Genomic DNA, 45,682 nt, shown 5'->3' with positions numbered 1-45,682 from the left:
GCACCGGTATGAATGAAAAGACTCTGAAAAAAGAGGGAATTCCTTACGATTATGTTTATGTAATTCCACAGGATAAGGTAGGTATTATGCCAGAGTCCTATCCGCTTTTCTTAAAAGTTCTTTTCGATAAGACAAGTGGAAAGATTCTTGGAGCACAGTCTGTAGGCAGACATAATCCGGAAAGACGCATTAATATTATTGCGACAGCAATTGCTTTTGGTGGAAAAGTTCAGGATCTTGCAAACATTGAGTTCTGCTATGCACCTGTAATGGGAACTGCAAAGGATGCTGTAAATATGGCAGGTTTGGTAGGTAGCAACATTCTTAACGGAGTATTCAAACAGGTTCCTGTTACTAAGGTGCGTGAACTTGTGGAAACAAATGCGATGATTATCGATGTTCGTGAAGTGGGAGAATATGAAGCAAGTCATATTAAGACAGCGGTTAATATTCCACTTAGTGAAATTCGTGACAGACTTTCAGAGATTCCAAAGGATAGACCTGTATATCTTCACTGCCGTTCTTCTCAGAGAAGTTATAATGCAATCATGATGCTTCAGAATAACGGTTATGAAAATGTATATAACATCTCCGGTTCTTTCCTTGCATTATCCTACAATACTTACGGAGAAGTGACATTTGAAGGAAAAGAAAACATTCTTACAGGATATAACTTTAACTAAGTGAGAGGGAATGTAATTTGTGCTTTTCCTAAAAGCTTTAGATTAGAGGAATAAAATAAGTGAATTAGAGGAAGAGCCTTAGCTTTTTCTGTTGTGAGCATCAGTTCATAAAACGGAAAGCTAAGGCTTTTCTTTATGGTATTTGAGTAAGAAATACAGCAAGATAAGATATTAGAAATATTTTTATTGAAACTTTTATATATAATGCCCTTCAATTATATTGAAATAGAGACAAAAGGAAAGTATAATTATTATAAAATACTAGGGAGGTATGATGCGTATGAAAAAAGCTGGCAGATGGAAAGCAAATTTGGCGGCAGTTTTAGTATTATTTTCAATTATCATGGTTTTTGTCATAGCTAGACTTTCGGGAAGGGTAATTCCTAATACAGAAGGCGCGATAGGCAACACAGCCTGTAACCTTTATAACGGCGGTGTTTTTTGTGCAGATGGCGATAAAATATATTTCAGCAACCTAAAAGACAGAGGCTCACTTTACTCTATGTCTAAAGATTTAGATGATTTTGAATATATACAGGAAGATACGGCAGGGTATATCAACAATACTAATAATTATATTGTCTATTCAAGGCTTAATTATACAAGAGATGATACAGTTAAAAGAGTGCTTCAATTTTCTTATTCTGGCATATATAGAGTAGCTAAGAAAGGGAGCCACAGCATAGGAGGGATATATGCCTATAATGTAGGAGCAGTGAGCTTGATAGGCAATGACATATATTACCAAAGGCATGAAAAAGATGGAAATATGAACCTGTATAGGGCCAGCCTTGACGGAAAGACTGATGAACTCCTGCTTGAAGAGAACATCATGCCAGGCACTCTTACAGGAGGAAAAATGTATTATGCCGGCCTTGAAGATGACCATTATATCTATACGTTTAATCCCTCAACTAAGCAGAAGGTTGTAATATATAAAGGAAACTGCTATATGCCGGCTTTAATAGGAGGAAATATTTACTTTATTTCTCTTTCACAGAATTATAATATAGCTAAAGTGGATGAATATGGACAGAATCCAACTATTTTAGTAAAAGAAAAATGCTCCTTTTATAATGTTACTCCGGACGAACAGTATGTAGTATATCAGGTTGATGATGGTAAAAATAATAGGCTTGAAATGATGAACTTATCTACACTTGATAAAACTGTTATAAAAACAGGAGATTATAACAGCATTAATATCATAGGAGACAGGGTATTTTTTAGAGAGTTTGTAACGGATGAAGTGTATTATTTTTCGTTATCTTCACCAAGTCAGGTAGATACATTTAATCCTCCGGATCTTTCAAAGGATAGAAAATAAATCATAAGGGGCAGTTTGATGGATAATCTTAATGAAAAAGAGAAAGAAATAGAAATAAAAAAGCAGATAAAAAAACTTAGACAGATAGCCATTGCTATAGTTATTATCCCGATGATTATCTTTCTTATAATATTTGTATTTTTAATTAAATCTAAAGCGATGGCCTATGATTATGATGAACGATATGGTGTATTTATAGGCATAGGCAGGAAGGATATTGATAAGCTGAATGCTTATCAGACTGTGGTTATAGATGCAGAGCATTTTACAAAAGCTGATATTACGAAGCTTAAAAAGGCAGGAAAAACAGTATATACTTATTTAAGCGTAGGTTCTTTGGAAGATTTCAGAAGTTACTATAAAGCCTACAAGCATTTGGCAATTTCTAAATATGATGGCTGGGAAGGTGAAGAATGGGCAGATGTTTCAGCTAAGTCATGGCAGAAGCTTATGCTAAAGCGTGCGAAGGAGTTTAAGAAAAAAGGAGTAGACGGTTTCTTTATAGATAATGCAGATGTATATTATGAGTATAAAGAACCACGCATATATAAGGGGCTTGTGAAGATTTTAACAGATATTAGAAAGCTTAATGCCAAAGTAATTATAAATGGTGGGGATGTATTTGTAAGCAAGTATTTACAAGAAAATAAAACTCTTAAGAAGATAGCTGACGGAGTCAATCAGGAAGGAGTGTTTACTACACTTGTTGAAGATAAAAAGAAGGGTGAAGAAATAACCAAGTATTATCTGAACTACCTCACAAAACTTTCTAAAAAAGGAATCCATATTTATCTGACCGAATACATAGTTGAGGATAATAAGGATGATGGGTTAGAAGATAAGATAGCGGATTATTGCAAAGAGCGTGGCTGGGACTATTATATTTCGTATAATTATGAACTTGATTAGAAATCACATTTAGTTCAAAAGTACTTCACAAAGTCAACACAAATTAAATTTATCATAGTGGCATAACAAATGGAGCAAATGCTTTATAGGTTATGCCATTACTGATAATTGAAAATTCTATATTTTAAGGAGGCATATTATGGATAATTATAATGGATTTAATGAAAATGAAAACAATCAGGAAGCTAATAATGGATATTATGGGAATTATCCATTAAATGATGGGAATTTGAATAATAACCGTTCGGGTGAGAATATTCCTAAGAGAAAAAAGAACAAATCAAATTCACTTGCGTTTGTATTGGCAGCGGCACTTCTTATTGTAGGCTCGGCAGGAGGTGGTGTATATCTTGGAAACATGCTTTCAGTGAGGCAGGAAACCGGTAATCAGGTGTTAAATAAGACAGAAACAGTAGTTGAAAAAGAAACGAAAAATACAGTTACACTTGCAACTACAGCGGATGGCAAAGGGACTACAGCTACCGGGTCAGATGTATCCGGAGTTGTTGAAAATGTAATGCCATCTATAGTTTCCATCAATAATGTATATGATACTGTTACCACAGACATATTTGGCCAGTCTTATAAGAACCAAACCGGAGGAAGCGGTTCAGGCATTATTATCGGGCAGAATGACGAAGAGGTACTTATAGTAAGTAATAACCATGTGACTGCGGCAAACAGTAATGCAAAGAATCAGAAAATCACTGTTACCTTTAATGATGAAACTACAGCAGAGGCTGCTATTAAGGGAGCTGATTCAGGTGCAGACCTTTCAGTGCTCTCTGTAAAAATGTCTGATATAAAGAAGGATACACTCTCAAAGATAAAGGTTGCCACAGTTGGAGATTCATCCAAGATGAAGGTAGGACAGATGGTAATTGCCATTGGCAATGCATTAGGTTATGGTCAGTCAACTACAGTTGGTTATGTAAGTGCACTTAATAGGGAAATAGCGGACGAGGACTTTACTATGAAGCTTATCCAGACAGATGCAGCTATCAATCCGGGTAACTCAGGAGGAGCATTATTAAATGCGAAAGGTGAGGTAATAGGCATTAATTCAGTGAAGTATGCTGATGAAAAAGTAGAGGGAATGGGATTTTCGATTCCAATTTCTACAGCTCTTCCAATCATAAATGACCTTATGAACAGAGAAGAGATTGCTGAAAATGAGCAGTCATATCTTGGAATTATGGGCAGGGATGTAACTAAAAACTACAACCAGATTTATGGTATTCCAATTGGTGTATATATTACAGATACTACAAAGAACAGTCCGGCGGATAAGGCAGGACTTAAGATGGGCAATATAATTACAGGATTTAATGGAGTCACAGTAAAAACTATGGCTGAGCTTCAGGCGAAGCTTGCTACAGTCAAGGCGGGAACAGCAGTTAAGCTCACTATAATGCAGTATGATAACGGTCAGTATGTGGAAAAAGAAGTTCAGGTAGTTTTAGGTAATAGGTCTGAATTAAAAGACGGAAGTGATAATAATAAAAACAGTGATAATGAAGAGAACAATATTTCTGAAGGAGATAATAGGATACCTTTTGGAGGAAGAGAAGGAGGCTCAGAAGAAAATCCGTTTGGATTCTTCTTTAACAGGTAAGTTTTATAAAATGTATAAAATATTCAAATAATTTATATTATTTAGATAAATTGTCGAACTTATAAAAAATAGTAAAAAATAGCTTGACGAAAGTTATTTGGTGTGTTATACTCTTTCTTGCAAGTGAGACATACAAAATCACTTGCAGGAAAGAAGTTAGCGCGAGTGGCTCAGTTGGTGGAGCACAACCTTGCCAAGGTTGGGGTCGCGGGTTCGAGTCCCGTCTCGCGCTCTGTTGTGTTGTTGTGGTCGTATGACTCCTAAGAGGCTGCTTTTGCAGTCTCTTATTTTTTTGTTTAATAAGGAATTAGTGTGTGCAAGCGCACACTTTTTATTAAATGATTTTAGGAGATGGAAATGCTTAAGAAAAAATCGTTGAAACTTAGGATATTTGAAATTATTCAAATTGGCAGCAGAGAAGATTTATCCAGTAGGGCAGGAGATTTTATAATAGTCACCTCTATACTATTGAATATTTTAGTGCTGTTTTTAGGAACTTTTGAAGAATTAGCAGATTATAACAGGATTTTTAAGTTAATAGAAGTAGTGACTATTTTTATATTTTGCATAGAGTATGTACTTAGAATATGGACGGCAGAATATATTTATACAGGAATGGAAAAATGGAAGGCCAGATTGAAGTTTCTTATATCGGCTGAAGGTATAATAGATTTGCTAACTATACTTCCGTTTTTTTTCTTATATGGATTTGCGGCTTTTAGGATGCTTAGGGTGGTAAGAATATTTCATCTGTTCAGACTTAATACCACCTACGATTCCTTCAATGTAATAACCTCGGTATTACTTGAAAAGAAAAATCAGATACTGTCTTCAATATTTATTATAATAGTACTTATGTTAGCATCTTCCCTCTGCATATATGGTGCAGAGCATGAAGCACAGCCGGAAGCATTTAGAAATGCTTTTTCGGGCATATGGTGGACTATGTCTACAATATTTACTGTTGGCTATGGGGATATTTATCCGATAACTACTGTTGGAAAGCTAATGGGTGTGGTAATCACTTTTCTTGGGGTAGGAGCAGTGGCGATACCTACAGGTATTATCTCAGCAGGATTTGTAGAAAATTATACAGAGATGCAGAGAAACCGTTTGAATGATGCGAAAAATAAGGCTGCAAATAGTCTTACTGTAGAGAAAAAGAGTGAAGATATTGGTAAGTTTATTAATGAAATAGAGAAGAAATATGGGGTTGATATAGTTGTAGTGTTAAGGGATGGAGTAATGGTGCTTGCGGAAGATAATATAAGGGCTAAGGCCGGAGATATTTTGATCTATAGGGAGATTATTTAATAAATAATTTTATGATTGGAGAGCTAAATGAAAATATTAAGAACCCTCAGAGTGGCAAGAAAGCTTAAGAGAAACTTTTTGGTACTGATTTCTATTTGTGGAATTATTTTTGCAGGAAGTAAGACAGAGGATTTTAATCTATTAAAATATTTTGATGATGTAAAAAGCTATACCGAAACAGAGGGAGGCAACCGCATTGAGATAAATGCAATACCTCAGTATTCGGGAAAGCCCTTTGTAAAGATAAATAGCAATGTTCCGTCTTTTTCAGTTAAGGATGAAAAAAGAATAGAGGAATATAGTGAATTGGATAAATATGGAAGATGCGGACCGGCTATAGCTAAGGTGGGCAAAGAGCTTATGCCTGATAAAAAAAGGGAATCTATAGGGCAGGTAAGGCCAAGTGGATGGCATACTGTTAAATATGAGGGAATAATAAAGGACAGGTATCTTTATAATCGCTGTCATCTTATAGGTTATCAGCTTGCAGGGGAAAATGCAAATGAAAAAAATCTTATTACAGGAACAAGATATTTGAATGTAGACGGAATGCTTCCGTTTGAAAATGAGATAGCTGATTATGTAAAATCAACCGGTAATCATGTTTTATACAGGGTTACTCCTATATTTAAGGGGAAAGAGCTTGTAGCAAGAGGAGTACAGATGGAGGCAAAATCTCTGGAGGATGGAGGCAGAGGAGTCTCTTTTAATGTATATTGCTATAATGTTCAGCCGGGAATTATAATTGACTATAAGGATGGTAGCAGTTATGCGGATGCTAAAATTAAAAAAGGACCGCAAACGAAAAAGAGTTCAAAAAATAAAAGGAATAAGAAAAAATAAAGTGATTTAACTCAGTAAACATCGAATGAAAGTTTGAAAAATGATAAAATTAAATTATTATTGCTCTTGAATAAAATCTAAATATGATATAGAATATACAAGATATTGTATTTCTTTAACTGAAATAACAATATCTATTAAGAATTAAGGGGTTATCTATAATGAAGATTATCAAGAGAAGCGGACAAGAGAATACATTTGATGGCAATAAAATTACTATAGCAGTAAAGAAGGCTAATGATGAAGTCCTGGCTGATGATTTAAAGCTTTCTGTTGAAGAAGTACTTAGGGTTACTGAAAATGTAACTAAGGTGTGTCAAAGTATGAACAGAGCTTTAAGTGTTGAAGAAATTCAGGATCTTGTAGAAAATGAGCTTATGAAGACGGGCAAGACTCATGTTGCGAGAAAGTACATCACCTATAGATATAAAAGGGCTTTAGTCCGTCAGGCAAATACCACTGATGATCAGATATTAAGCCTTATTGAATGTGACAATGAGGAGGTTAAACAAGAGAATTCCAATAAAAATCCTACTGTAAACAGTGTGCAGAGAGACTATATGGCAGGTGAGGTAAGTAAGGATATTACCAGGAGATTTTTGCTTTCGGAGGATATAGTAAGGGCACATGAGGAGGGGCTGATACATTTTCATGACAGTGATTATTTTGCCCAGCATATGTACAACTGCTGCCTTGTGAATCTTGAAGATATGCTCCAAAATGGTACTGTTATTTCTGAAACTCTGATTGAACGCCCAAAGAGTTTTTCTACAGCCTGCAATATAGCGACTCAGGCAATAGCTCAGATAGCCAGTAACCAGTATGGCGGTCAGAGTATTACCCTGAGCCATCTTGTACCTTTTGTAGATGTGAGCAGACAGAAGTACCGTAAAGAGGTAGTGAAAGAATTTGAAGCTGCCGGAATAGAGATTGATACGGATAAAGTAAATAAGGTAGCAGAACTGAGGGTAAGGGAGGAAGTACGGAGAGGTGTACAGGTAATCCAGTATCAGGTAATCACCCTTATGACTACAAATGGGCAGGCACCGTTTATTACAGTATTTATGTATTTGAAAGAGGCTTTGGAAGGGCAGACAAGAGATGACCTTGCACTTGTTATAGAAGAAATGTTGAAACAGCGGATGCAGGGAGTTAAGAATGAAAAGGGAGTATGGATTACTCCTGCGTTTCCAAAATTAATTTATGTACTTGAAGACGATAATGTGAATAAAGACAGTAAGTATTATTATCTTACGGAACTTGCTGCAAGATGTACGGCAAAACGCCTTGTACCTGATTATATTTCTGAAAAGGTTATGCTTAGGGAAAAAGGCGATGTTTATCCTTGCATGGGATGCCGTTCTTTTCTTACACCTGACAGGTTTACAGATTTAGGAATAGGTAATATAGCTAATGCTAAGAACTTTGATGAAAATAAACACAAATACTATGGAAGATTTAATCAGGGAGTTGTTACAATCAACCTTGTGGATGTTGCCTGCTCTTCCAAGAAAGATGAGGAAGAATTTTGGAGAATCCTTGATGAAAGGCTGGAACTTTGTCATAAGGCATTAAGAGCCAGACATGACAGACTTCTTGGTACGCTCTCCGACTCAGCTCCAATCCTTTGGCAGAATGGAGCTATTGCCAGGCTCGCAAAAGGAGAGAAGGTGGATAGGCTGTTATATGATGGATATTCAACCATATCTTTAGGATATGCAGGAGTTTATGAAATGACTAAATACATGAAGGGGGTCAGCCATACAAATCCTTCAGGCAAAGAATTTGCGTTGAAGGTTATGGAGAAGTTAAACGAGGCTTGTAACAGATGGAAAAAGAAAGAAAACATCGATTATTCAGTGTATGGTACACCTTTAGAGTCAACTACTTATAAGTTCTCAAAATGTTTGCAGAAGCGTTTTGGTATAATAGAAGGAGTAACTGATAGAAATTATATAACTAACAGTTATCATGTTCATGTATCAGAAAAAATTGATGCATTTTCTAAATTGAAGTTTGAGTCGGATTTCCAAAAGCTCTCTCCGGGAGGAGCCATAAGCTATGTTGAAGTACCTAATATGAGCAATAATATAGAAGCAGTAGTTTCTATTATGCAGTATATTTATGATAATATTATGTATGCTGAGTTAAATACAAAGAGCGACTATTGCCAGTGTTGCGGTTTTGATGGAGAAATAAAGATAGTGACTGATGAAGATGGAAAACTTGTATGGGAGTGTCCAAACTGCGGCAATAGAAATCAGGATAAGATGAATGTTGCAAGGCGTACCTGCGGTTACATAGGTACTCAGTACTGGAATCAGGGACGCACTCAGGAAATAGCGGAGAGAGTTCTTCATTTATGATGAGATATTGTGAAATAAAATATTTTGATGTAGCAAACGGTCCGGGAATCAGAACCAGTCTTTTTGTAAGTGGATGTACGCATCACTGTAAAGGCTGTTTCAATGAAATGGCTCAGGACTTTAATGCAGGAAAAGAATATAATGAAGAGGTGGAGGGGGAGATAATATCTTCCCTTTCTCCTGATTATGTTGCAGGTCTTACCCTGCTTGGCGGAGAGCCTATGGAATTAGTAAATCAGGAAGGTATAGCAGGGCTTATTAGAAGGCTTAGACGGGAGATGCCGAAGAAAAATATTTGGGTATTTTCGGGTTATACATTTGAGGAACTGCTTGACAGTCAGAATGAACGCTGTCATGGGAAGTTTACTATGGAAATTTTAGAAAATATTGATGTACTTGTAGACGGAAGATTTATTTTAGAACTTAAAAATCTTAGTTTAAGGTTTAGGGGTAGCAGTAACCAGAGAATAATAGATGTAAAACAAAGTTTAGCTAATAACAGTATAGTTCTTACAAAATATATGGATTAAAAAGAACCGCTTGTAAATTACAGGCGGTTCAGTATTTTTATTGTAAATGGATTTATCAGGATACAAGGAATTTTAGGAAAGATTTAAATATGAGATTTAAATTTTCTTTTGAATCAAGCAGGCTATTGTCTAGTGGAGTATAAAAGGATTTGTCTGCATAATCTGTTTTAAACATAGGCAGTATTAACTGCTTTGGAACTTTGATAAAAGTAGCCTGATGTTTGGTATAGCAGTTTGAGGCAGTTGCTTTTTCTTTGTTTTCTTTATCTACAAATGCAGCGAGATTTTTATGTATGATTATGTCCTCTTTTGGAAGATAAAAGTAGTTTTTATAATCTTTATAAAATAATTTAAGTTCTGAATCAAAGGTTTTCAGTGATAGCATAATTTTAATCTGATTATCTATGGGCTTGATTTCGAGATTACAATCATCTTTATAAAGGTTGAAATTTTTAGCAAGCCTATGTTCTACAATAGTAGTAAAAAATATTTTATTTATACTTTTATCTGTTTCAAAGCTGATGTCAAGCATGCAATCGGAATTTATAAGCTGATTTATCTTTTGCAGGAAGTTATAGAGGCAAGTAAGTCTTGCCATGCCTATCAGGTCATCGCTGTTATGTAAAAGCAATGTATGATAAATCTCCTCTTTCTCAGCTGTTTCACCGTATCTAAGCCTTAGATACATTGCATACCATTTTATAAGTTCTCCTCCCGAATATTTATCATCTCTGGCTATACTTAGATAGTTTTCAATATCTTTTTGTTTAAATCTATTTATGCCAAGGAGATTTTTAAAGGAGGAAAAGACCCTGTACAAGTCTATAATTGTAAAATTATCGGTATCAAACCTAAGACCATGTTTTTCAAACTTTTTCTTGAGGTATGGCAAATCGAAGGTTATTCCGTTATAGCAGATTAGATATTTTTTATCTTTTAAGAAATTATTAAAAGTTATAATAGCTTCTTTTTCGGATTTATTGTCCTCAGCAAACCACTGTATGAGGCAGTATTTTCCATTTTCATAATATATGCATCCAATTAGGTAAAGGGCTGTCACATCAGCAGAAAAGCCGGTAGTTTCTATGTCAAAGTAGACGGTTTCTTCCGGTGAGAGGTCGAAAGGGGGTTCAAATATATCAGAACTTAGGACTTTCTTTTCTGTTATCATCTTGTTATATCTTCCTTTAAAATAGTTAGCTATAATTTGCCTATATTGAAAGTTTACTTTCATATAGGCAAATTCAGCAAACTATCAAAATAATTTTATAAATATTATAGCAGATATTTTGTTTAAATCGCAAATATTCAAAATTATTTTAAAAGAAAAATAATAAGAGCTATGATTGAGCCTGAGTAAACATTATTGGAAAAATTGTCTTTGGATGAATTGAAAAATAAGCAATCTTTTCCCCGGATGTTCTACTTGATATTTACAATAAAATGTTTTATTATGTCATCAAATTGTAAATATAACAACAGAAACGGAGAATATATGATTAGGTTATCAGAAAATGGTGTATATATAGTAAACGGTAAAGTGTTTGAAGATGGTGAGGACATAGAGAAAATACTTGAAAATGAGGGTGTGAGCCTTACAAAGGAAGAAGCAAAGAAGAATACATTATCTTATGGTATACTTGAAGCTCATAATAAATCAGAAGATATGAAGAGTCTTAAGCTTAAATTTGACTGCCTTGCTTCTCATGATATTACCTTTGTAGGTATAGTGCAGACAGCGGTTGCATCAGGTATAAAGCAGTTCCCTGTGCCTTATGCACTTACCAACTGTCATAATTCACTTTGTGCTGTAGGTGGGACTATAAATGAAGATGACCATATGTTTGGACTTTCCAGTGCCAAGAAGTTCGGCGGAATGTATGTACCACCTAATCTTGCGGTTATTCATCAGTTTGCAAGAGAAGTGCTTGCAGGTGGTGGCAGGATGATACTTGGTTCGGACAGCCACACCAGATATGGTGCACTTGGTACTATGGCTATAGGAGAGGGTGGCCCTGAGCTTGTTAAGCAGCTGCTTGGTCAGACCTATGATGTTGCCTGTCCTGATGTAGTAGCTGTAAGACTTACAGGAGAGCCTGTGAAAGGTGTAGGCCCTCAGGATATAGCCCTTGCAATTATAGGAGAGGTCTTTGAAAAGGGCTATGTAAACAATAAGATAATGGAATTTATCGGAGATGGAATTAAACATCTGAGTGTTGACTTCAGAATAGGCATAGATGTTATGACTACCGAAACCACCTGTCTTTCTTCGATTTGGGAAACTGATGAGAAGGTTAAGGAGTTTTATGAGATACATAAAAGACCGCAAGATTATAAGGAACTTAAGCTTACATCTCCTGCTTATTATGCCGGGCTTATCGAGGTTGACTTGTGTAAAATAAGACCTATGATAGCCATGCCTTTCCACCCAAGCAATACTTATCTGATAGATGAGGTAAATAAAAATCCTAAGGATATTTTACACGAGGTGGAAGAAAAGGCTAAGATAAGCTTTGGTAAAGATATTAATTTCAACCTTACAAATAAGATTAAAAACGGCAGAATTCAGGTAGACCAGGGAATAATAGCAGGCTGTGCGGGAGGCGGTTTTGAGAACCTTTGTGCGGCAGCAGATATACTTAAAGGTAAATATATAGGAAATGATGAGTTCTCTATGAGCCTTTACCCGGCAAGCCAGCCTATTTACATAGAACTTGTAAGGAACGGTACGGTTGCAACCCTTATGGAAACAGGTGCAGTGGTAAAATCAGCCTTTTGCGGACCTTGCTTTGGTGCAGGGGATGTACCTGCAAACGGGGCATTTTCAATTAGACACTCTACAAGGAATTTCCCAAGTAGGGAGGGAAGTAAGCCCGGTAGTGGTCAGATGGCATCGGTTGCTCTTATGGATGCACGAAGTATAGCTGCAACTGCAGCAAATAAGGGAAGACTTACCTCAGCCTGTGAAATAGATGTGGAATATAGCAATCCTAAGTATTTCTATGATGGGAAAATATATGACAACAGAGTATTTAACGGTGTTGGTAAACCTGATTTTTCAGCTGAACTTAAATATGGACCTAATATAGTACCATGGCCGAAGTTAGAAAAACTTGCAGATGATATTTTAATTAAAATAGTTTCAGAAATACATGATCCTGTTACTACAACTGATGAACTTATCCCTTCGGGTGAAACCAGTTCTTACCGATCCAATCCTCTTGGACTTGCAGAGTTCACTCTTTCAAGGAAGGATCCTGATTATGTGGGTGAGGCAAAGAAGGTTAGAAGTATGGAAGAGGAGAGACTTAACGGTAAAGCTTTTACTGATGACGGACTAAAAGAGGTTATAGCCATATTACAGGCCTATGATGATGATTTTAAGCCTGAACTTACGGAGATAGGAAGTGCCATCTATGCGGTTAAACCGGGTGACGGCTCAGCCAGAGAGCAGGCGGCAAGCTGTCAGCGTGTACTTGGAGGACTTGCTAATATTGCAAAGAGTTATGCAACCAAGCGTTACCGCTCAAATGTAATGAACTGGGGTATGATACCGTTTATTTATGAAGATGAAAATATTCCTTTCCATAAAGGTGATTTCATTTATATAAAGGGAATTAAGTCTGTTATAGAAAAGGGAGAGAGCAGTGTGAAGGCTGTAATTGTAAATGAAAACGGAACTAAGGAGATAGAGTTGTCTCTCGGTGCCATGACAGATGAGGAAAAAGATATAATAGTAAGTGGCTGCCTGATTAATTATAATAATAGGGGATAAGATAAATTTTCTACAATAATTATAAAAATAAATGATAAAAAAGTACAAAAATAGGGAAATGGTGAATTGCAAAAGTAACTTCCACACCTAAGTTTAATTTTTTTATTTTAGATACGGTATAGAAGTTACTTTTTACAAATTTTGTCTTTTCTTTCACTTAAGTCAGAGTTCTTAAATAGGACTGTCCCACGATTTATTTCTCTGTTAAATGTAATTGCCCAAAAGCCTATGTCTACAGGAAGTGGTATTTATCTTACTGAGTTGGTAAGAGTTATAGCTGAACAAGGACATACCCAGGGAGTGGTGGCAGGAGTGTGTGAGGAGGACAGTATAGATTTGCCTAAAGAGGCTAAATTTTATCCTGTATATTTTAAATCAGAGGAATTGCCGTTTAATATATTCGGAATGTCTGACGAAATGCCTTATGAAAGTACCCGTTACTGTGATATGACAGATGAAATGGAAGAAAAATATAAAAAGGCATTTTTAAAAGTCATTGATAAAGCTGTAGCTGAGATAAAGCCGGATATTATTCTGTGCCATCATTTATATTTGCTTACAAGCCTTGTTAGGAATAGATTTTCTAAAATAAAAGTCTATGGTTTTTGTCATAACACCGATATCAGGCAGATGGGTAAACATAGTCTTGAGAGAGAGTTTATTATAGATAATGTAAGAAAGCTTGACAAAATATTTGCACCACAGAAGGCTCAGGCAGATGAAGTAGTTAAGACTTATGGTGTAACTGATGACAAGATAACTCTTGTAGGAATAGGATATAATCAGAATATTTTTAATGCAGAAGGAAGAAAAGAAAATAATACCATAAAACGTCTGCTTTTTACAGGGAAGCTCTCGGAGAAAAAGGGAGTAATGAGCTTGCTTAAAAGCTTAAATAGACTTGACTATTCTGAAAATGAGCTGGAGCTTACTTTGGTAGGTGGGGCAGGTAATGAAACAGAATTTAAGCTAATAAAAGAATTGGCAAGAAAAATGTAAATATAAGGTAAACTTTACAGGAAGACTTACTCCTGATGAAGTTGCAGTCAGGTATAAGAATAGTGATGTATTTATCCTGCCATCATTTTTTGATGCGATTCCTTTAGTGGTAATAGAGGCTCTTGCCTGTGGTATGAAGGTTGTGGTAACAAACCTTTCAGGTGTACCTGAATTCTTTGAAAATAACGCACCGAGAGCTAATATAAGGTATGTGAAATTACCTTCTTTAATAAATCTTGATGAGCCTTTGGAAGAAGAACTGCCGAGGTTTGAAACGGAGTTGGCTGAAAAGATAAGAGAGAGTATAGAAGATAATTCAGAAACTGATGCAGATTGTGTAAAAAGTCTTTCTTGGGAGAATATTTTGAAAAAAGTATTAGATTAGTTTAAGACAAATTATTCATAAGATTTTTCAAGAATAATTGGGGTTTAAATAAAAGAAAAGCAGGTTCCCAAATGCCTGCTTTCTTTTTATTCACATATGATGGTATTGTGTGAACCAGAGATGATATTATAATACATTAAATATCAGTATCTGTAAAATTGTTTAATTTTATATAAATGAATATTTATAGGGAAAATGCTATAAATAATTTTATTTTTCAATTACGAAGCATAAGGTAGCCATAAACCTGCTGGTAAGCTCATTTACCTTCTCTATGGTATTTGATGACTTAAAAGTTAAAGCTTCTTCTAAAAGACTTTTGAAGGAAGCAATGATAAGATTATTTGCCAATGTCAGATTATCTTTGTTTAATCTTATATTAGGAAGACCTACTAATGGCTCTAAGATATCATAACACCTTAAATTTAAGTTTTTGCCGACATACATTTTGTGTATGCTGGCGGAATGCTTCTGTTCTTCGTCAGGGAAGATACTATAGTACTCCTCAAATATTGAGGTTAAATCATCGCTATGTTTTCCAAAGAAAAAGTTGTTGTAAATTTTCGGAAATTTAAAAGCATTTAGGCAGAAAAATTTCCATATTTCCATAAAGTTTTCATACTCTGATAAATTCCTTTTACTTAATTCAGCAAGGGAATGGCTATACTCTTCAAAAACTTTAACAGAAGCAAGAGATATTAAATACTCCGAATCTTTAAAATATGAATATAAGGTCGAATTATGAAAACCGGCTTTATCAGCAATCCTTCTAATATGAATATTATCAAAATCCTCATTTTCAATCATTTCCCTGGTTGCGAGAACAAAGGAACGAAGCCTTTCATTTCTTTGTTCAGGTGTAGCTTTATGTGCCATATTGTATATCCTCTTTCATCTATGATATGATAATTAATGGTGCTATAAAGATTTGCAAAAATAACCCCCCAATTTGGGATAAATACACCGATTCATGTATAACGTTTCTTAACAAAACTATATTATACTAAAATAGCACAAATTTCAAATGAAATTAGATAAAATACCATCTTTTAAAGAGGTACAAAAAGCAAGGAGGAACAGTATGAACGCAATGCAGATTATGGAAGGTGAATATATAATTTTATGGACAAGGCAGGTTAAGGTCAAAAAAGAATTGATGGATAGCTGGAAACAATTCTTTGATAAGGCGGATTTGTGCAAAAAGTATACTGAAGGGGCAATATGACAGCTAAAAAAGAGTGGATAATTGAAAAATATATACTATAGATATAAAAAGACTAGCTTTAGCTTTTATTTATTTATTTATATTTTACAATAAATATGAATTCTATATTGACAAAATAGTATAAAGATAGTATATTAAGGTTAGTTGATAAGCGCGCTTAATAAAGTAATTTTTTGTAAAAAATTGCAAAACACAATCACTATGAAAGGAGGATGTAATTCGTGAAACTAGAGATTGGAAATTTTCAGGTAAAAGATATTCAGTTTGGTAGCGAATTATCCTACAAAGATGGAATACTTACCATCAACAAAGAAGAGGCACTTAAAATGGTTCGTGAAGACGAAAGAATTACGGAGGCAGAGCTTTATATAGCAAAGCCAGGTGATAAGATTCGTCTTTGCCCTGTAAAAGAGGCTATTGAACCTCGTGTACGTCTTGACGGCAAAGGACTTTTCCCAGGATACACAAGTCCTTTAAGACAGTCAGGAGAAGGTGTTCTTCATGCACTTAAGAATTGTAGTGTACTTGTAGTTGGAAGACATTGGGGCGGTTTCCAGGACGGACTTATTGATATGAGCGGTCCGGGACAGAAACTCACATATTTTGGTGGACTTAACAATATCGTGCTCGTTGCTGATACAAATGAAGAATTTGAAAAACGTGAGCAGCAGAAGAAAAATGATGCATTAAGGCGTGCAGGTCATAAGCTTGCGGAATTTATCGGTCAGTGCGTAAAGGACTTAACTCCTGAAAGCAAAGATGTATATGAGACAACTCCTATTACAAAGCGTAGTATAGAGATAAATAAGCTTCCTTCCGTTGTAGCTGTACTTCAGCCACAGTCACAGATGGAGGCGCTTGGATACAATGACCTCATTTATGGATGGGACATGAATAAATATCTTCCTACTCTTATGAGTCCTCAGGAAGTGCTTGATGGAGCTTTAATTTCCGGTTCATTCATGCCTTGCTCCTCAAAGTGGTCAACCTATGATTTCCAGAACTTCCCTATTCTTAGAAGACTTATGGAAGAGGATGGAAAGGATTATAATTTCTTAGGTGTAATCATGTCTAACCTTAATGTAGCAATGGAACAGAAAGAAAGAGTTATTCAAATGCTTGTGCAGCAGGCTACTGAACTGGGTGCTGATTTTGCACTTGTTACAGAGGAAGGATATGGTAATCCGGATGCAGACTATGTAGGTGCTATTGCTGCTCTTGAAACTGCAGGTATCAAGGTAGTTGGTGTTGCTAATGAGTGTACAGGTCGTGATGGTGCTTCACAGCCGCTTGTTACACTTGATGAGAAGATTGTGGCTATGGTTTCCACAGGAAATGTATCGGAGCTTATTGAACTTCCTCCAATGGAAACGGTACTTGGAGAGCTTGAAGCACTTGGAAGAGATGGTAACTCAGGTGGTTGGGAAGGTGATGAGGTACTAGGACCTTCTGTAAGACCTGATGGTTCAATCATTATGGAAGACAATGGTCTTTTCTGTGGTGATATGACGGTAGGTTGGTCAACCAAGACTATGAAAGATTTTTAAGGAGGAAACTTAAATGAAAAAGGCGATTGTATATATCAATCAGTTCTTCGGTCAGTTAGGTGGAGAGGATACCGCGGATGTGGCTCCTGAGCTTCGAGAAGGACAGGTTGGTCCTGCAATGGAATTTAATAAAGAATTAGAAGATTGTGAGGTAACACACACGATTATCTGTGGTGATAACTTTATGGGTTCTAATACAGAAGAAGCTGTAAATAAAATATTAGATATGTTAAAGAATCTTCAGTTTGATATATTTATAGCTGGTCCTGCGTTCCAAGCCGGTCGTTATGGTGTGGCTTGCGGAACTATCTGTAAAGCAGTTAAGGAAAAATTTAACATACCTGTCATTACTTCTATGAACGTTGAAAATCCAGGTGTAGAAATGTTCAAAAAAGAAATGATAGTTATGAAGGGTGGAAACATTGCTTCTAAGATGAGACAGGATATAAAGGCTTTACTGGTTGTTGCCAATAAGATGCTTAAGGGTGAGAAGGTTGGCCCTGCGGATGATGAGGGATATTTCCCAACAGGACATCGTCATCAGGTATTCCTTGAGAGTGGAGAGACAGCGGCAGACAGATTTATGAAGATGCTTCGTGCAAGAATTCATAATGAACCTTATGTATCAGAGCTTATTATTCCTAAGCTTGACAGAGTTCCCGTAGCAGCTCCTGTTAAAGACCTTAAGACAATTAAGATTGCTCTTCTTAATACCGGTGGTATTGTTCCTGTAGATAACCCTGACCGTATACAGTCAGCTTCTGCAACCAGATGGGGAAAGTATGATATCTCAAATATGGATAGACTTGAAGGTGGTGTATTTAAGACAGTACACGCAGGATTTGATCCGGCAGCAGCTGATGCTGATCCTAATGTAATTATGCCGGTAGATGCTATGAAGGTTTTACTTAAGGAAGGTTTATATGGAAGCCTTCACAATTATTTCTATACTACAGTAGGTACAGGAACAACTGAAAAAGAAGCTTCAAGAATGGCGAAGGAGATAATACCATTATTACAGGAGGATCATGTTGATGCCTGCATAATGGTCAGCACGTGAGGCACCTGTACACGTTGCGCTGCAACGATGGTTAAGGAAATTGAACGTACAGGTATGCCAATAGTGCATATGTGTAACTTGATTCCGGTATCAAAGACGGTTGGAGCAAATAGAATTGTTCCTACAATTTCGATACCTTATCCACTTGGAGATCCTGCTACATCTAAAGAAGAACAGTGGAAGCTTCGTTATCACAGGGTAAAAGTAGCTGTAGAAGCTCTTGCCAAGGCTATAGACGAGCAGACAGTTTTTGATGTATAAAATAGTATAATGCTATTATTTGACCACCCCTTACCCCTATGGGACAATCGGGGGTGGTTTTTCATTTATAAAGTATAGTTGATATTTCAATGGAGGGAGACCTATGATGACGAATAAAAAAGATAATAGGGTGTTTGTGTTTTCCATTGTTCTTGCGGTTATAGTTGCGGGATGGGCAGTTATATTTAGTGATAACTTTGCTGCAGTTTCGGGAGCAGCTTTTACGTTTTTAACCAATGATTTTGCATGGCTTTATCTATTTGTGGTTTTAGCCTTTGTGGTTTTCTTGCTTTTTATAGCATTCAGTAAATACGGAAATATTAAATTGGGTGCCAATGATTCGGTACCTGAATATTCTACGATTTCATGGTTTGCCATGCTTTTTGGCTGTGGTATGGGTGTCGGTCTTGTATTCTATGGAGTGGCAGAGCCTGTATCTCACTTTGTAAGCCCACCTGTAGGTATGGGAATAGAAGCAGGTACACAGGAAGCAGCAGAATTTGCAATGCGCTCATCATTTATGCACTGGGGATTTGAGCCTTGGGCTTGTTATGCGATAGTTGGTCTTGCGCTAGCTTATTTTATGTTTAGAAGAAATAAAGAAGGTCTGTTAAGTACAGTTTTAGAGCCGCTTATTGGTGAAAAACATGTAAATGGTACAGCAGGAAAGGTAGTTGATATACTTGCTACATTTGCTACACTTGCCGGTGTTGTTACCTCTCTTGGACTTGGAACTATGCAGATAAGCAGTGGTCTGAATTATTTGTTTGGTATTCCTGCCAATATGATGGTGTACATAATAATTATTGTTGCCATTACAATGGTGGTTGTCTGGTCAGCTATGTCGGGTATTGGAAAGGGAATTAAGTTAATATCAGATGCTAACCTTTACATAGCTTTAGGATTTATGCTTCTGGCGTTTATAGTTGGGCCTAAAGTTCCTATCTTAAATGATTTGGTAAATTCACTTGGGCAGTACTTACAGAATTTCGTTCAAGATAGTCTTACTGTTCATCCTTTTGGAGATAATAGTTGGGTTGCAGGCTGGAGAGTGTATTATTGGGCTTGGTTTATAGCCTGGGGACCATTTGTAGGTGTATTTATAGCGCGTATTTCAAAGGGAAGGACTATAAGAGAGTTTATAATGGGTGTTATGCTGGCTCCTGCCCTTGCATCATTTGTATGGTTTTCCATTTTTGGAACACTTGGACTTGATCTTGGAATTAATGGAACGCTTTCAATGGAAGAAATGGGGGAAATAGCTGCAAATCCATCGGTAGGACTTTTTGTGGTATTTAGTAAATATCCAATTGGGTTTGTGCTTTCCATAATTGCGATTGTATTACTGTGTACCTTTTTTATTACTTCTGCAAACTCAGGTACTTTTGTATTATCAATGCTTACATCTAATGGTAACTTGAATCCTCCGCAAGGCAACAAGATGATATGGGGTGTGCTTCAGGCGGCTACAGCTATAGGACTTCTTATGGCAGGGGGACTCAAACCATTACAGACAATATCTATCGTTGCAGCGTTTCCATTTATATTCATAATGGTAATGACAGCAATTTCTACAATAAAAGCACTAAAAGATGATGAAAAACTGAAAAAATAGATATAGTATATAAAAAGTGTTTTACAAATATGGTGGATATGTTGTATAATAATCTGCGTATGATATTGTAAATTCAATCAATAACTAAAATTTGCAAAATATTGCAGTAAAATGCAAGATTTTGCAAATTTTTGCAGAAAACTAATTTAATTCATAAATTTTGGATTAAATTAAGAAAAAAAGGAGCGTGAACTATGAGTAAGCTGTATGATGTAATTATTCTTGGGGCAGGACCTGGTGGGCTTGCGGCCGGACTTTACAGTGGTAGAGCAAGGCTTTCTACTCTGATTATTGAAAAGGGCAGTGATGGTGGTCAGATAGCAATCACAGATGAGATTGAAAACTACCCCGGACAGGTGCTTGAAGATGAGAGTGGACCGTCACTTATTGCCAGAATGACCAAACAGTGTGAACATTTTGGTTGTGAGCGTGTAAGTGACACAGTAGTTTCTGTTGAGCTTAAGGGAGATGTTAAGAAAGTTACTTGTAATAACGGTACTTACGAAGGAAAAACAGTAATTATAGCAACAGGTGCTTATCCAAGACCGATTGGCTGTGAAGGAGAGAAAGAGTTTGCAAGTAAGGGTGTATCTTACTGTGCTACCTGTGATGCTAACTTCTTCGAAGGATTTGATGTATATGTAGTCGGCGGTGGAGATTCTGCTGTTGAGGAAGCTATGTATCTTACAAAGTTCGCAAGAAATGTTACCATCATTCATAGAAGAGATGAGCTTAGAGCGGCTAAGTCAATTCAGGAGAAGGCATTTAAGATTGAGAATCTTCACTTTATGTGGGATAGTGCTGTTACAAAGCTTTATGGCGACGGTATACTTTCAGAGATGGATGTTAAGAATGTAAAGACAGGTGAGATTACTCATATTGTAGCGGATGAGGAAGACGGTATGTTCGGTCTTTTCGGCTTCATAGGAAGAATTCCTAACTCTGACCTCTTCAAAGATACGGGGCTTGAACTTGATGAGAGAGGATATTTTATTACTGATGACAATATGTGCACCAATATTCCGGGTGTATATGTAGTTGGTGATGTAAGAGTAAAAGAACTTCGTCAGGTAGTTACGGCAGCAGCAGATGGAGCTATTGCCGCAACTATGGCAGATAAATATGTAAATGGGCTTATCTAATGATACAAGTGTCAAAAGTAAAATTCGATTGAGGCTTACTTGCAAGAGAATTTATTATCTTTTGAGACCCACATCATATTATGTAAATCATTTTATAAAATATATTTTTAGGAGGAAATAGATATGTTAGAAGTAAATAAGGAAACATTTGGACCGGAGGTACTTGAGGCTGAAGGATATGTGTTTGTAGATTTCTATGGTGATGGCTGTGTACCTTGTCAGGCACTTATGCCTTTTGTACATGGTCTTGCTGATGAGTTTGAAGGAAAGCTTAAATTCTGTGCACTCAATACTACACAGGCTCGCCGCCTTGCTATCGGACAGAAAGTTTTAGGACTTCCTGTTATGGGTATTTATAAAGATGGAGCAAGGATTGAAGAGCTTGCTAAAGAAGATTGTACAGAGCCTGCTATAAGAGCTATGGTTGAAAAGTACGCAGCAATGTAGTGAAAAATTATTCGCAATATTTTTGCAAAAAAATCTAAAAAATAAGATAATTTGTAAGAAAATTATCAATAATTTAGGTGGTTTTACATAGTATTGCAATATTATTGTAACTGTGATAAAATTTTTATGTACACGAGATTGCGTTTAGAGCATAAGCTTTAACGATATATTCAAACACTTTGAAAGGAGAATATGATGGCTATCTTAAAAGACAAAAAGGTAGTAATCATCGGTGATCGTGACGGTGTACCGGGTCCAGCTATCAGTGCCTGTGTAGAGTCAGCCGGTGGTGAAGTAATTTTTGCATCTACTGAGTGCTTCGTTTGAACGAGCGCAGGTGCAATGGATCTTGAAAACCAGAAAAGAGTTAAGGAATTCTCAGAGAAGTACGGTCCGGAGAATGTAGTTGTAGTTCTCGGTGCTTCAGAAGGTGAGGCTTCAGGTCTTGCTGCTGAAACAGTTACTGCCGGAGATCCTACTTTTGCAGGTCCATTGACAGGAGTTCAGCTTGGACTCACAGTATACCATATTTGCGAACCGGAGATTAAAGCAGAAGTTGATGAAAGCGTTTATGATGACCAGGTTAGTATGATGGAGATGGTTCTTGATGTTGACGGAATCATTGAAGAGATGACTAATATCAGAAACGAGTATTGCAAATATTTATAATAAGACTTTGCAATTTTAAGAGGTGGCGATGGGGGTTAACTGCCTCATCGCCTTTCCTTTTGTGTTGTTAAATTGCTTCACAGAATATTCTACAAAGTAACAAAGAAAATAACATTTGGGGGATATTGATAGATTCATTATAACCAAGTGCTTAGAAGGTAAAATACTAATAAAACGAGGTGGAAAGTATGAACAGTATTATTAAAGGAACCGGTTATGCTCTTGCACATACACCAAGCATGATAATTCACAATGGTTCTACAGCTGTAACTGAGAAGATTGTTAACCCTGATTCAGAATTCTTAAAGGGTATTCCAAGTCATCTCAGAAGCTATCAGGATGTTGTTGATTATTGGCCAAATCAGGTTTACATAGGTAATGCTACTCCTGCACAGTTTAAAGAAGTTGAATTTCCATATTTTGATAAGCATATGGAAGGTGCAAACAGATATGGTAAGTTTGGTGAGATTATGCCGGAGGCAGAGTTCCTTCTTTTAGTTCAGGCAAGTGATGTATTTGAAGTAGTTATGCTTGAGAAGGGTTTTGTAGCAGCTCATAAGGAGGAGCTTGCCGCAGACCCTGTTATTACGGAAGATATAATGGCAAGAGTACATGAAGGTTTTGAACTTTCTGAAATCGAACAGTTTGTTAATAATGATGGTGCTGAAGGACTTTATTATGGAGAAACCCTTGTAGGATGTGTAAAGAGAGCACATGACATTGATGTGAACCTTTCGGCGGAAGTTATGCATGAAAACCTTGTAAATAAGGCTTCTAGTGTACTTGCTGTACTTCACTCACTTAAGAGTACGGGATTAAGCAAGGAAGAAGTTGAATATGTTGTTGACTGTTCAGAAGAGGCTTGTGGTGATGTGAACCAGCGTGGTGGCGGTAACTTTGCTAAGGCTGTTGCTGAGATAGCAGGTCTTGTAAATGCTACCGGTTCTGATGCAAGAGGTTTCTGTGCAGGACCTGCACATGCTCTTATTGAGGCTGCTGCCCTCGTTAAGGCAGGAGCATATAAGACAGTGGCTGTTATCGGTGGTGGCTGCGTACCTAAGCTCGGTATGAATGGTAAGGATCATGTAAAGAAGGATGTGCCTCTTCTTGAGGATTGTATAGCTTCTTTCAGTATTATAATTTCTGAGAATGATGGAGTAAGCCCTGAGATAAATCTGGATATAATCGGTCGTCATACAGTTGGTACAGGTTCAGCTCCTCAGAATGTAATAGGAAGTCTTGTGGCTGATCCTCTTGAGAGAGTAGGACTTAAGATTACTGATATAGATAAGTATTCAACAGAGATGCAGAATCCTGATATTACAAAGCCTGCCGGAGCCGGTGATGTTCCTGAGGCTAACTATAAGATGATAGCTGCACTTGCAGTTAAGAAGGGGCAGCTCGATAGAAAAGAAATTCCTGATTTTATTACAAAGCATGGTCTTGTAGGTTTTGCCCCAACACAGGGACATATTCCATCAGGTGCACCATATATAGGTTTTGCAAGAGAAGATATTTTAGCAGGAAATATCAAGAGAGCGATGATAGTTGGTAAGGGCTCACTCTTCCTTGGAAGAATGACTAACCTTTTTGACGGTGTTTCATTTGTAATTCAGGCTAATACTTCTGCTGAAAATAAGGATAGCGGAGTATCTGAGGAAGAAGTAAAGGGTCTTATTGCAAAGGCTATGAAAGAGTTTGCAGCATCTTTAATAACAGAATAATCTGAGGAAGGTGGAATTGTAATGGGAAAAGGAATTGAAAAGATAATTGCTGATACCTTCCTTGAAATGGCTGAAGGCCTTGAAACAGGAAGTTTCGGTAAAAGACCTAAGATTGCACTTACCGGTATGGGTTCTGAGCATGGTGAAGAAACTACTATGAAGGCGGCAATTGAAGCTGCAAGAGATGGAATAGATGTTTATTACATCGGTACTCTTGAGGCTGAGGGTGTTACTACTATTAAGGTAAGTAACGATGAAGAAGGTCATAAAAGAATGGATGAAATGCTTGCATCAGGAGAAATAGATGGTGCAGTTACCATGCATTATCCATTCCCAATCGGTGTATCTACTGTAGGTCGTGCAGTTACTCCGGGTGTAGGTAAGGAATTATTCATTGCTAATACTGCCGGTACTTCAAGCACAGATCGTATTGAAGGTATGATAAAGAATGCTATTTACGGTATAATTACAGCTAAGGCTTGCGGAGTTAAAGAGCCTACAGTCGGTATCCTCAATGTGGATGGTGCAAGACAGACTGAAAAAGAGCTTAAAAAACTTCAGGAAGGTGGCTATAATATACATTTTACAGAGTCAAGCAGATCTGACGGCGGCTGCGTAATGAGAGGTAACGATGTACTTAGAGCTACTCCTGACATTATGGTTATGGACTCGCTTACAGGAAATGTAATGAGTAAGATGCTTTCTTCTTTCACAACAGGTGGAAGTTATGAGGCAACAGGCTTTGGTTATGGTCCCGGTATAGGTGAAGGCTATAAGAATCTCGTCATGATTATTTCCCGTGCTTCAGGTACTCCTGTTATAGCGAATGCTATCCGTTATGCTGCTGAACTTGTAAGAGGAAAGGTATTTGATGTAGCTGATGCTGAGTTTGCAGCTGCTAAGAAGGCAGGGCTTGATAAGATTTTGGCTGAGCTTAAGGCTGCTCGTGAGAAGAGTGCTGCACCTAGTGAGGATGTTAAAGAGCCTGCTAAAGAGATAGTAACTGCTCAGATTCCGGGCATAGAAGTTATGGATTTGGAGGATGCTGTTAAGGCACTTTGGAAAGAAAATATCTATGCTGAGAGTGGTATGGGTTGTACAGGGCCTATCATCAGAGTTTCTGATGCAAATAAGGATAAATCATTTGATATTCTTAAGAAGGCAGGATATGTAAGCTGAAATATGGCATTCTGAGAATGTAATTAAATTTGCATAAATTATAGTAAAGTGGCTGCAGTATCTTTACCTGTAAGATAAAGATAGCTGCAGCTAATATTTTGTATATATAAAATGGAGATTATAAATGAAAAAACAGGAAGTTTTGATTGTGACTAATAATCCTTTGGTTAAAGAAAAAATTGAGGGAAATTATAACATTGATTTTGTGGATGGCGGTATCCTTGCAGTAATGGAAAAACTCAGAGATATGATACACACAGGTTCAGTTCTTCTTACGCACCCGTTATCAGGTAGTGTAAAGCCGGGACAGACACCTTACAAATCCGTTATGATTCATATAGTTGAAGGAAATGTAGATACAGATTCACTGCTTATGATTGAAGATGCAATTGATAACTGTAAAAAATTCGTAAAAAGGGCAGATGAATTTAGAGAAGGCACAGATGAAGATAAGAGATTTATAGATTATACCCTTATATTGAGTGGAATAGAGTCGTTTGAAACTTTGAAATAGGTATGTAAAAAGAATCTGCTTTCATATTGTAAAAGTGAAAGCTAAGGTTCTTTTTTTTTATAAAAATTTCCTCCGTAAAGGTGATTTGATAAAAAATAAAAATTCTGACAATTTAGTTGGAGAGGTTTATTTACAGCATATTTTTATGGTAAAACGATTAAAAAAGATTGCACGTAATTTAATTGTCTGTAAATTCAAAAAAGTTACAAAAGACGTGCCAGATAAATAGAAAAAAGTACAATTATCAGAAAATCATTATAGTTATGACTAAAATCATATAAAAAGACTATATTAAAAAAAATTGTGCATAATTTTAAATAAGCGCGCTTATTATAATTGTAATGATTTAAAATATATCAAATATGTAGAAAATATAAATTTTTAATAAATATTTGATTACAATTTTAGTGTAACATGATATAATAGAAAAGGTTTGAAATAGGGAATAATTATTTATTTTTCCTATAAATAATTTGGGCATCATAATTGTTTTTTGAACTGTAAAATCACAATAAATCTTTACAGGGATAATCTGAAATGCAAAATAAGATTACTACATATTCTTAAAATAGTTAAAATGCTTAAATTGTTTGAAAATAATACACAGTATAATTAGGAGGTATGAGTTGTGAAACTGGAACTTGGAAAGATTTTCATCAAAGACATCCAATTTGCAACAACGTCAAAGATTGAAGGCGGAGTTCTCTATGTGAACAAAGAAGAACTTATTAAGATAGTTCTTGAGCAGGAGAAACTTAAATGTGCAGACTTTGACATTGCTAAACCGGGCGAGTCCGTAAGAATTACTCCTGTTAAGGATGTAATTGAGCCTAGAGTAAAGGTAGAAGGAAATGGAGGCATTTTCCCGGGTGTTGTAGCTCCTGTAGACACAGTTGGTTCAGGAAAGACATATTGCCTTAAAGATATGGCAGTAGTTACCTGTGGACCTATTGTTGGTTTCCAGGAAGGTATAATTGATATGACAGGACTTGGTGCACAGTATACACCATATTCAAAATTACTTAATCTTTGCCTTATCTGCGAAGGTGTTGATGGAGTTGCTCCTCATGATTATGAGCATGCAGTTCGTATGGCAGGTCTCAATGTGGCTACTTACATCGGAGAACTTGCAAGAAACCTTACACCTGATGAGACTGTAGTATATGAAGCGCCTACAATTAAAGAAGGCTTTGAGAAATTCCCGGGACTTCCAAGAGTCGGCTATGTACAGATGCTTCAGAGTCAGGGACTTCTTCATGATACCTATGTCTACGGAGTAGATGCTAAGAAGATTCTCCCTACAGTGCTTTATCCTACAGAGGATATGGATGGTGCTATTATTTCCGGTAACTGTGTTTCTTCTTGTGACAAGAACCAGACTTATGCACATCAGAATAACCCTGTTATCGAAGATTTATATGCAGAGCATGGAAAGACAATTAACTTTGTTGCACATATTATTACAAATGAGAACGTTTATCTTGCCGATAAACAGCGCTCTTCAAACCAGACAGCAAAGCTTTGCGAGATGCTTGGACTTGATGCAGTTATCATATCTGAGGAAGGTTTTGGTAACCCTGATACTGACCTCATTATGAACTGTACAAAGATTGAGGCTAAGGGAATTAAGACCGTTATTATTACCGATGAGTATGCAGGTCGTGATGGTAAGTCACAGTCACTTGCAGATGCAAATGCAGCTGCAAATGCACTTGTAACCGGTGGTAATGCTAACCAGGTTGTCATTCTTCCTAAACTTGACAAGGTTATCGGTACTCTTGCTTATGTAAACAAGATTGCCGGTGCTAACGAGCATACACTTAGAGAAGATGGTACACTTGAAGTTGAGCTTCAGGTAATTACCGGAGCAACAAACGAAATGGGCTTTAATACACTTAGTGCGAGATAAGGAGAAAATCATGGCAAAACTTAGAGTTGTTCATTATATCAACCAGTTCTTTGCACAGATTGGTGGCGAGGAAAAGGCTGATTATGCAGCTGAACTCCGCGTAGGAGAAAAAGTAGGTCCTGGTATGGCACTTGCGGCAGAGTTTGGCGAAGAAGCAGAAATAGTTGCTACTGTTATCTGCGGAGATAGTTACTTCAATGAGAATCTTGATAAGGCTAAGGCTGAGATTATCGAGATGGTTAAATCACAGAATCCTGATTTATTTATAGCAGGTCCTGCATTTAACGCAGGTCGTTACGGTGTTGCTTGTGCAACTATTGCAGCAGCAATCAAAGAAGAGTTAAATATACCTGTAGTTACCGGTATGTACGAGGAGAATCCTGGTGTAGATATGTTTAAGAATCAGGTATATATCGTATCTACCAAGAATAACGCAGCAGGTATGAGAGCTGCAGTTAAAAAGATGGCTCCTCTTGCACTTAAGCTTGCAAAGGGAGAGGCTATCGGAGCATCTGTAGAAGAAGGATACTTCAATCAGAATCAGCGTGTTAACTTCTTTGAAGAGAAGAGAGGTTCAAAGAGAGCTGTAGAAATGCTTCTTAAGAAGATTGCTGACAAGCCATTTGTTACAGAGTATCCAATGCCTGTATTTGACAGAGTTGAGCCGGGCAAGGCTATTAAGGATATGAGCAAGGCTACCATAGCTGTAGTTACATCAGGTGGTACCGTTCCAAAGGGCAATCCTGATCATATTGAAAGCTCAAATGCTTCTAAGTATGGTACATACAGTATAGAAGGTGTTAACTCTCTTGACAGTACAAATTCAGAGACAGCACATGGTGGCTATGATCCTGTATATGCAAATGAGTTATCAAACCGTGTAGTTCCTCTTGATGTACTTCGTGATATGGAGAAAGAGGGAGTTATCGGCAAGCTTCATGAGTTCTACTATTCAACAGTTGGTAACGGAACTGCAGTTGCTTCTGCTAAGAAGTTCGGTGAAGAAATCGGACAGAAGCTCCTTGCTGCCGGAGTAGACGCTGTAATTCTAACCAGCACGTGAGGCACCTGTACACGTTGCGGTGCAACGATGGTAAAAGCTATTGAGGCAACAGGACTTCCTGTAGTTCATATTTGTACAGTTACACCTATTTCACTTACTGTTGGTGCAAATAGAATTGTTCCTGCTATTGCAATTCCTCATCCACTTGGTAATCCGGCATTACCAGCAGGTGAAGAAAAAGAACTTCGCCGTAAGATTGTGGAAAAGGCTCTTGATGCTCTCTGCACAGAGGTTGATAAGCAGACAGTATTTGATAAATAAAGTTTAGTTTTGTATCCCTCCACAAAGCTAAACTTGTGGAGGGGTATTTTTATTAATGAAATGCCCGGTTTAATATATAATTTCAAGGTTATGGTTGAAGCTTTGAAAAAATAATTATATGAGGAGGGAAAGGGTATGACAGGTTTAACAAAGTTTTTTGTAATGGCACTTACAACTGCGTCTTCATCAGCAGTTAAGGTGGATAAATTTACCGAGACAATGGATAAGGCTGCTAAAATCGTTGATACGATGAGCGGATTTGTATGGGATTATATACTTTTAGTCGTTCTTCTTGGTGCAGGTCTTTATTTTACAATAAGAACAGGCTTTGTTCAGATTCGTCATTTTGGAAGAGGTTGGAACAGAGTGTTCGGTGATTTTTCTCTTAGTGGATCTAAGGCAGGTAAAGAGGGTATGAGTTCTTTCCAGGCACTTGCAACTGCAATAGCAGCACAGGTTGGAACCGGAAATATTGCCGGTTGTGCTACAGCTATAGTAGGTGGTGGTCCGGGTGCTATATTCTGGATGTGGCTTGCAGCTTTCTTCGGAATGGCTACAATCTACGGAGAGGCTTGTCTTGCTCAGGCAACAAAGATAACAGATAAGGACGGAGAAGTTACCGGTGGCCCTGTTTACTATATTACTAGGGCATTTGGTGGAGCTTTTGGAAAGTTCCTTGCAGGTTTCTTTGCAATAGCAATTACTCTTGCACTTGGTTTTATGGGTAATATGGTTCAGTCTAATTCTATCAGTGCTGCATTCGAGACAGCTTTTGGAATACCTACTTGGATAGTTGGTATTGCAGTGGCTATTATAGCAGCTTTCATTTTCTTGGGTGGTATCAGCCGTATCGCATCTTTTACAGAGAAGTGTGTACCTATAATGGCGGCTCTTTACCTTTTAGGTGGCCTTATAATTCTTATAATTAACATTAAGAATGTACCTGGAGCTTTTGCTTCTATCTTTACAGGAGCATTTACTCCGGAGGCAATAGTTGGTGGTACAGCAGGTATTGCAATTAAAGAAGCAATCAGAAAGGGTGTAGCAAGAGGTCTCTTCTCTAATGAGGCAGGTATGGGTTCTACACCACACGCACATGCTATAGCTAAAGTTGATAAGCCACAGGATCAGGGCGAAGTAGCTATGGTTGGTGTATTTATTGATACTTTTGTAGTACTTACAATGACAGCTCTTGTAATCCTTTCAACAGGTGTGTTAGATGGAAGATATGGTGATAACAATGAACAGATTGTAGATGGAGTAAAGAAAGCATTTACAGGAACAGCAGTAGCACAGGCTGCTTTTGAGCATGGCTTTGGCGGCATCGGTCCTAAGTTCGTAGCACTTTGTTTATTGTTCTTTGCATTCTCAACCATCATAGGATGGTACTTCTTTGCAAGACAGAACATTAAGTATCTTTTTGGTGACAAAGCTATGATTCCATTTACAATTATAGTTATAGCTTGTGTTTTCTGCGGTTCACTTCTTAAGGTAGACCTTGTTTGGAATCTTTCAGACCTTTTCAATGCTCTGATGGTACTTCCAAATATTATTGCACTTCTCTTCTTAGGTGGGGCAATAGCTAAGTTTGCTAAGGGTGAAGATGTTAAGTTGTAAATATAATTGACATAAGAGTTTTAGTGATAGAGTTTCTTTATTATACAATTATATATGTTTTACTTGCGGCAGAGGTTGAGCATTCGACCTCTGCCTTTTTGTGACATTTTTAATATTAAATACATTTATAAACAGACTTATTTTAGATTTTTATACTGCTACACTTTTAGCTGTTAAATTAATAACAATAAACACACACTTATTCTGCAAAAACTTTGCAAAATTGCGTAATGCTTGAAAAATAAGTCTTTAATATAGTATAATTGATAGGCGTATTTATAAAAAATGTTTATAAATTCAGCTCAAATTATTTGTTAAAGATTTGGTCTGCACAATATTAAAATGTAGAATTGAAATCAGTAATCTGGGCTTTAATAATCATAAAAGGAGGTAGCATGAGTAAAGAAAATGTAAAATTGACTTCTCTAACCAAGGCTTCGGGATGAGCGGCTAAAATAGGGCCGGAAACCCTTGCTCAGGTTATGGGCAAGTTGCCAAAGTTAAGAAAAGATGAAAACCTGTTAGTAGGTCTTGATACCTCAGATGATGCTGCTGTTTATAAGGTGAGCGATGAAGTGGCTATTATTCAGACACTTGACTTTTTTACACCGGTAGTAGATGATCCTTATTTATTTGGACAGATAGCGGCAGCAAATGCTTTAAGTGATATATATGCAATGGGTGGAACTGCTAAGGTAGCTATGAATATAGTTGCATTTCCAAACTGCTTAGATCCGGGCATACTTGGGGATATTATGAAGGGTGGAGCAGACAAGGTAGCGGAGTCTGATGCACTTTTGATAGGAGGACATTCTATTCAAAATGATGTGCCTCTTTACGGATTAAGCGTAACAGGCTTCGTTCATCCTGAAAAAATACAAAAGAACTATGGAGCCAAGGAGGGAGATGTTTTAATTCTTACCAAGCAGATAGGTACAGGAATAATAAGTACTGCTGCCAAAGTAGAAATGGCTTCCAAAACAGCAGTAGATGAGGCCATTAAGGTTATGACCACTTTAAACCGCAAGCCTAAAGAAGTGATGGATAATTTTGAGGTACATGCCTGTACAGACATAACAGGCTTCGGACTTTTGGGACATAGTATAGAAATGGCTGAACCAAGTAATGTTTCCTTTGAAATATTTGCAGACAAAATTCCTTTTGTTACAGAGGCAAGGGAGCTGGCAGAAATGGGACTTATACCAGCAGGTGCATATAAAAATAAGGAATATTTTGGTTCAAAAGTTGATACTGCCGGAGTTAAAGAAGTTATAGGAGATTTACTTTTTGATCCTCAGACTTCAGGTGGTCTTATGTATGCGGTAGAGGCTAAATATGGTGATGAAATAACAGATGCCTTAAAAAAATCAGGACTGGCTACTGAAGTTGCTGTAATAGGCAAGGTTGTACCTAAGAAAGAAAAACTAATATATGTAAGATAATTCCCCGATTCTGGCAGAAAATTGTCGGATTTGGGAGAATTTTCTGCAGAGAAAGGGAAGAACATGGATAAGAATTTACTGTATAGGAGTATACCGAAAGTAGATATACTCCTTGAAAATGATGAGATTAAAGAATTAATTTTTAAATATGGACAGAAAGCTGTAATAAGTATAATCAGGGAGGAGACAGACAAACTTCGTCTGATGATTGCTGAGTCGGATGATGAAAAAAAACTTAGATGTAAGATAGAAAATATTGTAGGATTGATTGTAAAAGAAGTGACCAATCTTTTTAAGCCGAAAGTTAGGAAGGTAATAAATGGTACGGGGACTATACTCCATACCAACCTTGGGAGAGCACCTATTACCAGAGTACAGGCAGAAAAATTAGCTGATATTGTTTGCGGCTATTCAAATCTTGAGTATAATCTTGAGTCAGGTAAAAGAGGAGAACGTTACTCTCATTTTGAAAAATTACTTTGCAGGATAACAGGGGCAGAGGCAGCTATGGTAGTTAATAATAATGCAGCTGCTGTTATGTTGATTTTGAGTTCTATTGCAAAAGGTGGAGAAGTAATAGTATCCAGAGGAGAGCTTATAGAAATAGGCGGTAAATTTAGAATACCCGATGTTATGGAACAAAGTGGTGCTAAACTTGTTGAAGTTGGTACAACCAACAAAACGCATTTTTCTGACTATGAAGATGCAATTACTGAAGATACTAAGGCTTTCCTTAAAGTACATACAAGTAATTACAATATAGTTGGATTTACAGAAAGCGTGCTTGCTAAAGAATTAAAACCTTTGTCTGAAAAAACAGAAATCCCTATTATTGAAGATTTAGGGAGCGGTGTGCTTATAGATTTGGCTAAATTTGGCTTAACTCATGAGCCTACGGTTCAGGAAGCCATAGAAGCAGGAGTAGATGTGGTCTGCTTTAGTGGTGATAAGTTGCTTGGCGGACCACAGGCAGGTATTATAATAGGTAAGAAAAAATACATCAATATGATGAAGAAAAATCAGCTCACACGCGCACTTAGGGTGGATAAGTTCACAGTAACCGCACTTGAACTGGTATTACTTTCTTATTTGAATGAAGAGAAGGCTATAGCAGAAGTTCCTGTACTTAAGATGATTAGTGAAAGCTATGAAGCTGTTAAGGAAAGGGCTGAAAAATTAGCTGAAATACTCAAAGATAAATGTAAAAATGCAGAAATAACTATTGGTGATTGCGAGTCTCAGGTGGGCGGAGGTTCTCTGCCGCTTGAAAGAATCAAAAGTGTATCCGTAGTTATTAAACCTAATAATATAAGTGTCAGCGCATTAGAAGAAATGATGCATGGCTTTGAACCTGCGATAGTTGCAAGAACAGCAGAGGATGCTATATGGATGGATGTTCGTACCCTCTCCGATGAAGATTTTGATACTATCGGCAGTCTGTTTGGAGGTGTGTGCTAATGAAACATATTATTATAGGTACAGCAGGACATATTGACCATGGTAAAACAACGCTTATTCATGCACTTACAGGGAGAAATACTGACAGACTTAAAGAAGAACAGAAGCGTGGGATAACTATAGAGCTCGGTTTTACCTGGTTTGACCTTAAAGATCATACCAGATGCGGTATTATAGATGTACCGGGGCATGAGAAATTCATTAACAACATGGTTGCGGGCGTTGTTGGTATGGATCTTGTGCTTATGGTAGTGGCGGCTGATGAAGGAATCATGCCACAGACTAAGGAACATCTTGATATTTTAGGACTTCTGGGGATAGAAAAGACTATTCTGGTACTTAATAAATGTGATACAGTTGATGAAGAATGGCTTAGTATGATGGAAGAGGATGTAAAGGAAGAACTGAAGGGAACCATTATGGAAGGCGCTCCTGTGGCCAAGGTATCGGCTATGACAGGAGAAGGAATAGAAGAACTTAAAGAACTTATATTAAAGATGGTAAAAGACGATGTGCAGGAAAAGGATGTGAACAGTATACCACGACTTCCGGTAGACCGCGTATTTTCTATGCCGGGTTTTGGAACAGTAGTTACAGGAACTCTTCTATCAGGTTCAATTAGTAAAAATGATACTCTTGAAGTATTTCCGCTTGGAAAAGAGTGTAAAATAAGGAATATTCAGGTACATGAGACTAATCAGGATAGGTGTGAAGCAGGGCAGCGTGTAGCATTAAATATTTCAAATATACATAAAGATGAGCTTCATAGAGGCTGTGTGATTGCACCTGTGGGTAGTATGGAAAATTCCAGACTTATGGATGTAAAACTCACTGTACTTAAAGATTCTAAAAGGAATATTAAAAATAGAGACAGGCTACATCTTTTTACAGGTACAAGTGAAATACTCTGCAGGGCAATTCTTCTTGATAAAGATGAACTTGAGCCGGGAGATACAGGACTTGCAGAGCTTTTATTGGAAGAGGAACTTGCTACCAAGAGGGGTGACAGATTTATAGTGCGTTTCTATAGTCCTCTTGAGACTATCGGTGGTGGTGTAGTTTTGGAGCCAAATCCACGCAAGAAAAAGCGTTTTAATGAAGCTGCAATAGAAGAACTGCTTAAAAAAGAATCAGGCTCTCTTGCAGATGTATGTGAACTGAATATAAGAGCAGAAGCTGAGGATTTAATTACTCTTAAAGACCTTGCAAAGAATATGTCTCATTCTGCAGAAGAGCTAAAACCTTATCTGGACGAGCTTAAGGAATCCGGAATTATATTTGAGTTTCCTAAGAATAAAGACATATTTTACTGGCATAGGGACAATGCTTTTATAGTTTCTCAGGAAATAACAAGGGATTTGAAGAAATTTTATGAGAAATACCCATATAGGATGGGACTTAAGAAGGCAGAAATACACTCTTCGTATATGAAAAAGGTCAAGATGAATGTGTTTGAAGAATGTATAGGTAAACTTGTCTCTGAAAATTTGATTGAAGTAAGAAATGAGTATGTCTGCCTGCCGGGTTATGAAGTAAATAAGGATGAGACCTACCTTTCTATAGAAAAACTGCTTACAGATACTTTTGAAACTACAGGATATGCATTTCTTAGATTTTCGGAAATAGATAAGAAGAAGTATTCTGATGAAGTGGTTATGGATGTGCTTAGAGTGATGATGGATGAAGGAAAGGCTGTTAAAGTAGGAATCGAGCTTGAAATGTACACTATGAAGCACTTTATGGATGTGGCAGAAGCAAAAGTAAGGGAACATTTTAAAACTAATGAAATTATTACTATTTCAGAGGTAAGAGAGATGTTTGAAACCAGCAGAAAATGTGCTAAACCTATAATAGAATATATGGATGTTATAAAGGTAACAAAGAAGGTTGGCGCAGAAACAGAAAGGGTGGCTTACTAATGACATTAAAACAGCTTGAAGCATTTGTAAAAATTGCTAATAATAAAAGTTTTACACTCGCAGCCAAGGAACTGTTTATTACACAGCCTACTGTAAGTGCATATATTAACAATCTGGAGGAAGAGCTTGGAGTAAGGCTCTTTGACAGAACAACAAAGGAAGTCAGACTCTCGGAAGAGGGTGACAGCATATATTTTTATGCGAAAGAAATGCTTGAACTTGCAGATAAAATACAGAGTTCATTTTCTGTTGAAGAAGATGAGAATAAATTAAGACAGGTAGTTATATCAACATCTTCAATACCGGGACAGTTTCTTGTACCTGAGATTCTGTCGGCTTTTAAGAAGAAATTTCCTGAGGTTGATTTTAAGGTAAGAGAAACCGACAGTGAGGGTGTGGTAGAGGATATCACCAATCATATGGCGGATATAGGGCTTGCAGGAACGGAGATTAGTACCAACAAGTGTAATTTCATACCTTTTTATGATGATGAACTTATACTGGTTACCGAAAATTCTGAAAAATACAGGAAAATAAAAGAGACAGCAACTAACCTTGACTGGATAAAAAATGAAGACTTCATTATGAGGGAAAGCGGTTCGGGTACAAGGAGAGAGGCCGTGAAACTTCTTGAAAGCCATGGAATATCACAAAATGAGCTTAAGATAAGTGCTACTTTCGGAAAGACAGTAACAGTAGTAAAATCTGTTGTAAACGGACTTGGAATAGCTATGATGTCAAGGCTTGCCGTAACAGGAGAGATAGAGAGAGGGGAGCTTTTGGAATTTAAGCTCAGTAAAGATGGCGGATACAGAAAGCTTTATATGGTAACAGAAAAAAAGAACAGAGTATCTGAGGGATGTAAGGATATCATGGGAATAGTTGCCAAGCTTTATAAAGTAAATATTAAAGAATTATAATACGGATATAATCCCAAATTATTCATGAAACATTTTGTAAAAAAATTGTCATTAAAACAAAGAATTAAAACTATAATATTTTACAGATGTTTGGTAAAACCTAATATAGTTATAGACTGTTATCCACTACTGATATATTATACAGATTAACAGTTCTATGATTATGACTTGAATAATTTGGGATATTTTAATTTATGGAGGAAAGTATGAAAAAGTGTTTATTTTATGGGGATTCCAATACTTACGGAGTTGACATTGCAGGAGGACACAGTGGGGCAAGGTATCCTGAAAATATGAGATTTACAGGAATTTTACAGGAAAGCCTGAAAGATGAATGGGAGTTTGTAGTAGAGGCAAAGGTAGGAAGATGTATACCCTCTATGGAATTTGAACTTGAGGAATTTGAAGAAATACTTAAAAATGCAGGTGAAATAGACTTATTAGCGATTATGCTTGGTACGAATGATTATCTAAGCCACAGCAAGCCTGATACAGAGAGGGTGGCAGAGAGGATGAGGGCTTTGATAAGCAGGTTGTTTGAAAAAGAAGTCTACAATAGTAGAAAAACGGGAATCTTACTTATAGCTCCGCCTAAGCTTGACTTTACAGGAGATAGGTATTATGAGAAATTCAGTACTTTAGATGGAGGTTTGTCTGGGGCTTTAGAGGAAGTGGCTAAGGAATTCGGACTGTTCTTTGCAGATGCAGGAAGTCTTGATTTACCTGTAGGGAAGGATGGAATACATCTTACAGTTACGGCACAGGAGCCTTTGGCGGAGTATTTGGTGGGAGTATTTAGAGGGTTGAAAGTGCATAAAGCTTAGTCTACAATGAAGGTAGGATAATTGCAGAAAAAATATGAAAGAGTAAAGAAAATTAGGAGATGAATATGGATAAAAAGGCTAATATTTTTTTAGCAAAAAAATTATTTACAGAGCTGGTTTTTAATACTGCCTATATAGAGGGAGTAAATGTTACATTTCCACAGACACAGGCCATTATCGATGGTGCGATAGTAAATAATGTACCGGTATCGGACATACAGACTGTATTAAACTTAAGGGATGCCTGGAAATTTATGTTGGATACCCTAGATGAACCACTTACATTAGAATATATATGTAAGATAAACAGTCTGGTCTCTAGGAATGAAAGCTTAGAATGGGGAGTGCTTAGAAACGGTACCGTAGGTGTAGGAGGAACGGATTATCTTCCACCGGTTCCCGATAAAGCCAAAGTAGAAAAGAGAATAAAAGAAATAAATAGTATTCCGGATATTTATGAAAGGGCGATAGAATATTTTTGCTATTCGGTAAGAGGACAGCTTTTCTGGGACGGAAATAAGAGGACTTCAACGATAGTAGCAAGCAAAATACTGATAAGTGAGGGTAAAGGAGTACTGACCATAGGAAAGAAGGAAGCTTTAAGCTTTAATGAGGCACTTTTACATTTTTATGATACTGCTGACAGCAGCCTGTTAAAAGAATGTCTTATGGGATGTATAAAAGGCGGAAACGGTGGCTTGTATTAACAAAATAGCCATCTCACTTGTATTACCGGGGGTGTAAGTATGTCGAGTATACAAAAATGTAAATTTACAGATAATCCAAGCTATATACTCAAAAATATAAGAGAAACACTGGGAATTGAAAGCAGTGTAGTTTATGAAGGAATATGCAGTGAAGCTGCTTATGAAAGATATGAAACCGGAGAAAATGAATTAAACCTTATAAGACTTTTTTTCTTTTTGGAGAGAATGGGAGTATCTACTGAAAGGTTTGAAGTTATGATCCCCGACTATATTTGTGAATTTTATACTTGGTATGAAAACTGTATGAAATTAACAGAGCAAAGAGACTGGGAAGGATTAAAAACAGAGAGAAGTAAATTTGATAAGCTGGAGTTAGAAGATAAAGAAATACAGCTTTCTTATAGAGATTATATAGATTATATAATAGCCAGGTATGCAGATAAAGATAACGAAAAAGCACATACCTTTATTTATAATGCACTCAGCCATACTGTTAAAAATATAACAGCCATAGACAGAGAGAAAAAGAGATTATCTGTATTTGAATGGAATATATTTATCAATCTTTATGATTTGAAATATGAAATGAAGCCTGATAACAATGCTGAAATAACTGATATATTGTATGATATATATAACTATTATAGAGAAAATACGGAAGAGAAATTTATAATGTATAAAATACTTCCCAAGTTTGCATTGACTATATTATTAAATGAAAAAGAAAGACTTTTATCTGCAAAAAGAGTAGATTTGGAAGAAGAAATTCTAAAAATATTGACTAAATATTATGCTTGGGTAGGTATGCCGGAAGTACTGAGGCTGTTATGCGAAGATGTGAAGACATTGCATGAAAAGATATTATATGGTAAACAGCGTGAAGCCCTTGTAAGAATAATAAGAAAATATGGATTTTCAGAAGAATACAGAGTGGAAGTTTTTAGGGAAGCACATCCTATATATATGCTTTTTAGTGATAATATAAAAGCACATAGAGGTAAAATGGGATTTACTGTTGAAAAGGCAAGTGAAAGTATCTGTGCTTTTGAAACTTATTCAAGGTATGAAAGAGGGATTAAGTATCCTAAAAGGAAGAACCTAAGCAACTTAGCTGATAGGCTTGGAATGGAGTGGTTTTTAATAAGGGCAGACATGGAAGTGGATGATTATGAGTCTCTGGTTTTGTCTACAGAATGTAGAAGATTAGCAGCGACTAAAGAGATTGATGCTTTCAGGAAGAAGCTTGGAATATTAAAAGAAAAAGTAAATATGAATATTCCGAGAAATAGACTTTCAGTGGGATTATTCGAGTTGATTACAAAACAAGACAGTGAGGTTACAATAGAAGAAGTGGGAAACTTGTTTTCTATAATAGGCAGGAATTTTGACGAAAATTTATTTTATTCACGAGTAGAAATTGATGTATTAAATTATATCTATAGCCTGAAAGGGGAGAAGAGTATAGAAACAGGGATAAAAATGGTAAAGGGTATAATAGAAAATGAAAAAAGAAAGAAAATGTTAGATTGGCGTTATACTTCCATATCAAAGAAAAACCTTGCATTTTTGTATAATGATAGCAGGAGATATGATGAAAGCTATGAGGTATGTATAGAACTTATAAATGAGTTAATGAATGAAGACGATATTTTTCTGCTTATGAATGTATTAGCCTGTCTGGCAGAAGCGGAAGAAGAAAAAGGAAATATAAAACAAGCAGCGGAACTTTGTCATGATTTGTTCTATATTTCCGAATTATATGAAAGATATGATAGTGATATGGTGAGAGAATATTATGAAAGGCATTTTGATAAAAATATTCGGTGGTATTAGCTTTGTTTGATTTAGTTTTCATAATAAAAAACTAATTTTCTTTGAATTAAAATATAATTGCCGGTTGCAATGTGAGCTATAGTATCATACTTTTTGGCAAAATACCATGACATTTTCTGAAGAAAATTAGGCTAAATTTTTTCAGAAAATGTCATGGTTATTTTGATAAAGATGTGGTATAATGTAGACACTTGCTCAATGATAGGGAGTGAGATGCTGATAAATATACAGAGTAGCTTTCTGAAAGTACTGATAATAGAAAGGTTGAAATTATGAATAAAAAATACTATATTGGCATTATTTCAGCGTTGATGGTGATAATATTATTACAAGTAAATAATATTATAATAAATGCAATCGGACTTGTACTATTTTGTTTGAGCATTATCATTAATTCTGTAATAATATATGAAGAATTTAATAAATCTAAGAAGAATGGCTGATAAATTTCAATAAGATAATTTCAAGTTTGCTAAGTGAGGATAAGTCTGTAATTATCTTGTTTGTACAATTTGTATAGTCAGGATAGTTTTCCTAATAACGGATTTATAGATATTATTTTGTAGGAGTTTATATGTTTGAGCAATTACTTCAATCAGGAGTGTTTGGTGTTGGCTTTGTGCTTAGTTTATATATTATATATAAAAATAGAAAATTTCTAAAAGAGTATTATATATGCAGATTGAAAACAAGTACTAAAGTGGTTGTATATATAGTTACAGTAATTATAATTGCTATGTTGCTGATGTATTTGAAATCTATTAATGTACATTGGATACTGTATAAAACCTGTAATGCCTTTTGTGCTGCATTAAATGTATTTCTTGTGGTTTCTATAGTATGGAAAAAGTTTTGGCCATCGAATAAAGAATAAAATTGTAAAAAGTCAAATACAATTTAGTCAAACATAATAAACTAAATCGTATTTGACTATTTTTGTCTTAATTAGAGTGTGGTATAATGTAATCACTTATTTAAAATCGGAAGTTAACTTCTGATAAATAAGTAGAGTGAAGCTTATGGTAAGAACCATAATAGAATTTTAAAGTCTTATACTTTACAGACTGAATATTACATAAGAATATTAAAGGAAGGTACTCGGAGTTGAAGCAGATAAATATTATTAAAATAATTATAATTTCTATAGTAGCTATAATTACGCTCTTAAGTATAGGGAAGAATCTGAATTTAACCACAAATAATAACTTACTGGTTAAGTTTATTAATAATGTTTTTGGGAGTGAAGAAAATACTGAAAAAAATATTTCCGAACCTTCTACTAAAGTAGTAAATAAAAATGCAGATAATCTAGTATCTTCAGCAAATGAAGAAGATAAAAGCAGAGTATCCTCTTCACAAAATTCTAATAATGAAGAAAATCGCATTTTTGAAGATATTAGTAAACAACAATATGGTATAAAAGTTGTAACGCAAAATGATGTTATTGAAACTGCCTATAACAGATATACCATTAATAAAATATCAACATCTAAAAAACTGGGAGATTTCAACTATTCAGATAACTTAGGGCATGTTGATAAGGATGGAAATGCAATAGACGGTTATTCTTATTTTATCGTTAATATATCTTTGGAATGTTTAGATGTAGATGAGGAAATTGGAGGTTTTTATTTAAATACTATAGATATATTAGCGTATAAGAATACTATACAGCAGACAGGCTATGAGATGCTGACTTCCAATAATGATGTTCCAATGAGTAGTAAAAGTGCATTTAAGGTAAAAATGAAAAAGGGAGACAAAAGAGAGTTTAATTTAGTATTTTTAGTAGAAGATGAGTTCATAAATGACAAGACTGTAGATTTTTACCTTGATATTAATGATAGAGGTGCTTCACCGGGAAGTGATGATGAAAATAAATATATTGTAAAATTAGATTATGTAAGGTAGGAAGATTATGAAAACAATTTATACTAATGAAATAAAGAGAGCTTTTAATACTCTGGGTATGAAACTTGCTTTGCTTATAGGCTGCGGTTTATCTATATGGCATGTTGTGTCAGTAATAATACCTCAAAGCAGTCTGATTAGTTATGAATTATTTTCTGAAGTGATAGATCCATTATTTGTGCCAACAGGTTTATTTAATAACTGGATGGGAAATGAGTTATATCCGATTCAAAGCTATATATTTTACCTTATATTACCGCTTCTTGCAGTACTTCCCTTTGGAAGCTCATTTTTTGAGGACAGAAAAAGTGGATATATAATAAATGTATGTACCAGAGTAGATAAGAAAATTTATTATAAAGCTAAATATCTGGCTGTATTTTTGTCGGGCGGAGTAGCAGTTGCCGCGCCATTGCTGCTAAACCTGATAATGTCATCGATGTTTTTACCTGCACTTTTGCCTGATAATGGCTCTAATGGAACAATATCACCTGTAACCATGTTATATGAACTTTTCTTTACACACCCACTGATATATATACTTATGTTTATAGCTATTGATTTTCTCTTTGCAGGAGTAATAGCTACACTTTCACTTAGTTACACATATTTTACGGAACATAAGTTTGGTGTATTGATAGTTCCGTTTGTGTTTTATTTTTTTATTTACTCACTGGCAAATCTAATAAATAAAACTGAATATTCGTTGTTTTTTATGTTAAACGGTGGAGCAACTAATAATTATTTATTGGTTTATATACTTTATTTTCTATTGTTTTTTGCGTTATCCTATATAATTTTTATGTGGAAAGGGAAAATGCAGGATGTTAAAGCGTAATTTGAACTTAATCATTATATCCATGTTTTTATTCTGTATTTTATTTCTTTACTATGCTGCCAGTCCATATAATGGGATATATTATTATAGGGCACTTTACACTTTGGCTGATGCCCATATTTATTTTTTGGATCCAAGAGTATATGGTATGCTTATGTTACCTTTTGTCATTATATTATTTACCAATTTAATAAAGTATGATGATGAGGTAAACTGTTTAATTCGTCTTGGGAGTGTGAAAAAATTAATAGGCAGAAGAATAAAGAAAGGAATTTTATTTTCTACCATATGCACGGTTTTTGTGATGATAGTAGTGACCTTTATTAGCAGTTTACAAACAGGAACTCTTATCAACTGGGGGAGTGAGAGCAGTATTTATTTACTTAAAACTGAACATTCTTCAAATATAGGTTTTATAAAAGTTTTTATTATTGCTTTTGTTACACTGTTTATAAGGAATATTTTTGTCTGCCTTTGGATTATATTTTTGGATTTGAGGCTTCATAACAACATTATAACATTTATAATTCTGCTTTCAGTTGTAGTTTTTGAAATGTTTCAGAGGATAGTTCCGTTATTTTGTAATTTTTTAACCATTGAGTACAGAATGTGGGATAGCACAGGAATTAAGGTCGGTTATTTGTTATACATTATTTTTACCTGTATTATTTATTATGTTTTGATGAAACAGTGTATTAAGAAGAAGGAGTGGATTTAGTGGCTGATAATATCCTTTTATTAAAAAGGCAGATAAAACATGATGTTAAAAATGGAATTTTCAGAAGATATAAAATATATTTGCTATTTATCATACTGCTTTCTGTCATTTTAGCATTTTGGAATAAGAAAATTAGCCTGAATATGGTTAATAAGGCAGGGCTTATCGACTATCTTATGTATATTTTTTCAGGGAAAGAAGAAGTAGGGAAGCTCACAAATCAGGATATTTTTGATATACCCATAGCCTGGTTATTTGTACATATATATGTATTATTTGGAATAGGTACTTATCCAAAGACAGAGTATGTGGAAAGAGGATATCAATTTTTAATAAGAGCGGGCAATAAATGGTGTTGGTGGCTTGGGAAATGTGTGTATATTTTCATAAGTGTAATTTTTTATTATCTATGTATAATATTTACAAGTTTTATATTTTCAGCATTAAACGACAGTAGTCATAATGAAGTTAATAAAGAAATTTGTGAAAGAATTTTAAGGCTGGATATAAATAATATAACAGATATGAAACGGTATTTATGTCTTGTAATAATGCCATTGTTGTTATTTATGGTACTTGGTTTTGTATGCATGTTTATATCGTTTTTACAAAATAATATTGTAGCTGTTATAGTGCTGATAGGATATTTATCCATATCCGCATACTGGTGCAATGATTTGTTGTTAGGAAACTATACGATGCTTTTGAGAGTTCATAAAATATCATTTGCCGTAGGAATTATTGTTTCCGCAATTGTATTATTGCTAAGCGGTTTTGGGGGATATAGGTATTTCCGCAATATGGATGTGTATGGCAGGGAACAGGAGGAAATGTAAAATGTATGTTGAAGTAGATGGATTAACAAAGATAATTGATAAAAACAAAGTTTTGGATAAAGTTTCTTTGGAAATGGATAAAGGAAAAATTTATGGAATAAAAGGCAAAAACGGAAGCGGAAAAACTATGCTGCTTCGTGCTGTTTGTGGTTTAATAAAGCCTACTGAGGGATTGGTAAAGGTTGGAGAGAAGCAGGTAGGAAAAGATGTGACATTTCCTGACAGTGTAGGAGTTCTGATTGAAAATCCCGGTTTTATTCCTTCGCTGTCCGGATATGATAATTTAAAAATGCTTGCTGATATAAAGGGGCTAATAGGAAAAGAAGAAATAGAAGCTGTAATGGAAAAGGTCGGGCTTGAGAAATCCTGCTTTAAAAAGAAATATAAAACTTATTCTTTGGGAATGAAACAAAAGCTTGGAATTGCATCAGCCATAATGGAAAAACCTGAATTAATCCTGCTTGATGAGCCGACTAATGCCTTAGATGAGGAAAGTGTAAGAAAATTACTAGATATTTTAAAAGAGGAAAAGGAAAGAGGAGCCTGCATAATACTGGCTTCACATGATATGGAGGAGTTAACTTTGTTATCTGACATTATTTTTATAATGGAAGAAGGAAGATTGAGGAAAACAGAGTGAAAAAAAGGGTTATTATTGGGATGATTGTGTTATTGGCGGTATTATGTGTTTTCAGGATATATAATGTAAATAGTAGAGTTAAAGTTGCTAAAGAAGATATAATACCTTTTGGAACAGAAAGAGAAGTAGGTAACGGTTTAAGTATGAGAGTAAACGGATATGAGAGTATGACCAGAGAGGAGGCAGAAAAGAGATATGCCTATGATCCGGGAGTGACTGAAGAAGCAAAAATAATTTTAGTTAAGGTAAAATACTTGAATAAAACTAATGAAAGCAGGATTGTAGATACCAGACCTAATTCTATTGAAAAAACAGGATACTCTACTGCAACGGAAATGGAGTTTTATCATATTTGCAATTCACTTGGGCTGGAATTTGAATTAAAAGGTGGGGAAGAGAAAGAAATAATCTTACCTTATATTTTATTTAAGTTTCAATTTAAACCAAATGAATGGGAGAAAATAGAGGATAAAGAATTTTACATTTCTAATTCCAGATATCCTGTAAAGACAAAGTGGATGTTAAAAATTCCTTTTTAAATAAAAATAATTTTACAGTCTTTAAATATTAATCAAAATGTGATATAATTGTTTAATCTTGTAAAATAAAGAAATATAAAGGTAAGGAGAATAGTATATGAAGCATATTAAGAGCTTA

39 protein-coding genes, 1 tRNA gene and 1 pseudogene are annotated in these 45,682 nt (G+C 35.8%); 39 read left to right on the top strand and 2 right to left on the bottom strand.

From position 1 onward, the window contains the following. The 9 genes from ACTTKP_RS03715 to nrdG form a co-directional block, all read left to right on the top strand. On the top strand, positions 1-683 hold a 683-nt coding region (locus ACTTKP_RS03715; protein ID WP_442552555.1), incomplete at its 5' end, for a rhodanese-like domain-containing protein. A 280-nt stretch (positions 684-963) separates the two neighbouring features. After that, positions 964-2,010, top strand: coding sequence for a DUF5050 domain-containing protein (locus ACTTKP_RS03710; protein ID WP_442552554.1), 1,047 nt, complete (start codon positions 964-966; stop codon positions 2,008-2,010). Between the two features lie 18 nt (positions 2,011-2,028). Beyond that, entirely contained in the window at positions 2,029-2,919 is an 891-nt protein-coding gene (locus ACTTKP_RS03705; protein ID WP_442552553.1) for an endo alpha-1,4 polygalactosaminidase, read from the top strand. 139 nt (positions 2,920-3,058) lie between these two features. After that, on the top strand, positions 3,059-4,534 hold the full coding sequence (locus tag ACTTKP_RS03700) for a S1C family serine protease (RefSeq protein WP_442552552.1): 1,476 nt from the start codon (positions 3,059-3,061) through the stop codon (positions 4,532-4,534). A gap of 159 nt (positions 4,535-4,693) precedes the next feature. After that, positions 4,694-4,766, top strand: a tRNA-Gly gene (locus ACTTKP_RS03695). A 125-nt stretch (positions 4,767-4,891) separates the two neighbouring features. Continuing rightward, positions 4,892-5,848, top strand: a complete 957-nt coding sequence (locus ACTTKP_RS03690; RefSeq protein WP_442552551.1) for an ion transporter — start codon at positions 4,892-4,894, stop codon at positions 5,846-5,848. A 27-nt stretch (positions 5,849-5,875) separates the two neighbouring features. After that, complete coding sequence (locus ACTTKP_RS03685) at positions 5,876-6,691, top strand: DNA/RNA non-specific endonuclease (RefSeq protein WP_442552550.1); 816 nt, start codon at positions 5,876-5,878, stop codon at positions 6,689-6,691. Positions 6,692-6,852: 161 nt separating this feature from the next. Next, complete coding sequence (nrdD, locus tag ACTTKP_RS03680) at positions 6,853-9,057, top strand: anaerobic ribonucleoside-triphosphate reductase (protein ID WP_442552549.1); 2,205 nt, start codon at positions 6,853-6,855, stop codon at positions 9,055-9,057. Beyond that, positions 9,057-9,587, top strand: a complete 531-nt coding sequence (gene nrdG, locus ACTTKP_RS03675) for an anaerobic ribonucleoside-triphosphate reductase activating protein (protein WP_442552557.1) — start codon at positions 9,057-9,059, stop codon at positions 9,585-9,587. The genes nrdD and nrdG overlap by 1 nt, the downstream gene beginning before the upstream one ends. Positions 9,588-9,642: 55 nt before the next feature. On the opposite strand, the gene ACTTKP_RS03670 is transcribed toward nrdG, so the two are convergent. Beyond that, positions 9,643-10,758 (bottom strand): ribonuclease H-like domain-containing protein, encoded by a 1,116-nt coding sequence (locus tag ACTTKP_RS03670; protein ID WP_442552548.1) that lies wholly within the window; start codon positions 10,756-10,758, stop codon positions 9,643-9,645. 324 nt (positions 10,759-11,082) lie between these two features. Here ACTTKP_RS03670 and ACTTKP_RS03665 point away from each other — a divergent pair, with 324 nt between their 5' ends. The 3 genes and pseudogenes from ACTTKP_RS03665 to ACTTKP_RS03655 form a co-directional block, all read left to right on the top strand. Beyond that, entirely contained in the window at positions 11,083-13,362 is a 2,280-nt protein-coding gene (locus ACTTKP_RS03665; protein ID WP_442552547.1) for a hydratase, read from the top strand. A 228-nt stretch (positions 13,363-13,590) separates the two neighbouring features. After that, positions 13,591-14,361: a glycosyltransferase gene (locus ACTTKP_RS03660; RefSeq protein WP_442552546.1), complete on the top strand. Its 771-nt coding sequence runs from the start codon at positions 13,591-13,593 to the stop codon at positions 14,359-14,361. Positions 14,362-14,416: 55 nt separating this feature from the next. Beyond that, a pseudogene (locus ACTTKP_RS03655) lies at positions 14,417-14,746 on the top strand (glycosyltransferase); the annotation flags it as partial. Positions 14,747-14,956: 210 nt separating this feature from the next. Here the strand turns inward: ACTTKP_RS03655 and ACTTKP_RS03650 are convergent. Then, positions 14,957-15,622, bottom strand: a complete 666-nt coding sequence (locus tag ACTTKP_RS03650) for a TetR/AcrR family transcriptional regulator (protein ID WP_442552545.1) — start codon at positions 15,620-15,622, stop codon at positions 14,957-14,959. Between the two features lie 205 nt (positions 15,623-15,827). Between ACTTKP_RS03650 and ACTTKP_RS03645 the strand changes: the two genes are divergently transcribed. From ACTTKP_RS03645 to ACTTKP_RS03515, 27 genes are all read left to right on the top strand, one after another. Then, positions 15,828-15,971 (top strand): hypothetical protein, encoded by a 144-nt coding sequence (locus ACTTKP_RS03645; protein WP_442552544.1) that lies wholly within the window; start codon positions 15,828-15,830, stop codon positions 15,969-15,971. Positions 15,972-16,192: 221 nt separating this feature from the next. Further along, entirely contained in the window at positions 16,193-17,518 is a 1,326-nt protein-coding gene (locus ACTTKP_RS03640) for a glycine/sarcosine/betaine reductase component B subunit (protein WP_442552543.1), read from the top strand. A 13-nt stretch (positions 17,519-17,531) separates the two neighbouring features. Continuing rightward, positions 17,532-18,839 carry a betaine reductase selenoprotein B gene (gene grdH, locus ACTTKP_RS03635; protein ID WP_442552542.1) on the top strand — a complete coding sequence of 436 codons (1,308 nt, stop codon included), beginning with the start codon at positions 17,532-17,534 and terminating at the stop codon, positions 18,837-18,839. Between the two features lie 103 nt (positions 18,840-18,942). Then, the gene (locus ACTTKP_RS03630; RefSeq protein WP_442552541.1) at positions 18,943-20,454 is read left to right on the top strand and encodes a BCCT family transporter; all 1,512 of its coding nucleotides are present in this window, start codon (positions 18,943-18,945) and stop codon (positions 20,452-20,454) included. Between the two features lie 194 nt (positions 20,455-20,648). After that, positions 20,649-21,596, top strand: a complete 948-nt coding sequence (gene trxB / locus ACTTKP_RS03625) for a thioredoxin-disulfide reductase (RefSeq protein WP_442552540.1) — start codon at positions 20,649-20,651, stop codon at positions 21,594-21,596. Between the two features lie 123 nt (positions 21,597-21,719). Then, positions 21,720-22,043 carry a thioredoxin TrxA gene (gene trxA, locus ACTTKP_RS03620; RefSeq protein ID WP_442552539.1) on the top strand — a complete coding sequence of 108 codons (324 nt, stop codon included), beginning with the start codon at positions 21,720-21,722 and terminating at the stop codon, positions 22,041-22,043. Positions 22,044-22,238: 195 nt separating this feature from the next. Next, positions 22,239-22,712: a glycine/sarcosine/betaine reductase complex selenoprotein A gene (gene grdA / locus ACTTKP_RS03615; protein WP_442552538.1), complete on the top strand. Its 474-nt coding sequence runs from the start codon at positions 22,239-22,241 to the stop codon at positions 22,710-22,712. Between the two features lie 188 nt (positions 22,713-22,900). Next, entirely contained in the window at positions 22,901-24,436 is a 1,536-nt protein-coding gene (grdC, locus tag ACTTKP_RS03610) for a glycine/sarcosine/betaine reductase complex component C subunit beta (protein ID WP_442552537.1), read from the top strand. A gap of 21 nt (positions 24,437-24,457) precedes the next feature. Then, positions 24,458-25,615 (top strand): glycine/sarcosine/betaine reductase complex component C subunit alpha, encoded by a 1,158-nt coding sequence (gene grdD / locus ACTTKP_RS03605; protein WP_442552536.1) that lies wholly within the window; start codon positions 24,458-24,460, stop codon positions 25,613-25,615. A 124-nt stretch (positions 25,616-25,739) separates the two neighbouring features. Then, positions 25,740-26,129 carry a GrdX family protein gene (locus ACTTKP_RS03600; RefSeq protein ID WP_442552535.1) on the top strand — a complete coding sequence of 130 codons (390 nt, stop codon included), beginning with the start codon at positions 25,740-25,742 and terminating at the stop codon, positions 26,127-26,129. A 628-nt stretch (positions 26,130-26,757) separates the two neighbouring features. Beyond that, positions 26,758-28,038, top strand: a complete 1,281-nt coding sequence (locus tag ACTTKP_RS03595; protein WP_442552534.1) for a glycine/sarcosine/betaine reductase component B subunit — start codon at positions 26,758-26,760, stop codon at positions 28,036-28,038. A gap of 10 nt (positions 28,039-28,048) precedes the next feature. Next, positions 28,049-29,362: a glycine reductase complex selenoprotein B gene (gene grdB / locus ACTTKP_RS03590; RefSeq protein ID WP_442552533.1), complete on the top strand. Its 1,314-nt coding sequence runs from the start codon at positions 28,049-28,051 to the stop codon at positions 29,360-29,362. Between the two features lie 219 nt (positions 29,363-29,581). After that, the gene (locus ACTTKP_RS03585) at positions 29,582-30,979 is read left to right on the top strand and encodes an alanine/glycine:cation symporter family protein (protein WP_442552556.1); all 1,398 of its coding nucleotides are present in this window, start codon (positions 29,582-29,584) and stop codon (positions 30,977-30,979) included. A gap of 395 nt (positions 30,980-31,374) precedes the next feature. Next, positions 31,375-32,421: a selenide, water dikinase SelD gene (gene selD, locus ACTTKP_RS03580; protein WP_442552532.1), complete on the top strand. Its 1,047-nt coding sequence runs from the start codon at positions 31,375-31,377 to the stop codon at positions 32,419-32,421. A 63-nt stretch (positions 32,422-32,484) separates the two neighbouring features. Further along, positions 32,485-33,879, top strand: coding sequence for an L-seryl-tRNA(Sec) selenium transferase (gene selA, locus ACTTKP_RS03575; RefSeq protein WP_442552531.1), 1,395 nt, complete (start codon positions 32,485-32,487; stop codon positions 33,877-33,879). Continuing rightward, on the top strand, positions 33,879-35,798 hold the full coding sequence (gene selB / locus ACTTKP_RS03570) for a selenocysteine-specific translation elongation factor (protein ID WP_442552530.1): 1,920 nt from the start codon (positions 33,879-33,881) through the stop codon (positions 35,796-35,798). Before selA ends, selB begins: the two co-directional genes overlap by 1 nt. Further along, entirely contained in the window at positions 35,798-36,718 is a 921-nt protein-coding gene (locus ACTTKP_RS03565) for a selenium metabolism-associated LysR family transcriptional regulator (RefSeq protein WP_442552529.1), read from the top strand. The genes selB and ACTTKP_RS03565 overlap by 1 nt, the downstream gene beginning before the upstream one ends. A 206-nt stretch (positions 36,719-36,924) precedes the next feature. Continuing rightward, positions 36,925-37,542 carry a GDSL-type esterase/lipase family protein gene (locus tag ACTTKP_RS03560; protein ID WP_442552528.1) on the top strand — a complete coding sequence of 206 codons (618 nt, stop codon included), beginning with the start codon at positions 36,925-36,927 and terminating at the stop codon, positions 37,540-37,542. Between the two features lie 65 nt (positions 37,543-37,607). Continuing rightward, positions 37,608-38,249, top strand: a complete 642-nt coding sequence (locus ACTTKP_RS03555) for a Fic family protein (protein WP_442552527.1) — start codon at positions 37,608-37,610, stop codon at positions 38,247-38,249. 39 nt (positions 38,250-38,288) lie between these two features. Beyond that, positions 38,289-40,082 (top strand): helix-turn-helix domain-containing protein, encoded by a 1,794-nt coding sequence (locus ACTTKP_RS03550; RefSeq protein WP_442552526.1) that lies wholly within the window; start codon positions 38,289-38,291, stop codon positions 40,080-40,082. 574 nt (positions 40,083-40,656) lie between these two features. After that, the gene (locus ACTTKP_RS03545) at positions 40,657-40,956 is read left to right on the top strand and encodes a hypothetical protein (RefSeq protein ID WP_442552525.1); all 300 of its coding nucleotides are present in this window, start codon (positions 40,657-40,659) and stop codon (positions 40,954-40,956) included. Between the two features lie 230 nt (positions 40,957-41,186). Continuing rightward, a complete protein-coding gene (locus ACTTKP_RS03540; RefSeq protein WP_442552524.1) occupies positions 41,187-41,993 on the top strand; it encodes a hypothetical protein in 807 nt (268 codons plus the stop codon). Positions 41,994-42,000: 7 nt separating this feature from the next. Next, a complete protein-coding gene (locus ACTTKP_RS03535; RefSeq protein WP_442552523.1) occupies positions 42,001-42,831 on the top strand; it encodes a hypothetical protein in 831 nt (276 codons plus the stop codon). Positions 42,832-42,979: 148 nt separating this feature from the next. Further along, the gene (locus ACTTKP_RS03530) at positions 42,980-43,549 is read left to right on the top strand and encodes a hypothetical protein (protein WP_442552522.1); all 570 of its coding nucleotides are present in this window, start codon (positions 42,980-42,982) and stop codon (positions 43,547-43,549) included. Beyond that, complete coding sequence (locus ACTTKP_RS03525) at positions 43,549-44,385, top strand: hypothetical protein (protein ID WP_442552521.1); 837 nt, start codon at positions 43,549-43,551, stop codon at positions 44,383-44,385. Before ACTTKP_RS03530 ends, ACTTKP_RS03525 begins: the two co-directional genes overlap by 1 nt. Before the next feature lies 1 nt (position 44,386). Continuing rightward, entirely contained in the window at positions 44,387-45,025 is a 639-nt protein-coding gene (locus ACTTKP_RS03520) for an ABC transporter ATP-binding protein (protein WP_442552520.1), read from the top strand. Beyond that, positions 45,022-45,564: a hypothetical protein gene (locus tag ACTTKP_RS03515; RefSeq protein ID WP_442552519.1), complete on the top strand. Its 543-nt coding sequence runs from the start codon at positions 45,022-45,024 to the stop codon at positions 45,562-45,564. Before ACTTKP_RS03520 ends, ACTTKP_RS03515 begins: the two co-directional genes overlap by 4 nt. The last annotated feature ends 118 nt before the right edge of the window (positions 45,565-45,682 follow it).

This window comes from Catonella sp. (assembly GCF_052169795.1).
Lineage (GTDB): Bacteria > Bacillota > Clostridia > Lachnospirales > Lachnospiraceae > Catonella.
The sequence above is the reverse complement of the archived record's forward strand: the minus strand, read 5'-3'. Positions and strand labels throughout refer to the sequence as shown.

Bases quoted from the DNA above. Each gene is read 5' to 3' on its own strand.
- ACTTKP_RS03670 (WP_442552548.1), bottom strand. From the start codon at position 10,758: ATGATAACAGAAAAGAAAGTCCTAAGTTCTGATATATTTGAACCCCCT.
- ACTTKP_RS03690 (WP_442552551.1), top strand. From the start codon at position 4,892: ATGCTTAAGAAAAAATCGTTGAAACTTAGGATATTTGAAATTATTCAA.
- ACTTKP_RS03630 (WP_442552541.1), top strand. From the start codon at position 18,943: ATGATGACGAATAAAAAAGATAATAGGGTGTTTGTGTTTTCCATTGTT.
- nrdG (WP_442552557.1), top strand. From the start codon at position 9,057: ATGAGATATTGTGAAATAAAATATTTTGATGTAGCAAACGGTCCGGGA.
- ACTTKP_RS03535 (WP_442552523.1), top strand. From the start codon at position 42,001: ATGAAAACAATTTATACTAATGAAATAAAGAGAGCTTTTAATACTCTG.
- ACTTKP_RS03585 (WP_442552556.1), top strand. From the start codon at position 29,582: ATGGATAAGGCTGCTAAAATCGTTGATACGATGAGCGGATTTGTATGG.
- ACTTKP_RS03710 (WP_442552554.1), top strand. From the start codon at position 964: ATGAAAAAAGCTGGCAGATGGAAAGCAAATTTGGCGGCAGTTTTAGTA.
- ACTTKP_RS03665 (WP_442552547.1), top strand. From the start codon at position 11,083: ATGATTAGGTTATCAGAAAATGGTGTATATATAGTAAACGGTAAAGTG.
- grdD (WP_442552536.1), top strand. From the start codon at position 24,458: ATGGGAAAAGGAATTGAAAAGATAATTGCTGATACCTTCCTTGAAATG.
- ACTTKP_RS03660 (WP_442552546.1), top strand. From the start codon at position 13,591: ATGTCTACAGGAAGTGGTATTTATCTTACTGAGTTGGTAAGAGTTATA.
- selB (WP_442552530.1), top strand. From the start codon at position 33,879: ATGAAACATATTATTATAGGTACAGCAGGACATATTGACCATGGTAAA.
- ACTTKP_RS03600 (WP_442552535.1), top strand. From the start codon at position 25,740: ATGAAAAAACAGGAAGTTTTGATTGTGACTAATAATCCTTTGGTTAAA.
- ACTTKP_RS03700 (WP_442552552.1), top strand. From the start codon at position 3,059: ATGGATAATTATAATGGATTTAATGAAAATGAAAACAATCAGGAAGCT.
- grdC (WP_442552537.1), top strand. From the start codon at position 22,901: ATGAACAGTATTATTAAAGGAACCGGTTATGCTCTTGCACATACACCA.
- trxA (WP_442552539.1), top strand. From the start codon at position 21,720: ATGTTAGAAGTAAATAAGGAAACATTTGGACCGGAGGTACTTGAGGCT.
- ACTTKP_RS03520 (WP_442552520.1), top strand. From the start codon at position 44,387: ATGTATGTTGAAGTAGATGGATTAACAAAGATAATTGATAAAAACAAA.
- ACTTKP_RS03685 (WP_442552550.1), top strand. From the start codon at position 5,876: ATGAAAATATTAAGAACCCTCAGAGTGGCAAGAAAGCTTAAGAGAAAC.
- ACTTKP_RS03550 (WP_442552526.1), top strand. From the start codon at position 38,289: ATGTCGAGTATACAAAAATGTAAATTTACAGATAATCCAAGCTATATA.
- ACTTKP_RS03705 (WP_442552553.1), top strand. From the start codon at position 2,029: ATGGATAATCTTAATGAAAAAGAGAAAGAAATAGAAATAAAAAAGCAG.
- ACTTKP_RS03530 (WP_442552522.1), top strand. From the start codon at position 42,980: ATGCTTATGTTACCTTTTGTCATTATATTATTTACCAATTTAATAAAG.
- ACTTKP_RS03650 (WP_442552545.1), bottom strand. From the start codon at position 15,622: ATGGCACATAAAGCTACACCTGAACAAAGAAATGAAAGGCTTCGTTCC.
- nrdD (WP_442552549.1), top strand. From the start codon at position 6,853: ATGAAGATTATCAAGAGAAGCGGACAAGAGAATACATTTGATGGCAAT.
- trxB (WP_442552540.1), top strand. From the start codon at position 20,649: ATGAGTAAGCTGTATGATGTAATTATTCTTGGGGCAGGACCTGGTGGG.
- ACTTKP_RS03545 (WP_442552525.1), top strand. From the start codon at position 40,657: ATGTTTGAGCAATTACTTCAATCAGGAGTGTTTGGTGTTGGCTTTGTG.
- ACTTKP_RS03645 (WP_442552544.1), top strand. From the start codon at position 15,828: ATGAACGCAATGCAGATTATGGAAGGTGAATATATAATTTTATGGACA.
- selA (WP_442552531.1), top strand. From the start codon at position 32,485: ATGGATAAGAATTTACTGTATAGGAGTATACCGAAAGTAGATATACTC.
- ACTTKP_RS03555 (WP_442552527.1), top strand. From the start codon at position 37,608: ATGGATAAAAAGGCTAATATTTTTTTAGCAAAAAAATTATTTACAGAG.
- ACTTKP_RS03565 (WP_442552529.1), top strand. From the start codon at position 35,798: ATGACATTAAAACAGCTTGAAGCATTTGTAAAAATTGCTAATAATAAA.
- ACTTKP_RS03560 (WP_442552528.1), top strand. From the start codon at position 36,925: ATGAAAAAGTGTTTATTTTATGGGGATTCCAATACTTACGGAGTTGAC.